This is a genomic window from Curtobacterium sp. VKM Ac-2922 (assembly GCF_022815645.1).
Classification (GTDB): Bacteria; Actinomycetota; Actinomycetes; order Actinomycetales; family Microbacteriaceae; genus Curtobacterium.
This window is the reverse complement of sequence record NZ_JALGRO010000009.1, coordinates 56,685-107,999: the sequence shown is the minus strand read 5'-3', so window position 1 is coordinate 107,999 and position 51,315 is coordinate 56,685. Positions and strand designations below refer to the sequence as shown.

The window sequence follows — 51,315 nt, the reverse complement described above, 5'->3', positions numbered from 1 at the left end:
GCTGCCCCCGCGCCTCCCGTTCGTCATGGGTCCCGCCCCGATCGTTGTGGATGTAGAATATCACCTTCTGATCTGACCGGAAGGCACTCATGCACACCCGCACCCCGCGACTCTGGATCGCTGTCACCGTCACGGCCGTGGTGGTGGTCCTCGTCTACCTGATGCAGTGGCTGATCGCGCCGCCGGGCGGGACCGCCGACTACTCGTTCCAGACCGCCGCCGGCGTGCTGCACTTCGGCGTCCTGCCCGAGGCGATCCCGCTGGTCGTGCTGCTCGCCGCGGTCGTCGCCCTGCCGTGGCGCCGTGACACCCTGTTCGAGGCCGACACACCTCGCCGGTCGTGGTGGCTGGTCGTGCCGGTGCTGCTGTTCGTGCTGATCTGGGTGAAGTACCCGTTCACGGACATCGCACTCGACGTTCCGGGCCTGGCGTCATTGGCACTCTGGGCGCTGTGCATCGGCCTGCTCGAGGAGCTGCTGATCCGCGGGGTGCTGCTCACCGGTCTCCGGGTGCACGTGTCCGAACTCGTCGCCTACGTGGTGTCGACCCTGGCGTTCGCGGTGATCCACGCCGGCAACGTGTTCAACGGGCAGGAGATCGGCGACACCATCGGACAGATCGTCCTGTCGGTCGGGATGGGCAGCGTGCTGTACGTGTCACGTCGGGTGACCGGGACCCTGATCGTGCCCGTGGTGCTGCACGCGATGTGGGACTTCTCGGTGTTCAGCCTGCCCGACGACTTCGATGGCACCGGGCCCGCCGGGATCCTGCTCCTCGCAACGGTCGCACTCGCCGTGGTAGGTGGGATCCCCGCCGCGATCGTCGTGGCACGTCGTCGCGGCAACCCGCTCCGTGCTGCGTCGTCACACGTCGTCTGAGCATCCACGGAGCAGAAGACGTCGGTTTGATGCGCGCGGCCCGACGTCTTCTGCACCCTCGAGCGGCCGTCAGTCGACATCGCCGCGCGAGGTCTCGCGGATGCGGCGGACGACCGCGCTGGTGGAGTGCTCGGGGACGTAGTCGACCATGACGACCTCGCCGCCGTAGGCCCGGACGACCGCGGTCTCGCTGAGCATCTCGGGGGAGTAGTCGCCGCCCTTGACGTACACGTCGGGGCGCACCCGTTCGAGCAGCGGGATGGGGGTGTCCGTCGCGAAGACCGTGACCAGGTCGACGCACGCCAGCGCCGCCAGCACTCCGGCGCGGTCCTCGGCGGTGTTGATCGGGCGCTCCGGGCCCTTCAGCCGGCGGACGGAGTCGTCGTCGTTCAGGGCGACGACGAGCAGGTCACCGAGTTCCTTCGCCTGCCGCAGGTACGAGGTGTGGCCGCGGTGCACCACGTCGAAGCACCCGTTCGTGAAGACCACACGACGCCCCTCGCGGTGTGCGGCGTCGACAGCTGCGGCCAGGTCGTCATGGTCGACGACCGTCTCCGCCGGAGCCTCGACCGACCGGAGCAGCGATGCGGTGTCGCACGTCGAGGTGCCGGCCTCGCGGACGACGACGTCGGCAGCGGCCTGGGCGAACTGCACGGCCTCGCGCGGGGTCGAGCCGACGGCCAGGGCGACGCTGGCTGCGGCACAGAACGTGTCGCCGGCGCCGGAGGCCTGTTGCTCGGAGGCCGGGGTCGCGCGGGTGCGGAAGCCGCGGTGATCGTCAGGTCCGTCTGGCCGCGCGTCGTCGCGTCCGACGCTCGCCTCGAGCAGGATCGTGCCGTTCCGGTCCAGCGTGACGACGGCAGCCCGGGCACCGGTGACGCGGAAGAGCGTCGCACGCTGCGCGACCACGGCGTCAGCCCGGTCGGCACCGATGCCAAGGTCGACACCGAGCACCGCGGCGGCCTCGCCGGCGTTCGGCGTCACGAGGTCGGGGTGCAGATCGTGCCACCCGCGCAGGTCGTGCGCGTCGACGACGACCACGTCGGGACGGTCCCGGTCGAGCACGGAGAGCACGGACTCCGGCGTCACGCCGAGCCCGTAGTCGCACACGACGGCGGCGTCCGCCCCGCGGAGCGCACGCGCCACGGCTGCTGCGAGCTGGTCGGTGTGGCCGGCTGTCGGGAATCCGGCCAGGTCGTCCACGCGGACGACGACCCGGTCCCCGCCGACGATGCGCGACTTCGTGGTCGTCGTGGCTCCGGGCACGGCGATCAGGGACGTGGTGTCGACACCGGCCGCGGCAAGACGGTCACGGAGGACGGCACCGGCCTCGTCGTCCCCGATCAGTCCGACCATGCGGACGCGGGCACCGAGCGCGCGGGCGTTGACGGCGGTGTTGGCGGCGCCGCCCGGCACCGCGATGGTCTCGGTGACGCGGACGACCGGAGCGGGCGCCTCGCGTGAGACGCGCTCGGCCTCGCCGATGGTCCAGCGGTCCAGGATCGGGTCGCCGATCACGACGACGAGTGGCTCGCGGTCATCGATGCGCGCGACGACGTCGCGGACAAGGCGGACGTCGGCGGTCATCGGTCGAACCCCTCCGCGGCAGCGGTGCAGGGTGCGTCGACGGTGTCGGGTGCGTCGATGGTGTCGGCGTCGCGCGTCGTCGCTCGGGCGGTCGCCGCCTCGAGGTGCACCACGGTCGTCGTCGTCATCTCGTCCAGCAGGTGGGGGCCGTAGCCGAACCCGGCGCCGGACGCTCCACGCGGTTCGGCGCTGCCACCGGGTGCTCCACCGAACACCGCGTTCACCTTGACGGTGCCGACGGGCAGTGTCGCCGCCGCCCGCAGCGCCGCACCGGTGTCGTTCGTCAGCACGGTGGCGGCCAGACCGTAGTGGTCGGCGGCAGCCAGGCGGAGGCCCTCGTCGAAGGAGTCGACCACGCGCACGGGGGCGATCGGTCCGAAGGTCTCCTCGGTGAGCGCGAGGGCGTCGTCCGGCACGTCGGTGAGGACCGTCGCCGGGTACGCCGTGCCGCTGCCCTCGGGGACGACGCCGCCGGTGCGGATCGACGCTCCTCGGGCGACGGCGTCGTCGACGTGCTGCTGCACCGTCGTCCGCAGACGCTCGTCCACCAGGGGGCCGTACTCCGTCGCGGGCGATGCGGTGCGCCGGTCCGCTTCGGCCACGAGCGCCGTGACGAACTCCTGGGCGATGGCTCGGTGCACGTAGACGCGCTCCACACTGGTGCAGATCTGGCCGGTGTTCGCGAACGCACCGAGCGCGGCCTGACCGGCGGCCCACACCGGGTCGACGTCGGCGTCGATGACGATCGCGTCGTTGCCGCCGTTCTCGCGGATCACGTGCGCGCGGGTGCTCGTCGCGACCGCAGCGAGCCGGTCGCCCGTCGCCGTCGAGCCGACGTGCGCGTAGACCGCGATGCCGTGCTCGGCCAGCGGCGCTTCGCCCGTGGTGGCGTCGCCGTCGACCCCCACCAACACGCCGTCGGGCAGGACCTCGGCCAGCAGCTCGTTCAGGCGGGCGATGGTCGCAGGGCACCGCTCACTGCCCTTGTGCACGACCGTGTTGCCCGTCACGACGGCGGCACCGAGGATGCCGAGCGCGACGGCCACCGGGTCGTTCCACGGCGTGAGCGCCAGGACGACGCCGCGCGGGTGCGGGATCGTCCAGTCGGCAGCACCGTGCTGCCCGCGCAGGGCCTCGCCACGGTGCAGCGGACCGAGCTCGGCGTCCTGCAGGAGCGTGCCGATGCCGGCCTCCACACCACCCAGCGCGTCGCCCGGGGTCTTGCCGGTCTCAAGGGTGTTCAGTGCGGCGAGCTCGTCCGCGTGCGCACGCAGGTGCTCCGCGGCTGTGCGGAGGAGTGCCCCGCGGTCGGCCGGGGCGGTTCGCGACCAGGTCGGGAACGCGGCACGAGCGCGGCTGACGGCGTCATGGACCTGTTCGGGAGTCGCGACCGCCGTGGTCGAAGCGACCTCGCCGGTGACCGGGTCCAGGACGACGATCTCGGTGGTCGAGGTGGGGGCTTCGAGCGTCATGTGGGTCCTTCCGGGACGACGGTCGGGAGGGGGAGGTCCGACGGTGCTCCTCGGTCCCTGGGCGGGGGCACGGGCTCCGCGTTCCGCGGCGCACGAGCGTGCTCCCGGGTGCGCGTCGGTAGACAGGAGCGACGGCAGGACGAGGGAGACGACGGGCGTGATGCAGATCGGACAGGGCGGCGAACGGTTCGAGGGGGTCCGCGAGATCGCGGTGCTCCGGGGCGGCGGGCTCGGTGACCTGATGTTCGCGATGCCGGCGATCGAGGCCCTCGCGGCGACGTACCCCGACGCACGGCTGACCCTGCTCGGCACGCCGGCGGCGAAGGCCCTGCTCGACGGCCGGACGGACGCCATCCACGCGGTCGAGGAGCTGCCCGTGCACCCCGGCGTCCGTGACTCGGGCGCTGACGCCCCGACCCTGGCCGACTTCGAACACCGGCTGCGGGGTCGCTTCGACCTGGCGGTCCAACTGCACGGCGGCGGCCGCAACTCGAACCCGTTCCTGCTGCGGCTCCAGGCACCGCACACCGTCGGCACCGCGACCGAGGACGCCGAGGTCCTGGAACGCTGGGTCCGCTACGTCTACTACCAACACGAGGTGCTGCGCGGGCTCGAGGTCGCCGCGTTGGCCGGTGCCGAGCCCGTGACGCTCGACCCGCGGATCACCGTCACGGACGACGAGCGTGCAGCGGTCCGCACACGGCTCGGCGTCAGCGGGACGCTGATCGCCATGCACCCCGGCGCGACCGACCCTCGACGCCGCTGGAGTCCGGACCGGTTCGCCGCCGTCGCGGTCGCCCGTCTGGCAGCGGGGGACGACGTGGTGCTGGTCGGGGACGCCTCCGACCGTCCGGCAGCCGACGCGATCGTGGCCGCGGTGCGGAAGCAGGAGACCGGTGGCACGGCGGAGCGTCTGCACGACCTGGTCGGCACGCTGCCGCTGTCGGAGCTGCCCGCGGTGCTCGGCGCCGCGGACGTGATGGTCGGCGACGACTCCGGCCCGCGGCACCTGGCGGTCGCGGTCGGCACCCGCACGGTCGGCGTGTTCTGGTTCGGCAACGTCGTCAACGCCGGGCCGATGGACCGCGGCCGACACCGCGTGCACATGTCCTTCGTGACCCGCTGCCCGGTGTGCGGGATCGATGTCACCCAGGTCGGCTGGACCGCCGAGCGGTGCGAGCACGACCCGTCCTACGTCGATCAGGTCACGCCAGAGCAGGTGCTCGCCGACGTCGAGGACCTGCTCCGCACGCGCTGACCGGTCACGACACCCCGCCGCCGACCCGCCGACAGGTCACGAACCGTCGTTCATGCATCCGGCGCAGGTGTCCCGACCGGTCAGGACACCCCGCCGCCGATCCGGCGACCGGTCACGAATCGTCGACCGACCGGGCTCTGAGCGACGGTCCTCGACCAGTCGGCAGAACTGAGCGGGGAGTCGTGACCAATCGCGATGCGCGGGAGGGGGCGGCGCCGGGCGCGCGACGCACGCGGCCGGGCCCCGCGACGGACGGGAGGCCCGGTGCCAGCTGGCACCGGGCCTCCCGTCCGTCAGCGGGGTGGGCTCACGGCCAGCTCGGCTCGGTGGCCGGCATGATCGAGAGCTCGCGGATCTCGCAGCCGGCAGGCTGCGCCAGCGCGAACAGGATCGCGTTCGCCACGTACGACGGCTCGATCAACAGCGCGTCAGGGCCCGGCTTGTACTGCTCGGTGCGGTCGGCGAAGAAGTTCGTCCGCATGCCCGCCGGGATCACGTTGGTCACACCGACCCGGCCGGCGGTCTCGGCGGCCAGCGCCTGCGAGAAGCCGCGCACGCCGAACTTCGACGCCGAGTAGGCGGTGCCGTCGCCCACACCACGCAGTGCGAGGGAGGACGCGATCGTGACGACGCGGCCGTGGTTCGCCTCGAGCGTCGGCAGGGCAGCGCGCACGACGGCCGCGGTGCCGAGCAGGTTCACGCCGACGATCTGCTCCCAGTCCGTCGCGGACAGGGCACCGATCGGCGCGGGCTTGTCGATGCCGGCGGCGGTGACGACCGCGTCCAGGCCGCCGTGACGCTCGGCGGCGTCGCGGACGGCCTGTTCGGTGGCGGCGGTGTCCGTCACGTCGACCGCGACCGCGTCGACACCGTCTGCCACGTGCTCGACCCGCAGGTCGAGGACGATCGGGGTGCCGCCGGCCTCGAGCACGGCGTCGACGACGGCCGCTCCGAGTCCGCTGGCGCCGCCGGTGACGAGGACGCGGCCGATGGGGGTGGTGGGGACGGGCATGGAGTTCCTTCCGTGGTGGATCAGGTGTGTGGGGCCGCGGCTACGCCGGGACCGCGCTCAGCCGACGGCCGCGAGCGCGGACGCCAGGCGGGTGGTCGACCGGCCCGGGTGGAACGGCACCGTGACCACGCGTCCGCCCCACTCCGCGAGCGTGACGGCCTCGGGCAGCTCGTCGGCGGTGTAGTCGCCACCCTTCGCCCAGACGTCGGGACGGAACCGCCGTAGGGCCTGGTCGGGCGTGGTCTCGTCGAACACCACGACGGCGTCGACGCAGTCCAGCGCCAGCAGCAGCTCGACGCGGTCGTCCTGGGTCATGATCGGGCGCTCGGGCCCCTTGATCTGCCGGACCGAGTCGTCCGAGTTCAGGCACACGACCAGGCAGTCACCCAGGGCCCGCGCTGCCGACAGGGTGCGGGCGTGTCCGGCGTGCAGCAGGTCGAAGCAGCCGCCCGTCGCCACCACGGTGCCCCCGTCCGCACGGACCCGGTGCACGACCCGCAGCGCGTCGCGGTCCGCTCCCGGGACGGCGAGGACGGTGGCAGGAGCACCGGCGAGCAGTGACGTGACGCCGCCGGCCGCCAGGTACGCGGACGCGTCGGCCACACCGGCGGCGACGGCGTCCGGGACGTCGGCGCCACCGGCGAGGGCGACCGCGACTCCGGCCGCGAGCCGGTCGCCCGCGCCGCACGGGTCGCCGGCGGTGACGGAGGGAGCCGGCAGGAACCGGGCGTCCAGGCCACGGGGCGTCCGTCGGCCGACCAGGGCGCCACGGTCACCGAGGGTGATCGCGACGGCCCGGACGTCCCACGCGTCGACCAGTGCGGCGGCCGCGTCGGTCGCGAACGGCACGCCGTCGCCGGCCAGGTCGGTGAAGCGGCGGGCCTCGGACGCGTTCGGCGTGGCGACGGTGATGCCGGGCACGGGCACCGCTCCCCGGGGGTGCGGGTCCCACACGACCGGGGTGGTCACGGCGACGGCGGCGATCGCGTCCCGGAGCGCCGGGGCAGCGGCGACACCGCGGCCGTAGTCGGCGACGATGACGGCGTCGACGCCGGTCAGCGCAGCGGTCATGGCCGCGGTGACGGTCGGCACCGGCGGGGTGTCGCAGCCCTCGTCGATCCGGACCAGCGCGTGGTCCCCGACCCGGACGCGGGTCTTGACCGGGGTCGCGACGCCGGACGGACCGGCGACGACGCGCACGTCGGGCAGCAGCGTGTGGAGCTCGTCGGCCCGGGCGTCGTCGGACAGGACGGTAACCAGGGTGACCTGGTGGCCGTCCTTCGCGAGCATCGTGGCGACGAGTCCGGCGCCCCCCGCACGACGATCGTCCGTCCGGACGTCCACCACGGGCACGGGCGCGTCCGGGCTCAGGCGTTCGCTCGTGCCGCTGACGTCGACGTCGAGCAGGGTGTCGCCGACGACGGCGACGCGCAGCCGTGTCGCGGCTGTGGCCGACACCGGTGCCGCGATCATCGCCGGCCCCCGCGGCGGAGCGCCGGCTCCATCGCCCGGCACAGCGCGTGCACCAGGACCAGCTGCGCCTCCTGCACGTTCGCCGACGGTCCGTCGATGCAGATCGCGTCGTCGACCGCGTCGGCCAGCGGGTTCGGTCGTGACCCGGTCAGCGCGATCGTGCGGGCACCGACGACGCGGGCGGCCTCGGCAGCACGCAGCAGGTTCGGGCTGCGACCGCTGGTGCTCAGGAGCACGACGACGTCCCCGGCGCGTGCATGTGCGCGGACCTGCCGCGCGAAGACCTCGTCGAACCCGTAGTCGTTGCCGATCGCCGTCACGGCCGAGCTCTCGGCGTGCAAGGAGATCGCGGAGTACGCGGGTCGGTCGCCGTCGAACCGACCGGTCAGCTCCGACGTCAGGTGCTGCGCTTCGGCCGCCGAACCGCCGTTACCGGCCGCGAGCAGCCGCCGACCGGCAACGAGTCGCGCGGCGATGTCGTCGGCCCACGCGGCGATGTGGTCCCCGTGGTCGACGAGCGAGGCCACGACGGGCACCGAGGCGGTCACGTGGTCGTGCACGGCGCGGGCGCTGTCGCTCAGCTGCTCGGTCGTGCCGAGTCTGCTCTGTCCGATGGTCATCGTGCTGTCCTCTCGGTGGCGCGGGTCGAGCGCGATGCCCGGCCCGACGTCGTGGACCTGGTGGTGAAGCCCGGTCCGGTGACCGCTGCCCCGTTGACCAAGCGCTCGTAGACGCGCTCGGTGTCGGCGGCGACGCGGCTCCAGGCGTAGCGGGACTCGACCCGCTCGCGTCCGGCGGCGCCGTACGCCGCAGCGCGGGCCGGGTCGTCGAGCAGTCCCGCGATCGCGGCGGCGACGGCGTCCTCGTCACGCGGCGGCACGTGCAGCCCCGTGGCGTCCTCGACGACGGTGTCGATGAGCCCGCCGACCTGTGAGGCGACGACGGGCCGGCCGCACGCCATCGACTCGAGCGGCACGATGCCGAACGGTTCGTACCACGGTGCGCACACGACGACGTCGGCGCTGCGGTACACGGCGGGCATGGCGTCCTGGCTGAGCTGCCCCCGGAACGACACGTGGTCGCGCACGCCGAGGGAGCGCGCGAGGGCGTCCAGCCGCTGGTACTCGGGGTCGTCGGCCAGGTCGGACCCGGCGGTGCCGGCACCCCCGACGACGACCAGCTCGACGTCACGGCCCGCGGCGACCAGCTGTGCCAGGGCCGCGATGGTCGTGCCGACGCCCTTCCGGCGCACCAGACGGGACGCGGTCAGGATCCGGTGCGTGCGACCGCGTTCCTCGACGGCGCCGGACGGACGGAAGCGGTCGACGTCGACCCCGCAGGGCACGACCGAGATGGCGTGCAGCGGGACGCCGAGCGACTTCAGCTCGAACGCCTCGTCGGAGCAGGTCGCGACCACCTGGTCGACCCCGCGGCCGACGGCGGGCTCCAGCCACGCGCGTTCCTCGGGACTGGTGTCCGCTGAACCCTGGTGCCGACGCTTGACGACACCGAGTGCGTGGAAGGTCTGCACGATCGGGATCCGGATGCCGCCGGTGCTGGCCTGGACCTGCGTCACGGCCTGGAGTGCGGCGTGTCCGGACATCCAGAAGTGGCCGTGCACGACGTCGGGTCGGTCGACGAACCAGGTCGCTGCGAGCACCTGGGCGAACGTCGCCATGTACGGCAGCAGGCTGTCCTTGGACACCACGCGGGCCGGGCCGGCGTCGACGTGTACGACCTCGACACCCGGACGCAGCGCCACCCGAGCCGGCAGTTCGGCGTCGTCGCGGCGCGTGTACACGGTGACCTGGTGACCGCGGTCGGCCAGGGCGCACGACAGCGCGGCGACGTGGACGTTCTGCCCGCCGGCGTCGACCCCGCCCAGCACAGCGAGGGGACTGGCGTGTTCGGAGACCATCGCGATCTTCATCGGGTGCTCCCTTCCAGGGTCGGCCTCGGCGCGCGTCGCGCACGCGCGTGGCGGGTCACGACGTCGTCGAGCAGGTCGTCCCAGTCCGCCAGGAACCGGGCGAGCGAGTGGCGGGCCAGCGCGGCCTCGCGGGCGACGGCGCCACGACGGCGCGCCTCGTCCGGGTCGTCGAGCAGCACACGGGAGGCCCGGGTCAGCTCCGCCACGTCGGTCGCGATCGCACCGGCACCAGCGGGCACCGTCCGGGGCGCGTCGGTCGTCGCCAGCACCAGCACCGGCATGGCCAGGTGCATCGCCTCGATGAGCGACAGCCCGAGCGAGGTCCAGCGGTTCGGGTGCAGGTAGGCGCGACGCTCGGCCAGCGCAGCGTGCATCGGGGTCGGCTTGACGTCGCCGAGCCCGACCAGCCGGTCGCCGTGACCCAGGTCGGCGAGTCGCTCGGTGCCCATGCCGAACACGTCGACGGGGGCGACCTCGGCGAAGCGGGGGAGCAGGTCGGTGCCGACGACGCGGTTGCGCCGGACGGGCTCGTTGATCACCGCGCCGAAACGCTCGAGGCGGCCGGAGTACAGCGGGCCCGGGTCCACCACGCCGTGCTCGACGACGGTGGTCCGCGCGGAGCCGCAGTCCCACATCAGGGCGTTCCAGTGCGTCACGTGCGCGATCGTCATGTCGGCGTGGTCGCGGAACGGGTGCAGGCTGTCCGGCACGTCCACGCGCGGGGCGTTGTGCTCGACGAACACGGTGGGGATCCGGCGCCCGCGCAGCAGGGTCGCAGCGACCTCGGCCTCGTCGGTGCGCTGCAGGACCACCAGGTCGACCTCGGCGTCCGCGACGTCCTCGGGTGCGAGCTCGACCACGTTCGGCCAGTCACGACCACCGGCGCCCAGGCCCCAGCCGTCGCGTTCGTCCGTGGTCGGCACCAGGTACTCGTGCTGGCCGCGGACGAAGGCGTCCATCCAGCCACCGTGGACGTGCCAGACGAGGATCCGCATGCAGTCCCTTTCGGTCACGCTCCGTCACGGTCGCAACAGGGCGCTGGACCGTCGACAGCAGGAGCAGGAGGAGCAGTGCCGGACGCTACGCAGCGCCTTCTGCGGTGCTTCGCAGACTGCTCGGCTTCATCCGCAGAGCGCGTCCGACCAGGCGCTCGTGCGCCGCGAGGACGTCCTCGGGGCGGACGGACGACAGGCACGGGTGCCCCGGGACCGGGCACGCACGGGCGCGGCTGAGACGACACGCGGCACCCTGGTCGCCGAGCAGCTCGACGTGCTCGGCGTACGGCGCCCACTTGGTCGCGGGCACCACCGGCGAGAACAGACTGACGATGCGGGCACCGACGGCGGCAGCCAGGTGCGCCGGTCCGGTGTTCCCGACGACCACCACCTCGGCACCGGCCAACACGGCTGCGAGCTCGGCCGGTGACGTGCGTCCACCCAGGTCGATCACCGCTGCACCGTCGTCGGTCCTGCCGGCTGCGACCGTCGCGGTCAGTTCCCGTTCGCCGGCAGCACCCGTGACGACGACCGGGATCCCGAACGCGCCGTAGGCCGCCACGAGCGCGCGGTGGTGTGACGGCGGCCACGACCGTGCCGGGACGCTCGCGCCGGGGTGGACGACGACGTACCGGTCCAGGGCGGCCACCTCGGGTGGCACGGCGGCGTCGTGACGAACCACGAGCCTCCCGTCGTCGTCCGGCGGCAGCCCGAAGCCCGCAGCCGACGCGATCTGCAGCGCACGCTCCGGTTCGGGCAGGTCCTCGGGCAGGTCCTCGCCGGGGCGCAGACGCACGTCGAGCAGCGAGCCCGGGTGGTCGACCGAAGCGCCGGAGACCCGCCGCACGCCGGCCAGTCGCAGCAGCATCGCGAGGGGGAGCGGGGACTGGTGGAACGACGTCAACACGACGGCCTCGTCGACGTGCTCCTCGGCGATCAGCGCGCGGAACTCGTCCAGCACGGTGTCGTCGAGCGGTCGGGCGGTCTCGGTGACCCACGGCGCCGCCCACACCCGCACCCGGTCGATCCCGGGCAGCAGGTGAGCGGCAGGGGCCCCCTGCGGACCGCAGAGCATCGTGACGTGGGACGCTGTTGCCGCGACCGCGCGCACCGCTGGCCCGGCGACCAGGACGTCGCCGAACGAGTCCAGACGCGCGACCAGCACGCGGGGGCCGCGCCCGGGACGGCTCATGCCGAGGCCGCCGGCACGTGGTCGAGCGCCAGTGCGACGGCCGCCTCGATCGTGTCGGCGACGGTGTCGGCCGCGGCGACCTCCTCCGGCCGGGTGCGCGGGGTCGGCACCAGGATCGCCTGCGCTCCCGCGGCCCGCGCGGCGCCGACGTCGGCACCGATGTCGCCGATCACGACCAGGTGCTCGGCGGGCACGCCGAGTCGGGCAGCGGCCTCCAGGACCAGGCCGGGCCGGGGCTTCCGGCACGCGCAGTCGTCATCCGGGCCGTGCGGGCACACGCACCAGACGTCGAAGGGACCGACGAGGTCGTCGACACGGGCGTTGGTGGCGTCGACCTGCGAACGGGTCGCCCCACCGCGCGCGATGACCGACTGGTTCGTCACGACGCCGACGGGCAGTCCGGCAGCGCGGGCACGGTCGACCGCCCGTCGGGCACCTGGCAGCGGTACCACCTGGTGCGGGTCGGCGTTGTACGGGACGTCCACCACCAGGGTGTCGTCCCGGTCGAACAGGAGACCGCCGACGGCGCGGTCCGCGAGGAGAGCCATGGCCCAGCCCTACCGGAACCCGGCCGAGCACCACGCCAGGAAGGTCGGCGAACGCGGTGCTGGTCGCCCGGGTGACGGGCACGGCTACGGTCGGAGCGGTGACCGCCCTCGATTCCCTGCCCCCGTCCGACGGCCGCCCCGAACTGGTCGTGCTACGCGCCATCAAGCTCGGCGACCTGCTGGTTGCGGTGCCCGCGCTCCGCGCCCTGCGTAGCGCGTTCCCGGACCACCGAATCAGCCTCGCCACCACGGCGTGGCTCGCCCCGGTCGTCGACCTCGTGCCCGCGGTGGACGTCCACCTGGCGCAACAGGGCTTCGACCACCCGATCCCGGTGCCCGCCGGCGTCACCGACGTCGCCGTCAACCTGCACGGCGCCGGACCGGAGTCCGAGGGCCTGGTCGCCGCCCTCGACGCGCGCCGGGTGATCGGCCACGGCAGACCCGACGGCCCGGCCTGGATCGAGGGTCCGGTCAACGAACGCGAACGCTGGGTCGGTCTGCTGCGGGCACACGGCATCGCCGGCGACCCCGACGACGTCGCCATCGACCGTCCGGCCGACGCCGCAGTGGTCGAGGGCGCGGCCGTCGTCCACGTCGGCGCCTTCCACGGCGCCCGGCACTGGCCCGTCGACCGCTTCGCCGAGGTGGTGCGCGGGCTGCGGGGGCGCGGAGAGCACGTGGTCCTGACGGGAGGCTCGGCGGACGTCGCGCGCGCCACCGCCGTCGCCGACGCGGCCGGCCTGCCGCCGGAGGCGGTCCTGGCGGGCGTCCTCGACCTGCAGCCGTTCGCGGCGGTGGTCGCCGCGGCCCGCGTCGTCGTCACGGTGGACACCGGCGCGGCGCACCTGGCGTCGGCCTACGGCATCCCGTCGGTGGTGCTGTTCGGTCCTGCGCCGCCCGAGTCGTGGGGCCCGCCGACGTCCGGCCCGCACGTCGTGCTGACCGACGCGTCCGTCCGTCGCGGTGACGTGTTCTCGGAGGTACCCGACCCGGCGATCCTGGCCGTGCACCCGGCCGACGTGCTGGCGGCCGTCGACGGGCTCGGCGTGGGGCGGGCGGCACACACGGCTCGTCGGTAACGTCGTCGTGACGGCCCCGGAACGACCGGCGTCGTGGAAGGAGCACCGTGTTCGAAGCGGCCAACATCCGGGACTGGATCGGCCTGCCGGTCGTCGACGAGCGCGACGACAAGGTCGGCACGCTCGAGAGCATCTACTACGACACCGCGACGTCCGACCCGGCGTTCGGCTCGGTGACGACCGGCATGGTCGGCTTCCAGAAGCTCGTCTTCGTGCCGCTCGTCGGGGCGACGGTCGCGCCGAAACACCTGCGCGTGCCGTTCCCGAAGAAGCTCATCAAGGACGCGCCGTCGATCGCGACCGACGGCGAACTCGAGGCGGACACCGAACCGGTGCTGTACCAGCACTTCGGGCTCGAGTACACGACCGGCAGCGGTGGAGAGCGGCGACTCGGCCGACGCTGAGCCCGCAGGCGGTAGCCTGATCGCTCCCGTCGCCCGCGCCCACCCGGAGGTCGCGTCCTGCTCCGATCCGTCCGTTCCACGCTGCTCGCCGCAGCGGTGGTCGTCGGCGTCCTGGTGTCCGGTCTCGGCCCGACGACCGCGTCGGCGGCGCCGCTCTGGCCGGTCCCACAGCCGTACCGGGTGACTGCGGACCCGCCCGAGACCCTGGCGGGACTGCCACCGGGCAGCGAGTACGTCGCGCTCGGTGACTCCTACTCCGCCGGGTACGGCCTGGGCGACCCGACCGGGTTGCCGGTGTCTGCGTGCGCGCAGTCCGCCGAGGACTACCCGCACCGGATCGCGGCCCGCTTCGGGCTCGCCCTGCACGACGTCACCTGCGCCGGGGCGACCAGCGCGGACATCTTGGGCGGACACCAGTTCAAGGGTGTCGACCCACAGATCCAGGCGCTGTCGGAAGACACCCGCCTGGTGACCCTGACGATCGGCGGCAACGACGCCGACCTGTTCGGCACGGCCGCAGCCTGCCTGGCACTCTCGCGGTCCGGGCCGGTGTTCTCCGGTCGTGACGCCCCGTCGTGCCGCAGCACGCTCGTGCAGGACGGCGTCGACCAGCTCGGAGTGAAGATCCGGTCCCGGGTCGCGCTCGGCATCGCCACCACGCTGGCCGCCGTCAAGACCGCCGCTCCGAACGCCGAGATCGTGTTCCTGGGCTACCCCGCGATCTTCCCGGACGCCGCGCACACCCCGGCGAAGGGCTGCTTCCGGTCGGCGCTCGACCTCGGGACCCTGGCCGGCTCGTTCCCGAGCGACGCCTACCCGTTCACCGACACCGACGTGCGGTACCTGCACGGCGTGCAGCAGGACCTGGACGACGTCGCACGGTCCGCGTCGACCGCGGCAGGCGTGCGGTACCTCGAGGTCTTCACGGCGACGCAGGCACGGTCGGCGTGCGCGCGGAAGGGCGCCCTGGTGTCGGGCGTGACCCTCGACTCGCGGGACGGGCTGCAGCGGATCGACATGGAACCCGGGGCTCTGCACCCGAACCCCGCGGGGGTCGCCTACCTCGCCCGACGGGTCGCGGCGACGCTGCGGTCACTCGACGGCTGAACCGACCGCGACGGGGCGACGTGCGCCGTCGCCGGCACCACGCACACCGGCGAGACCGTCTCGCGCAGCACGTCGTGCAACACCGATCCCGACAGCACGTGCACGTGGCCCTGCCCGAGCACGACCAGGGAAGCCGTCCGGGTGTGGTTGGCGATCGCGCGACCGGGGTGCCCCTCGACCAGCAGCGGCCGGAGGCGCAGGTCCGGGAAGCGTGCGACCAGCCGGTCGGTGGCACGCTGCAGCAGGGCCTCGTTCAGGCGGCGCCAGCGGAGCGGGTCCTCGGCGAAGTCGGTCAGGCCGGTCCGGGTCAGCACGGGCATCTCCCACGCCCGCAGCAGTGTGAGCCGGCGGTTCCGTCGGAGCGCCTCGCCGACGGCGATCGCGACGGCGCGCTCGTCCAGGGGCTCGTCGACGGCCAGCACGACGTCGCCGTCGATCGGGTGCGCACCGTCCGGCACGACGACCGTCGGCACGGCTGCCCGTTCGGCGACCCGGGACGGCGCGTTGCCGATCGTGGAGCCGCGCCGACTGCGGAACGTCCCGACGACCAGCAGGTCCCCGGCGTCCGACTCGGTGACGAGCGCGGCAGCGAGCGGCCCCGCGTGCCGGACGATCCGGACCTCGACGTCCGGCAGCGCCGTGCGGGCGGCATCGGCGACGTGCTCGGCGACGCGCTTGCCGTCCGGACCCACACGCCCCTCCAACGCCGGGTCGACCCCGACCACCCGGATCCGCTCGATCCCGGCCGAGGCGTGGGCCACCACCCAGCGCAGGGCTTCCTCGTGCGGTCGTGCGGCGTCTGCCGCCAGCGTGACCGTGGTCCAGTGCTCGTCCATCCCGATCGACCTCCGTGCTGAGATCCGACGGGGCGTCTGGTGGCGCTCCTGCCGCGAAGCTACGCCCACCGCGCCGCCCGGACCGGTCGATCCGCTGTGGGTCGCCTGCGAGGACTGCGAGCGTCACGTCGACGCCGTGACACTGAGTGCCGCGATCGACACGGTGTCGGGATGACCTGCCGGCGGTGGCGCGGACGTGTTCTGGATGACGTCGACGCAGAGCGGACAGTGCTGCCGGACGCTGGATAACCTGAGCGAGTGTCGAGGCAGGTCGGCACCGCAACAGGGGAGTCCACATGCGCCGTTGGCGGATGGTCACAGCCGGGTTGACCGGGATCGTGCTCGGAGCCGGGTTGGCGCTGGGCGGCGCGACGAGCGCGTCGGCAGCCACCGTCGGGCACTGGGGTGCCTTCGAGGTGAGCGGGTCCGCCCGGGCGTACACCGGCGCAGTCGCACTGCCGGGGTTCCCGGAGACGACCTTCGCGTCCACCTCGCGGCAGGCCCAGGTGATCAGCGGCGCGACGACCGGCCAGGGACCCGCGACCCCGCCCGGCGCGGTCTACGGCAACAGCCGGAACAACACCTACCTGAACCAGCGGCCCGCGTTCGACCAGACGAACGCGCAGAGTGCCGCCGTGACGACCTACACCTTCGCGGGCGGTACACCGGGTGCCGGCGGGTGGTCGTTCGTCCTCGGGGACATCGACGCCGACCAGGCCACCATCTCGGCGACGCTGGCGAACGGGCAGCCGGCGTCGATCGCCCAGCTCGGCTACCAGGGCTCGTACAACTCGTGCTCGACCGTGTCGCCCGGCGGGTGGAGCTGCCCGGCCGACCCGGGTGGGGTCGCCCCGGGTCAAGACACCCCGACCTGGAACGCCGGCACCGGCGTGCTCGTCGGCAACGCGGCGGCCAACGACACCTCGGGTGCCTCGGCGTGGTTCACCCCGACCGTGTCGCTCGGGACGCTCACCATCACCTACCAGCAGCGCAGCGGGCTGCCGGTCTACCAGACCTGGTTCGCCAACCGGACCTCGTCGCTGTCGGGGGTCGCGACGCTCGACGGGGCCGCGCTGCCGAACACCACGGTGACCGTCACCGCGCCGAACGGCACCGAGTACACGACCACGACCGACGACCAGGGCGCCTACACGTTCCCGGCGCTCACCCAGGCGGACGGCTACCAGGTCGCGATCGCCACGCCGGACAACGCCACCCTGCAGAGCACGCCGGGGACGATCTCCCTGCGCGCTGACGTGACGGACGCCGACGTCGCCTTCGTCACGCCGCCCGGCACCGTCGCCGTGTCGGGCACGGTCGTCGACACGGCGGGCACCCCGGTGGCCGACGTCCCCGTCACGATCACGGACCCGGCGACCGGGACGGTCCTGGCCGAGGTGGTGACCGACAGTGACGGCGCGTACACCGCGTCCGGGTTGCCGGCCGCCACGCCCGTCGAGGCGAGCACGCCGGGAGCCACCACCGTGCCGGCGACGACCGGTGCCGACGGAGCGGCGACCGTGGTCGTCCAGCCGCTCGTCCTCCAGGCCGCGCTCTCGACGATCTCCGGACGGGTCACCCTGGACGGCGCGGCCCCGAGCAGCGCCGTCGACGTCGAACTCGTGCAGGACGGCGAAGTCGTCGCGACGACCCAGGCCGCCGCCGACGGCACCTACGACTTCCGCGTGCTGCCCGGGACGTACACGGTGCGGACCACGGCCCCGGTGGCAGGCGCGGACGGCGCCACCGAGGTCGCGGTGACGACCACCGCGGGCGGGACCTCCTCCGCGGACTTCCCCTTCGTCACGCCCGTGCCCGTCACGGTCACACAGGCCGGGTCGGTCACGTACATCGACGGCACGCCCGTCGCAGGCACCACCGTCACCGCACGACCGGTCGACGCCGGGTCCGGAGCGGTCATCGTCGTCACCACGAACGCCGACGGGTCCTACGACCTGACGGGTCTGACCCCGGGCACCGACTACCGGATCACGGTCGCCGGGACGGACCCGCAGCTCGTCACGAGCGTCACAACGGGCGCTGCCCCGACGCCGGTCGACTTCGTGCTGCCGCTGCCGACGGTCGACCAGCCCGGCACGGTGACCGACAGCGACGGCGTCGCGGTTGCGGACGTGCCCGTCGTCGCCACGCCGACCGGCGCCGGTGACCCGGTGTCGACCACCACCGCGGCCGACGGCACGTTCGACCTGACCGGGCTGGCGCCGTCGACGGAGTACTCGGTCGTCGCGGGCACCGGCGACCAGGCGAGTGCGCCGCAGGTGGTCACCACGGTGGCGACCGGCTCCGGCACGCCGCTGTCGATCGTGGTCCCCGCGGCCGTCGTCACCCCGACGCCCACACCGAGCCCGACGGCCCCGCCGGAGTCGAGCGGGGGCACGGGAACGCTGCCGGGCTCGTCCGTGGGTGGCTCCACCCCGGGTGGCCCGCTCGCGTTCACCGGCGCGGAGATCACCCCTGCGGCCATCGCTGCGGGCATCCTCGTGCTGCTGGGCGGCGGGCTGCTGACCTTCCGGGCGGCACGCAACCGTCGCCGGACGGAGCACCTGCAGGACTGAGCCCGCAAGGCGGACCCGCACCGGGCCTCCCGTCCGCCGGCCGGCGCGGCCCGCCAGCCGTCCGCCGGCTGCCGGGCCCGCTGCTCGCACAACGGAACGCCATCCGAACCGCGGATCCCCGTGGTTCGGATGGCGTTCGGTTGTGCAGACGCACGCGACGCAAGCAGCGCACGCGGCGGGCAGCCAGCCCGGCCGGCCAGCCGGGCGGCCAGCCGCACCGCTCAGCGCGTGCGGTGCGTGCGCGTCGTGCCGGTGATCGTCGCGACGGACCCCGTCATCGTCTGGATCGCCCGACTGATCGTCGGGATGGACGTGGTGACGACGGCGAGCGAGGACGTGATCGCCTCGATGGACGAGGTGGACAGGTGCTCCTGGTGGGTCGAGTGCACCGGGAAGCCCCGACGCGCCGCCACGACCACGCCGAGCGACCCGAGCAACACGACCGCGCCCGCGATCGGCAGCGACTGCATGCCGGTCAGCCCGAGCACCTGTCCGCCGATGGCCGCACCGCCCGCGATCCCGATGTTCGACGCGCCGTTGACGAGCGCGCCGGCGATGTCGGGGGAGACGCCACCCGCGCGGATCGCCGCCGCCATGAAGAGCGTGCCGGTCGTGCCGTTCGCGGCCATCCAGACGCCGGCCACCATCATGGTGCCCAGGAGCGACCCGTGCACGAAGGGCAGCGCGATGAAGGCGGCGGCCATCGTGGCGACGGCGACGACGAGCGTCTGGCGGGGGGCTCGGTCGACGAACATGCCGGCCAGCCAGAGCCCGATCACGCCGGTCCCGCCCAGGACGAGCAAGGCACCGCTCACCAGGCCCGCGTCGAGTCCGGCGTCGATCGTGTACGGACCGATGTACGTGTAGACGATGTAGTGCCCCGCGAACAGCAGCAGGTCGGCCACGACCACGGCGAGCAGGCCGGTCCGCGCCCAGGCCCTGGGCGACCCGATGTGCGGCGACGAGGTGCCGCTGACCGCCGGCAGGAACGCCGCCGCGACGACGGCCAGCACCGCGGCACAGACCGCGACGGCGCCGACGGCCGGACGCCAGCCGATCGACTGGCCGACGCCCGTGGCGAGCGGCACGCCGATGACGAAGCCGAGCGAGCTGCCCGAGTACACGAAGGCGATGGCCCGGCCGGCCAGGCGGGGTGGCACGATCCGCGTGGCGTAGGCGGACGCGACCGAGAAGAACAGCGCGTGCGCGACACCACCGACGACCCGGCCCGCACAGACCACGGCGAACGACGGAGCCAGCGCGACCATCAGGTTCGACACGGCGTACCCGATGAGCGTCGCGACGAGCACGCCCTTGCGGGGGAGCCGTGCGGTCAGGGACGTGAGCGGCAGTGCCAGCAGCGCGACGGCGGTGGCGTACACCGTGATCACGATGCCCATGGTGGACTCGCTGACCCCGAGATCCGTGCTCATGGTGCCGAGCAGTCCGACCGGCATGAGCTCGGTCGTGATGGCGAAGAACGTCGCCAGCCCGAGCACGGCGATGCCGATGACCGCCTTCGAGGTCAGGACCGACGGTGTCCGCACGGACGCGGTGTCGGACGAGACGGAACGGTTCGACGCGGTGGTGATCGACGCGGTGTTCGTCGGCATGGGCTGACCTCCTCGGGGCGTGGTGGAGCGCGCGACGGGCGACGTCGTCGACGACACCACGACCGGATCGGTCGGGCTGCGCGCTCGGTGTGGAACTGGTGGTTGGTCACTCCACGGCGAGTGCGATCAGACCAGTCTGACACGACCTCCGACGATTGTCACGGGAGCGCTCCAACGCACTGCGGACACTCAGAACGCCTGCGCGACACGCCCATCGACACCGCCACCGGACAGCTCCAGCGTCAGGGTCCCGCTCAGCGACTGCGCGGTCATCGACACCTTGCCGTGCAGGGCGTCGTCACGCGGGAAGCACGAGGTGGACGCCTCCATCCGGTTGGCGGTCGCCACCAGGCAGACCATCGACCGGTCGGCCCCGACACCCGCCCAGACGTTCCACGGCGTCGCCGCGTCGTCGCCGCTCAGCGACCGGTTCGTGAAGATCAACCGCGTGGAGTGCAACCGCACCGGTGCCTCGATCGAACCCGGGATCTGGTCGGCGTACGTCTGCGGCGCGTCGAGCAGCTGCTGCAGCGTGACCGTGCCGGCCGTCGGGGTGACGGACGGCGAGCCGGGCACCGCGGGGTGCACGGTCCCGATGACCAGCCCGGTCCCGAACGCGACGACGATCGCCGCGGCGAGCCCCCCGGCCAGCCAGGGGCGGGTCCGTGCGCTGCGGACCACCCGCAGGACTCGGTCGCGCCCGCGGACCCACCGGCTGGGCGCGCTCGGTCCGTCAGCCGACCCGGCCGGCTGGGTCGTGTCGACCTGGCGGGTCGCGTCGGCCTGCCGGGTCGTGTCGACCAGGGCGGTCGCGGGAGCGGACTCGGTCGCGTCGACCGGCTGGTCCGGTCGCTCGGACGGGAGGCCCGGATCACGCTGGCCGGGGACCGCCCCGTCCGCCAGACGGTCGCCAGACGACGACACACTCGCCACGGACGCACGCGTCGCCCCTGGCGTGGCCGCGGGGGCTGCCGTCGGCCCTGCCGTGGGCGCGGCGGCCACGACTGGTCGGCTCGCCCCCTCGGGCTGCGGCGGTGTGTCGGCCGCGGTCGGTCCGCGCCGTCCGCCACGACGACCGAGGTCGGCCAGGGTGATCCGCGCCCGTGCCGCCTCGGCCGGGGTCGACCCGGAGCCCCAGGCGATCTCCTGCAGGCGCGCGCGATCGCGCTCGGTGTCGCGGTCGTCGTCGGCCATGCGCACTCCCGGTGTCCGGTCGATGCTGTCTCGGTGTTCATCGTCGCACTCGGCGCGGTGCGGTGCGCACCCAGTCCGGGGGACTGTCCGGATCCGGGCGGTGTAGGCCTGGTGCATGACAGACGCACGCGAACCCGACCCCGAGGTCGTCGAACCGGTCAGCCACGACGCGACCTCGGGCGAAGCCGACTACGTCGCGACGAACCCCGGCGGCAGTGGTGTCGAACGGCGCAACCCGCTGCCCGACGAGGAACAGGGTCGCGGGACCGAGTACGACCCGGTCGACCAGGGCCCCGAGCACGAGGGCTGATCCGCTCAGGCCAGCACCCGCCGCAGCACGGCCCGCTCCCCGGCGGCCCACGACACGCTCGTCACGACGTACAGCGCCGCTGCCAGCGGTGCGATCGCCGCGAACACGACGGTCACGAAGGGCACCCACCGGGTGATCGCCGTCGTCGCGGCCGATCCGGGGACCGCCCCGTCGGCGGCTGCGGGCGGGTTCCACCGCAGGTTCGCGCGCCGGGTCGACTCGACCACCACGGCCAGTGCAGCGAGCAGCAGCACGACGACCCAGGCGTGCACCCACAGCGGCGAGGTGAGCACCGCGACGAACGAGTGCCCGAGCGGGATGCCGACGAGCGTGGCCTCGAGCAGGGTGTTCGTCGCGCCGGCGATGGTGGCGTGGGTGAACAGGGCGTACACGAGCGACAGGACGGGTGCCTGCGCGAGCACGGGCAGGCATCCAGCCAGCGGGGAGACGTGCTCGGACGTGTACAGCTCCTGCACCGCGCGCTGCAGCCGTGCGGTGTCCGTGCCGTACCGCTTCCGCAGTGCGGCGAGCTGCGGAGCCAGGCGGCGGCGGTCCCGCTCGGCCCGGACCTGCAGCACGGACAGGGGGACCAGCAGCGCGCGGACGGCCAGGGTGGCCAGCACCACGGCGAGTGCGGCGGCGAGGGGGCCCGCGACGGGGTCGAGTGTCGCGGTCAGGGTGGCGAGCAGGTCGGCGCCGAGGTGCAGCGCGCCGCCGACGAGCGGCCCGACGAGGGGCAGGGTGGACAGGTCCATGACGATTCCGATCGAGTGTGGTGGCAGGGGTCGACGAGCGACCCGCACACCGATCGGTGTCAGGTCGCGGGGACGACTCCCGGTGCCCGCGGTCGGGCGTGCCCGTCGGCGTCGGGGTGGCTCCATGCGATCCGGGTGACCAGGTCGCGCGGCGCACTCGGCACGCGGAGCCCCACCGTGCCGGCAACGCCGAGCACGAGTGCCAGCACCTGGGCGACGAGCACGGCAGCGGCGACGACCACCGCGCCGAACCCCGCCAGCGCGAGCAGTGGCAGCGCTCCGGAGACCGGGTCGACGACGACCAGCGCGGCGACTGCGCGCAGGAACACCTCGATCACGGCCATGGTCGGTTCAGACTAACGCCCGCGTGCCGCTCGGGACAGGTGGCCCGGGCGGGGGATGATCGCCGCATGACCGCCGCTGCCCCGAGCACCCCCGCGACCCTCGCGTTGGAGCGCGCCGGGGTGCCCTTCACGCCCCACGTGTACGAGCACCACGAGACCGCGACGAACTTCGGTGAAGAGGCTGCGGCTGCGCTGGGTCTGCGCGAGGAGCAGGTCTTCAAGACCCTCGTGGTGTCCGTCGACGGCGCCCTGGCGGTCGCGATCGTCCCGGTGGCGAACCGCCTCGACCTCAAGGCCATCGCCGCGGCGGTCGGTGGCAAGAAGGCCACGCTCGCCGACCCGGCGCTGGCGGAGAAGCGGACCGGGTACGTCGTCGGTGGGATCAGTCCCGTCGGACAGCGCGCGCACCTGCGCACCGTGCTGGACGAGTCGGCGACGGCCTACCCGACGATCTTCGTGTCCGGCGGCCGCCGCGGGTTCGACATCGAGATCGCTCCGTCCGACCTGCTGACGGTGACCGAGGCCACCACGGCGGCGATCGCCCGGACCTGAGTCGGGTCCACGCAAGTTCTTCCGCCGCCCGGGAATGAGCCGGCTCCTCCTGCGTTGCATTGAGTCGAAGGCACTCAAGTTCCCAGGAGGTCCCTTTGCCAGCACCGTCCGGTCCGACCAACGGCAACGACTCGTTCGACGAGTTCCTCGCGCGTCTGCTCGCGGCCCAGAACACCGGCGCCCAGCGATCCACACCGCTGGGTCGCCCCGTCGACATCACACGACTGCTCAGCCGCCGCACCCACGATCTGCTCCAGCGCACCGCCGAGTACGCGGTCTCGCAAGGGCAGCGTGAACTCGACGCGCTGCACGTCCTGCACGTGCTCGTCGAGACCGAGCCCTTCGACGCGGTCATCCGCTCGGCCGGGGTCGACCCCGAGCACCTGGCCGACGAGGTCGAGCAGCGCCTGCCCGCTCCGTCGTCCGAACGCGTGCAGGGCCGACCCGCGCTGACGCCCACCGCACAGCGGATCCTCGTCGAGGCCACCCAGGCCGCGCGGGGCTTCGGCAGCACCTACACCGACCCCGAGCACGTCTTCTTCGCGCTCGTGATGGACCAGGAGACCGTCACCGGCCAGCTCCTCGCGAGCGCCGGTGTCACCCCGCAGGTCATGCAGACCTACGCGCAGCAGGCCGCCGAGGCGGCACGAGAGGGGCGCCCGATGCCCGGCACCACCGAGGCCGACCAGCAGCAGTCCGAGACGCCGACGCTCGACCAGTTCGGCACCGACCTGACCGAACGTGCCCGCCAGGGCGGCATCGACCCGGTCATCGGCCGCGCGGACGAGATCGAGCAGACCGTCGAGATCCTGCTGCGCCGGTCCAAGAACAACCCGGTGCTGATCGGCGAGCCCGGCGTCGGCAAGACCGCGATCGTCGAGGGCCTGGCGCAGCGCATCGCGGACGGCGACGTCCCCGCGCTGCTGCAGGGCAAGCGTGTCGTCGCCCTCGACCTGCCCGGCATGCTCTCCGGCACCCGCTACCGCGGCGACTTCGAGGAGCGCCTGACGAACGCCATGGACGAGATCGCGGCGCACGCCGACGAGCTCATCGTGTTCGTCGACGAACTGCACACGGTCGTCGGCGCCGGTGGTGGCGGCGAAGGCGGCTCGATGGACGCCGGCAACATCCTCAAGCCCCGCCTGGCCCGCGGTGACCTGCACATGGTCGGTGCGACAACGCTCAAGGAGTACCGCCGCATCGAGAAGGACGCCGCACTCGAGCGCCGCTTCCAACCCGTCACGGTGGGGGAGCCGAGCGTCGAGGACGCCGTCGCGATCCTGACCGGCCTGGCCCCGCGCTACGCCGAGCACCACGGCGTGACCTACACGGACGACGCCCTGCGCGCCGCCGTCGAGCTGTCGCACCGCTACGTCACCGACCGGCACCTGCCGGACAAGGCGATCGACCTGATCGACCAGGCCGGTGCCCGCCGCCGCCTGGCACGGTCCGGTGACGTCGACATCGAGGCCCTGCGCGACCAGGTCGCCGAGCTGCACGCCGACAAGGACCGTGCCGTCGCCGCGGAGCAGTACGAAGAAGCGTCGCGCCTGCGCGACCAGGCGGCCGAACTGGAGGCGCGGATCACCGCCGCCGCACAGGCGGACGCAGGTGGGGCCTCCAGTCCGACGGCCGTCGACCAGCACCGCGCGACGACCGAGATCACCGAGGCGGACATCGCGGCGGTGGTGGCGCGCGCCACCGGGATCCCGGCGACCCGGCTGACCCAGGGCGACCGGACCCGTCTCGCCCGACTGGAGGACGAGCTGCACGAGCGGGTCGTCGGACAGGAGGATGCGGTGCGCGCCATCGCGACCGCCGTCCGGCGCAGCCGGACCGGCATGGGCGACCCGGACCGACCGGTGGGCAGTTTCCTGTTCCTCGGGCCGACCGGTGTCGGCAAGACCGAGCTGGCGAAGTCGCTCGCGGCGTCGCTGTTCGGCGACGAGTCGGCGATGCTCCGGTTCGACATGAGCGAGTTCGGCGAGCGGCACACCGTGTCGCGGCTGGTCGGTGCCCCTCCCGGGTACGTCGGCTACGACGAGGCCGGCCAGCTGACCGAACGCGTCCGTCGCAACCCGTACTCGGTCGTGCTGCTCGACGAGGTCGAGAAGGCGCACCCCGACGTGTTCAACCTGCTGCTGCAGGTGCTCGACGACGGACGGCTCACCGACGGCCAGGGCCGCACGGTCGACTTCCGCAACACGGTCGTCATCATGACGTCGAACATCGGCTCGGAGTTCCTGACCTCGCGGTCCGGAGCGCTCGGGTTCTCGGCGTCGGCGGACGGCGGGTTCTCGGACGACGACCTGCGTCAGCGCGTGATGGGCAAGCTGCGCGAGGCGATGCGGCCCGAGTTCATCAACCGCATCGACGACATCGTGCTGTTCCGCAAGCTCGACCGCTCGCAGATGCGCGCGATCGTCGACCTGCTGCTCGGCGAGACCTCGATGCGGCTCATCGCGCAGGACATGGTGCTCTCGGTGTCCGACCAGGCCGTCGAGTGGCTCGCCGAGCACGGCTACGAGCCCGAGTACGGCGCTCGTCCGCTGCGTCGCCTGATCCAGCGCGAGGTCGACGACCGCATCGCGACCCTGGTCGTGGACGGCGTTGCCGGGTCCGGTGACACGGTGCAGGTCACGGTGGACGGGGAAGCCCTCGTCGCCCGCGTGGCCGGGGTCACGGCGCCCCTGGCCGGGTAGCGTCTCGACCCCACCAGAACGCCCCGGGACCCGATCGGTCCCGGGGCGTTCTGCATGCGTCGGAATGCATTCCGAGGAATTCCGGCTGAACGCTTGCGGCGGCGTCGAGAATGCCGATATGGTTCACGGACCACAGCAACTCGTGCCGAAAGGGGGCCGACCATGATCACCATGACCACCACACGTGCAGTCTCCACGCAGACGCCGTTCCGTGCAGTCCGTGGCGCTTTCGGCGCCCCGTTCGCCGGTTCCTGCTGACGCGGGACGTCCCGTCCCATCTCGTCGTCGTGCCGCGGTTCGTCTTGAACCATTCGGCCACGCTGCAGCCGCTCACGTCCGGTCCGCCGGGCGCGGCACCCTCGCGCTGACCTGATCCAGGTCGGACGCCGTTCCTCCGGTCGATGCTTCGATCGGTCTGCTCGGGCGTTGCCCGGGGCGACCGTCGCCGTCGCGCGGAATGCGGGCCCGTCGGAATGCGCGCGGGGAATGTCGATCGCGACCGGGACGATTCCCGCACCAGGTCATTCGTCGACCGTTCTCCCATGCCATCCGCACTGTTTCGTGCGAATGCATCGAGCGGTTGTTCCCTCCGGGGCACGGATCATTCCGTCGCGCCCGTTTCTCCGCTCGCACTCCTCTCCCTGAACGGTGACCACGATGTCGACCAAGTCCGTCCTCCGACCCCCCGACGCTGGCGTCGCACCCCGCACGGTCTCGCTGACCGACCGGATCGCGCTGCGTATCGGGATGTCCCTCATCATCTGGAGCCGCCGTACCCGACGACCCCAGACCGACCCCGCGCTGCGCGAGCAGCTCGACCGCGAGCGTGTGCAGCGCGAAGCCGAGTGGGCCATGCTCGGCATCGGCCTGCGCGCCTGGCGCTGAGGCGCTGCCGCGCTGCCCTGCCGCGCTGCCCTGCCGCGCTGCCCTGCCGCGTCGTGCCGGGTTGATCGCCCCGTGCGGGGATGGTTCCTCGCACGGGGCGATCGTCCTCGCACGGGCGGTCGACCTCGCACCGTGCGCACTCGCCAACCCCGCACCGTTCGTGCCTGCGCGAGCACGAACCCCGCACGGTGCGAGGTGCCCGCCGACCGCCCGTACGGTTGACGCATGACCGAAACCGCGTCCGACCTCGTCCAGCGCCTGACCGCGATCGTCCCCGACTTCCCGAAGCCCGGCATCCTGTTCCGCGACGTCACGCCGGTGTTCGCCGATGCCGTGGCGTTCGGTCGTGCGTGCGAGGCCCTGGCGGCACCGTTCGCGATCGGCGCCGGGTTCGACGCCGTCGCCGGCATCGAAGCCCGTGGGTTCGCGCTGGCCGGGGGCATCGCCGCGCAGCACCAGGTCGGCGTGCTGACCGTGCGCAAGGCCGGCAAGCTCCCCGGCGAGGTCCTCAGCGAGCAGTACGCGTTGGAGTACGGCGAGGCCGAGCTCGAGCTCCGGCCGGCCCAGCTCCCCGCGGGCACCCGGGTGCTCGTCGTCGACGACGTCCTGGCGACCGGGGGCACCGGCGCCGCCACCATCACCCTGCTCGAACGTGCCGGGTACCAGGCGATCGGGTTCGCCGCGCTGCTGGAGCTCGACGGCCTGCAGGGACGGGAGCGTCTCGAGCCCCGGCTTCCCGTCACCACGCTCGGCGTCGTCCCGGCCTGAGTCGACCCGCCCGCCGACTAGCATTGCTCCACCACCAGAACGAGGAGTCCCACCACGTGACCGAGTCAGTCGCCCCCGCACCCGACGAAGCGCCCGCCGCGCCCGAGCCCGTGACCGCGACCACCGCGACGACGGGCACGGAGCTCTTCGACGGTGTCCGCGGCGTCGTCGCCATCCGGGTCGCCGGTGTCCTGAAGGACCTGGCTGCCGAGGTGCAGGCCGGTGAGACCGCCGAGCCCGTCACCCTCGACGAGCAGGACGGCCTGGACATCCTGCGCCACTCGGCCGCGCACGTGCTCGCGCAGGCCGTGCAGCAGATCAACCCGGATGCCAAGCTCGGCATCGGTCCGCCCGTCACCGACGGTTTCTACTACGACTTCGACGTCGCCGAGCCGTTCACCCCCGACGACCTCAAGGCGATCGAGAAGGGCATGGACCGGATCATCAAGCAGGCCCAGCGCTTCCGTCGTGTCGTGGTGTCCGACGAGCAGGCCCGCGAGCTGATGGCGGGGGAGCCCTACAAACAGGAGCTCATCGGCCTGAAGGGCGCCGCAGCCGACGGTGACTCCGGCGAGAGCGTCGAGGTCGGTGCCGGCGAGCTCACCGTCTACCAGAACGTCGACCCGAAGTCGGGTGAGGTGCTCTGGCAGGACCTGTGCCGCGGGCCACACGTGCCGCACACCCGTTGGATCGGCAACGCCGCCAAGCTCATGCGCGTCGCTGCTGCCTACTGGCGCGGCTCCGAGAAGAACCCGCAGCTGCAGCGCATCTACGGCACGGCCTGGCCCGACAAGGACCAGCTCAAGGCGTACCTGGTGCGGCTCGAAGAAGCGGCCAAGCGCGACCACCGCAAGCTCGGTGCCGAGCTCGACCTGTTCTCGTTCCCGGACGAGATCGGCTCGGGCCTGGCGATCTTCCACCCGAAGGGCGGCATCATCCGCCGCGAGATGGAGGACTACTCGCGTCGCCGGCACGAGGAGAACGGCTACTCGTTCGTCTACACGCCGCACATCACCAAGGGCGACCTGTTCGAGCAGTCCGGCCACCTGGGGTGGTACAAGGACGGCATGTTCCCGCCCATGCACATGGACGAGGCCCGCGACGAGGACGGCAACGTCACCCGTCAGGGCGCGGACTACTACCTCAAGCCGATGAACTGCCCGATGCACATCCTGGCGTACCGCTCGCAGGCCCGGTCCTACCGCGACCTGCCGCTCCGGATGTTCGAGTTCGGCACGGTCTACCGCAACGAGAAGTCCGGCGTCATCCACGGCCTCACCCGCGTGCGCGGCATGACCCAGGACGACGCACACATCTTCACCACCAAGGAGAAGATGAAGGAAGAACTGACCACGACGCTGCAGTTCGTGCTGTCGCTCCTGCGCGACTACGGTCTCGACGACTTCTACCTCGAACTGTCGACCAAGGACCCGGAGAAGTACGTCGGCGACGACGACGTCTGGGACGAAGCGACGAACACCCTGCGCGAGGTCGCCGAGGAGTCCGGCCTCGAACTCGTGCCGGACCCCGCCGGTGCGGCGTTCTACGGTCCGAAGATCTCGGTGCAGGCTCGCGACGCGATCGGCCGCACGTGGCAGATGTCGACCGTGCAGCTCGACTTCAACCTGCCCGAGCGCTTCGGGCTGGAGTACGCGGCCGCCGACGGCACCCGCCAGCAGCCCGTCATGATCCACCGCGCGCTGTTCGGCTCGATCGAGCGGTTCTTCGGTGTGCTGACCGAGCACTACGCCGGCGCGTTCCCCGCCTGGCTGTCCCCGGTGCAGGTCGTCGGCATCCCCGTCGCCGAGGAGTACGGCGACTACCTCGACCAGGTGGTCGCGAAGCTCCGGACGCACGGTGTCCGTGCCGAGGTCGACCACTCCGACGACCGGATGCAGAAGAAGATCCGCACGCACACCAAGGCCAAGGTGCCGTTCCAGCTGATCGCCGGTGGTGACGACCGCGACGCCGGTGCGGTGAGCTTCCGCTTCCGCGACGGCCGTCAGGACAACGGCGTGCCCGTGGACGACGCGGTGGACCGGATCCTGACCGCGATCCGCGAGCGCGCGCAGGTCTGATGCAGCTGTCTGGAGGCCCGGAGCAGGTCCCCGGGACCGGTCACGTCGACGACGTGACCGGTCCCGGTTCGGCGACCACGGCCTCCGGTCCGGATCCGCTGGTCATCCGCGACGCTGCCACCGGCGCCGCGGTGCCGGACGCCTTCCAGCGCCTGTGGAACCCGCACCGGATGGCGTACATCGACGCCGGCCGCGAGGGCGAGGGCCGCGGACACAAGGACGACTGCCCGTTCTGCGAGGCACCCGCCAAGTCCGACGAGGACGCCCTGATCGTCGCGCGCGGCGAGCACGCCTACGTCCTGCTCAACCTGTACCCGTACAACAACGGACACCTGCTGGTCTGCCCGTACCGCCACATCCCGCTGTACGACGACGCCTCGCCCGACGAACTCCGCGAGATCGGCGAGCTCACCCAGACGGCCATGCGGGTGCTGCGGCAGGTCTCGCACTGCGACGGCTTCAACATCGGCATGAACCAGGGCGAGGTCGCGGGCGCCGGGGTGGCCGGCCACCTCCACCAGCACATCGTCCCGCGGTGGCAGTCGGACTCGAACTTCTTCCCGATCATCGCCCGCACCAAGTCGATGTCCCAGCTGCTCGGCGAGACACGACGGCTCGTGGCCGAGGGCTGGCCGTCGGGGGACTGACCGCGGCGCACACGGCCGGTCCAGCACTAGGATGGACGGCATCATGAGCGACAGCACCAGCACCCCGGACCCCAGCACCAACGGCACCTCGATCACCGGTTCCTCCCGGGTCAAGCGCGGCCTGGCGGAGATGCTCAAGGGCGGCGTGATCATGGACGTCGTCGACGCCGAGCAGGCACGCATCGCGGAAGAAGCCGGTGCGACCGCGGTCATGGCGCTCGAGCGCGTGCCCGCCGACATCCGTGCACAGGGTGGCGTCGCCCGCATGTCCGACCCGTCCATGATCGAGGAGATCATCGCGTCGGTGTCGATCCCGGTCATGGCCAAGGCCCGCATCGGCCACTTCGTCGAGGCCCAGGTCCTGCAAGAGCTCGGCGTCGACTACATCGACGAGTCCGAGGTCCTGTCGCCCGCCGACTACGTCAACCACATCGACAAGTGGAACTTCACCACGCCCTTCGTCTGCGGCGCGACCAACCTGGGCGAAGCGCTCCGTCGCATCACCGAGGGCGCGGCCATGATCCGCTCCAAGGGTGAAGCCGGCACCGGTGACGTGTCCGAGGCGACCAAGCACATCCGCACCATCGCGAAGGAGATCGCGGCGCTGCGCCACCTGAAGGAAGACGAGCTGTACGTCGCGGCCAAGGAACTCCAGGCGCCGTACGACATCGTCAAGGAAGTCGCTGCGACCGGCAAGCTCCCCGTGGTGCTGTTCACGGCCGGTGGTGTGGCGACCCCCGCCGACGCCGCGATGATGATGCAGCTCGGTGCGGACGGCGTCTTCGTCGGATCCGGCATCTTCAAGTCCGGCGACCCGGCCAAGCGTGCCGCTGCGATCGTCAAGGCGACGACCTTCCACGACGACCCGAAGGTCATCGCCGAGGTCTCCCGCGGACTGGGCGAGGCGATGGTCGGCATCAACGTCGCCGACGTCCCCGCGCCGCACCGCCTCGCCGAGCGTGGCTGGTAGTCCGACCGCTGGTGCGGCGCCCCGCATCGGGGTGCTCGCACTGCAGGGTGACTTCCGTGAGCACATCGCGTCGCTGACGGTGCTCGGTGCCGAGGTCGTGCCGCTGCGGCGTCCGGAGGAGATCGCGTCGCTGCACGGTGTCGTGATCCCCGGTGGCGAGTCGAGCGTGATGGACAAGCTGTCCCGTGCGTTCGGTGTCGCCCAGCCGCTCAGCCAGGCGATCCGCGACGGACTGCCGACGTACGGCACGTGCGCCGGCATGATCATGCTGAGCGACAGGATCACGAACGCGATCGCCGGGCAGCACACGCTCGGTGTCCTGGACACCACGGTCCGGCGCAACGCGTTCGGCAGCCAGAACGACTCGTTCGAGACGGACATCCCGATGCCCGACCTCGGCGACGCCCCGGTGCACGCGGTGTTCATCCGCGCGCCCGTGGTCGAACAGCACGGTGCGGGGGTCCACGTGCTCGGTGCCCTGGCCGACGGGCAGGTCGTCGCCGTGCAGCAGGGCAACGTCATCGCCAGTGCCTTCCACCCCGAGGTCGCCGGCGAGGACCGCTTCCACCGGCGCTTCCTCGACCTCGTCCACAGCGCCTGAGACCTTACCCGCCTGTCCACCGGGCCAGCGCGCCGGGAGCACACCGCGCCTCCAGGCCGGTAAACTGAGGTCGACTTTCCGCAAGACGCAAGGAGAACCGTGTCCGGGCATTCCAAGTGGGCGACGACGAAGCACAAGAAGGCCGTCATCGACGGTCGCCGTGCCAAGTCGTTCGCGAAGCTCATCAAGAACATCGAGGTCGCCGCGAAGATGGGCGGCGCCGACATGTCGGGCAACCCGACGCTGGTCGACGCCGTGCAGAAGGCCAAGAAGACCTCGGTGCCGAACGACAACATCGACCGCGCGATCAAGCGCGGTGCCGGTCTGACCGGTGAGTCGATCGAGTACACGACCATCATGTACGAGGGCTACGCCGCCAACGGCGTCGCGATGCTCATCGAGTGCCTCACCGACAACAAGAACCGCGCGGCCGCCGAAGTCCGCACGACGATGTCGCGGAACGGCGGCACCATGGCCGACCCGGGCAGCGTCGCCTACAACTTCGCGCGCAAGGGCGTCATCTCGGTCACCAAGGTCGACGGCCTGTCCGAGGACGACGTCATGACAGCGGTGCTCGACGCCGGCGTCGAGGACGTCATCGACCAGGGCGGTGGATTCGAGGTCATCTCCGAGGCGTCCGACCTGGTCGCGGCCCGCACGGCGCTGCAGGATGCCGGCATCGACTACGACTCCGCCGACGCCGAGTTCGTGCCCGGGCTCAAGGTCCCGATCGACGCCGAGACGGCCCGCAAGGTCTTCAAGCTGATCGACGCGCTCGAGGACTGCGACGACGTGCAGAACGTCTACGCGAACTTCGACATCCCCGCCGAGGTGCAGGCCGAGCTCGACGAGGACGAGGACTAGCCCTCGTGCTCCGCGTGCTCGGGGTCGATCCCGGGCTGACCCGGTGCGGTGTGGGCGTGGTCGAGGTGACGCCCGACCGCCGCGCCCGGCTCGTGCACGTCACGGTGGTCCGCACGCCGTCGGACATGGCGCTCGAGCAGCGGCTGGTCCTCATCGCCAGCGGCATCGCCGAACAGATCGAACGGCACCACCCCGACGCCGTCGCGGTGGAGCGCGTGTTCGCGCAGGCGAACGTCCGCACCGTGATGGGCACCGCGCAGGCGTCCGGCCTGGCACTCCACGCCGCTGCCTCGCGCGGGATCCCCGTCGGGCTCCACACCCCGTCCGAGGTCAAGGCCGCCGTCACGGGGTACGGCAACGCGGACAAGGCGCAGGTGCAGACGATGATCGCGCGGATCCTCGGCCTGGCCGAAGCGCCGAAGCCCGCCGACGCGGCCGACGCGCTCGCGCTGGCCGTGTGCCACGCGTGGAGGCTCGGCGCACCCGACGCGGTCGGCGCGAGTTCCGCGGTGCTCACGCCGGCGCAGCGCGCGTGGCGGGACGCGCAGGCCGGCACCGGCGGGCGCACGGCCGCGTCACCCCTGGCACGAGCCGCAGCAGCCGCCCAGCGTGGTGGCTCTGGCGTTCCTCGCGGCCCGTCGGGCGCACCGCGCGGCGGGTCCGGCGCGTCGGCGGGTGCCCGTAGGCTCGGGGCATGATCGCGAGTCTCCGGGGCACCTGCATCGACATCGCGGGGTCGTCGGTCGTGATCGACGTCGGCGGGGTCGGCTACCTGGTCACCGTCACGCCCGCACACGCCCTCACCATGCGCCACGGCTCCGAGGTGTTCGTCCGCACCGCGATGATCGTGCGTGAGGACGAGCATCTGCTGTTCGGGTTCGAGTCCACCGACGCACTGCGCGTCTTCGACCTCCTGCGCAGCGTGTCCGGTGTCGGCCCCAAGTCGGCACTGGGCGTCCTCGGTGCGATGGACCCGGCCCAGATCGCCAACGCGGTGGCGAAGGACGACGACGGGGCGTTCCGCAAGGTCTCCGGCATCGGCCCGAAGACCGCCAAGCTCATCATCGTCGCGCTCTCGGGCAAGCTCGCCGCCTTCGAGACGCCCACGCTGCCCACGGGTTCCCGGGGCACGACCGCGCACCCGGCCTCCGAGGACGTCGTCATCGCCCTCGTCGGACTGGGCTGGCGCGAAGACGCTGCCCGCAGCGCCGTCGACGACACCATCGCGAGCGAGCCCGGTGTGGCGGCGATGGGCACGCAGGCGCTGCTCCGTGCCGCGCTCGGCGCCCTCCGTCCCACCGGAGCCGGCCGGTGAGCGGCGGCATCACGGCGGCCGACGCGCAGTCACCCGAAGAACTCGCCTTCGAGGGTGCCCTCCGCCCGAAGTCACTCGCCGAGTTCGTGGGCCAGCGCAAGGTCCGGGGCCAGCTCGACCTGTTGCTCAAGGCGGCGGCGATGCAGGACCGCACGCCCGACCACATCCTGATGGCGGGGCCTCCCGGTCTCGGCAAGACCACGCTCGCGATGATCGTCGCGCACGAGTCCTCCCGCCCGCTGCGCATGTCCAGCGGGCCGGCGATCCAGCACGCGGGCGACCTTGCCGCCGTGCTGTCCTCGCTGATGCCGGGCGAGGTCCTGTTCATCGACGAGATCCACCGCATGGCGCGCTCGGCAGAAGAGATGCTCTACCTGGCGATGGAGGACTTCCGCATCGACGTCATGGTGGGCAAGGGTGCCGGCGCGACCAGCATCCCGCTCGAACTGGCGCCCTTCACGCTGGTCGGTGCCACGACACGCGCCGGCCTGCTGCCCAACCCGCTGCGCGACCGCTTCGGATTCACGGCCCACCTCGAGTTCTACGAGCGTGACGAGCTCGAACAGGTCCTGATCCGGGCGGCCCACCTGCTCGAACTCGACTTCGACCGCTTCGCGCTGCGCGAGATCGCCGGGCGGTCGCGGGGGACACCCCGCATCGCGAACCGGCTGCTGCGCCGCGTGCGGGACTACGCGCTGGTGCACGGCACCCGCGACGGCATGACCGCGGTGCAGGGCGCCCTCGAGCTGTACGACGTCGACGAGTACGGCCTCGACCGGCTCGACCGTGCCGTGCTCGAGATCATGCTCACCCGGTTCGACGGCGGACCGGTCGGCCTGAACACCCTGGCGGTCTCCGTCGGCGAAGAAGCCGAGACCATCGAGTCGGTCGTGGAACCGTTCCTGGTCCGGATCGGGCTGGTGACGCGCACGCCGCGCGGGCGCATCGCGACACCGGCGGCCTGGCGGCACTTCGGGCTCACCCCCGGCGCCGGGGGCGTCGGCCCACAACCCGGGCTGTTCGACGACGACCAACCCGGCTGAGCCGTCAGCCACAGCCACGTGCCCTAGACTGCTACGGCCCGAAACCGAAATACCAGAGAAGGCATCGCAATCATGGGTCAAGAAGTCATCCTCATCGTCATCGTCGTGGCGTTCGCGGCCTTCATGTTCTACAACAGCCGCAAGCGCAAGAAGCAGCAGGGTGAGCTCGCCACCAAGATGGTGCCGGGTGCTCGCGTGATGCTGTCCTTCGGTCTCTACGGCACGCTGCTGTCCGTCGACGACGAGAAGGTCACCGCCGACGTCGAGATCGCACCGGGCACCGTCGTGACCGTGCACCGCCAGACGCTCTCGCGCGTCGTGGACGACAGCGCATCCGACATCGAGACCACCGCCACGCCGGAAGACGAGCACAAGCCCGTCGCCGAGCTCAACGGCGAGCCCGTCTACGGCGAGCGTGCCGACGACGCCGAGCAGACCAAGCGCAAGACCGAAGACTGAACCACCGGGCCGCCGGGACACGACCGTGACCCGGCGGTGACACCGCTTCGTCCGGCGTGCGCGCCGACGAACTGACAGAAAGACGAGACTGCCGGTGGCACGACCGACCCCCGTCAAGAAAGCGCTGCGCTCGCTCACCTGGTTGGTGATCATCATGGCGATCCTGGCCGGCCTGAACACGGCGGCCTCGATCCTCGCCAGCACCACCAAGGACACCACGGGCAAGTGGTTCGCCGGGGCCAGCTGGGTCCCCGAACTCGCGCTCGACCTGCAGGGCGGCACGCAGCTGACCCTGGCGGCGCAGAGCACCAGCGGCGACTCGGTCACCTCCGACCAGCTCAAGCAGGCCGTCGACATCATCCGGCAGCGCATCGACGCGACCGGTGTCTCCGAGTCCGAGATCAACACGCAGGGTGCCAACAACATCGTCGTGTCGATCCCGGGCAAGCCGGACCAGCAGACGATCTCGCGCATCGAGGCCGCTGCCAAGCTGACCTTCCGTCCGGTGCTCTACACCGAGGCGGCGACCGACACCTCGGTCGGCGGGAAGTCCGGGTCCACCGCGTCCCCGACGCCGTACTCGCCGCCCGCGTCGCTGCCGGCCACGCCGACCGCCAAGCCGACCAACGCGAGCGACCTCAACTGGGCGTCGCCGCGACTGCAGGACCTGTACACGAACTACAACTGCAAGGCGCCGGACGACGTCACCGCGGCGCGCGACGACCAGCCCCTGGTCACGTGCGACCAGGACGGCACGTCGAAGTTCATCCTGGGGCCGGTCGAGGTCTCCGGGGCGGACATCAGCAACGCGACCTCCGGCCTGGCGACCTCGTCGCAGGGCACCACGACCGGCGAGTGGGCCGTCAACCTGACGTTCAACGGTGCCGGCACCAAGGACTTCGCCACGGTCACGAACCGCCTGGTCAAGCTCCAGCAGCCGCAGAACCAGTTCGCGATCGTGCTCGACGGCAACGTGATCACCGCGCCGACGACCAACAGCGCGATCACGAACGGCAAGGCGCAGATCAGCGGGTCGTTCACGGCCGAGTCCGCCAAGACCCTCGCCGACCAGCTGAAGTACGGCGCGCTGCCGATCAACTTCAAGGTGCAGTCGAACGAGAACATCTCGGCGACCCTCGGCACCGCGCAGCTCATCGGCGGACTCGTCGCGGGCCTGATCGGGTTGATCCTGGTCATCATCTACTCGGTGATCCAGTACCGGGCGCTGGCCTTCGTCACGGTCCTCTCGCTCGGAGTCGCTGCCGCGCTGACGTACCTGGTGATCGCGATCATGTCCTGGCGGGTCGACTACCGGTTGTCGTTGGCCGGTGTGGCGGGGTTGATCGTCGCGATCGGCATCACCGCGGACTCCTTCATCGTCTACTTCGAGCGCATCCGCGACGAACTCCGCGAAGGCCGTGCGCTCGAGGGAGCGGTCGATGCCGGGTGGCGTCGCGCCTTCCGCACGATCATCGCGTCCGACTCGATCAACTTCCTGGCCGCGATCGTGCTCTACATCCTCGCCGTCAGCGACGTGAAGGGCTTCGCGTTCACGCTGCTCCTGACGACGCTCATCGACGTCGTGGTCGTGATCCTCTTCACCCACCCGATGCTGCAGCTGATCTCCCGCCGCCGCTTCTTCAACGAGGGGCACCGGTTCTCCGGACTCGATCCGTCGGCCCTGGGTGCCGTGTACCGCGGTCGTGCGCAGTTCCGCGCACCCGTCGTGGACGGCAAGCGCCAGCGCAGTGCCGGCGAGGCACAGCGACGACAGACCATCGCCGAGCGCAAGGCCGGCAACGGCGAGACGCCGAACGGGAAGGACAGCTGATGGCGAGCTTCAGCCAGTTCGGGAACGACCTCTACACGGGCAAGCGGTCGTACGACATCGTCGGGCGCCGTCGCCTGTGGTACCTGATCGCCCTGGCAGCGATCGTCATCTCGCTCGCGGTGCCGTGGCTCCGCGGCGGGTACCAGCTCGGCATCGAGTTCACCGGCGGATCCGAGTTCACCATCTCGGACGTCAAGAACCTCGACCAGAACCTCGCGACGAACACGGTCGAGAAGATCGTGCCCGACGAGATCCCGCGCGTCTCGCAGCTCGGGACGCACGGCATCCGCGTGCAGACCGGTCAGCTGACCGACGCGCAGACCACACAGGTGCAGGGCGCGCTCGCGGACGCCTACAACGTCGACTCCGGCGAGGTCGCGTCGACCTTCATCGGCGCGACGTGGGGTGCCGACGTGCTGTCCCAGGCCGTCCGCGGTCTGATCATCTTCCTCGCGTTGGCGGCCGTCTTCATGGCGCTGTACTTCCGCACCTGGAAGATGTCGCTGTCCGCCATGGCCGCCCTGCTCCACGACCTGCTGATCACCGCGGGCGTGTACGGGATCGTCGGCCTCGAGGTCACCCCGGCCGCGGTCATCGGGTTCCTGACGATCCTGGGCTACTCGTTGTACGACACGGTCGTCGTGTTCGACAAGGTGCGCGAGAACACGGCGCAGGAATCGCACCGCACGTTCGTGCAGTCGGTGAACCTCGCGGTCAACCAGACGCTGGTCCGGTCGATCAACACCTCGGTCGTCGCCCTGCTGCCGGTCGCGGCGATCCTGTTCATCGGGTCGTACGTGCTCGGTGCCGGCACCCTCCGGGACATCTCGCTCGCGCTGTTCATCGGCATCATCGTCGGCACGTACTCGACCATCTTCATCGCGTCGCCGATGTACGCGCACCTGCGCGAGGGCGAGCCGAAGATCAAGCAGGCGGACGCCAAGAAGCAGGCGGCTGCGGCGAAGCGCGCCGTGGCGGACGCTCCGGCCGAGGTCTGAGACGACATGGACCAGATCACGACCGACCAGGCGCTCGCGCGGATCGCTGCCGGCGCCCGGCTGTACGACGTGCGTGAGCAGCACGAGTGGGACGAGGTCCACGCGCCCCAGGCCACGCTCGTGCCGACGTCCGAGTTCGCTGAACGGTGGACCGAGATCGAGTCCGCCGACCAGCCCGCGATCGTCGTGTGCCACTCGGGTATGCGGTCGGCGCGGGTGGTGCAGGCGCTCGAACAGCAGGGCGTCCCCGCGGTCAACCTGTCGGGCGGCATGGTGGCCTGGGAAGCCGAGGGCGGCCCGGTCGTGCGCCCGGGCGCCCACGACGCCGCGGGCGAACGCGGTCACGGGCACTGACCCGACGCGCGTAGTGTTGTCGGATCAGGTCCCTGGAGGCGCAGCATGACGGACATCCGTGAGTCAGCGAGACAGGACGACTCGCTCCCGAGCCGCCCCGGATCGACATCGCTGCCCACCAGTCCGCTCGGCCCGAACACCACCGGCAACCTCAGCGCACTCCGCGGCCTGCTCCCGCGCCTCTTCTCGCGAGCGCAGCCGGCCGGCGCGGTCGACACCCTGATCCGTACCGTCCGGTCGCACCACCCCAAGGCCGACATCACCCTGATCGAGCGGGCGTACTCCGTCGCCGAGCGCGCGCACGACGGGCAGAAGCGCAAGTCCGGCGAGCCGTACATCACGCACCCGGTGGCCGTCGCGCAGATCCTCGCCGACCTGGGCATCGGGACGATCACGATCGCCGCCGCGCTGCTGCACGACACGGTCGAGGACACCGACTACCAGCTCGACCAGCTCCGGCACGACTTCGGCGACGAGATCGCGATGCTCGTCGACGGCGTCACGAAGCTCGACAAGGTCAAGTACGGCGACAGCGCCCAGGCCGAGACCGTCCGCAAGATGGTGATCGCGATGTCGAAGGACATCCGCGTGCTCGTCATCAAGCTCGCCGACCGCCTGCACAACGCCCGTACGTGGGGGTTCGTCGAGTCGACGTCGGCCACGCGCAAGGCCAAGGAGACGCTCGAGATCTACGCGCCGCTCGCGCACCGCCTGGGCATCCAGATGATCAAGCTCGAGCTCGAGGACCTGTCCTTCGCGGTGCTGCACCCGAAGCTCTACGTCGAGATCGACAGCCTGGTCAAGGAACGGCAGCCCAAGCGCGAGCAGTTCGTGCAGAACGTCATCGGCACGCTGAAGAAGGACCTGAAGGCCGCCAAGGTCCGCGGCGACGTGATGGGTCGTCCGAAGCAGTACTACTCGATCTACCAGAAGATGATCGTGCGCGGGCGCGAGTTCGACGAGATCTACGACCTGGTCGGGATCCGCGTCCTGGTGCCGACCGTGCGCGACTGCTACGCGATGCTCGGCTCGGTCCACGCGCGGTGGACGCCGCTGCCCGGTCGGTTCAAGGACTACATCGCCACACCCAAGTTCAACCTCTACCAGTCGTTGCACACCTCGGTCCTCGGACCGCAGGGTCGCCCGGTCGAGATCCAGATCCGCACCCACGAGATGCACCAGCGTGCCGAGTTCGGCGTCGCGGCCCACTGGAAGTACAAGCAGCGCGCAGCCGGTCGTGACGTCGACAGCTCGAGCCAGACCGACCAGGACATGGCGTGGCTGGCGCACATCACCGACTGGCAGGCCGAGACCAGCGACCCGGGGGAGTTCCTCGACTCGCTGCGGTACGAGATCGGTGCGAAGGAGACCTACGTCTTCACGCCGCAGGGCAAGGTGATCGGTCTGCCTGCCGGGGCCACCCCGGTCGACTTCGCGTACGCCGTGCACACCGAGATCGGGCACCGCACGATGGGCGCCAAGGTCAACGGCCGGCTCGTCCCGCTCGAGAGCTCGCTGTCGAGCGGTGACGTCGTCGAGATCTTCACGTCGAAGAACCCCGACTCCGGCCCCAGCCAGGACTGGCTGACGTTCGTCCGCAGTCCCCGTGCGCGCAACAAGATCAAGCAGTGGTTCACCAAGGAGCGCCGCGAAGAGGCGATCGAGCAGGGCCGCGACGCGATCGCACGGGCCATGCGCAAGCAGAACCTGCCGCTCCAGCGCATCATGAGCCAGGACTCCATCTCCGAAGTGGCGTCGGCGATGCGGTACGACGACGTCGCCGCGCTCTACGCCGCCATCGGCGAGGGACACGTGTCGACGCAGTCGGTCATCGAGAAGGTCCTGGCCGGCGTGCAGACCGAGACCGAGACGGACGAGCCCGAGCTCGCCTTCCCGCGGCAGATCACCAGCCGGCAGCTCCGCAACAGCGACAGCGGCGTGCTGGTGCGCGGGGCACCCGACATCCTGGTCAAGCTCGCCAAGTGCTGCACGCCCGTCCCGGGGGACCAGATCGTCGGGTTCATCACCCGTGGCCAGGGCGTCTCCGTGCACCAGGCCACGTGCACCAACGTCAAGTCGCTCATGAACGAGCCGGACCGGATGATCGAGGTCGAGTGGGCGCCGTCGTCCAAGTCGGTGTTCCTCGTGCAGATCCAGATCGAGGCCCTCGATCGGTCGGGCCTGCTCAGCGACGTCACCCGGGTGCTGACCGACCACCACGTGAACATCCTGTCGGCGACGGTCTCCACCTCGTCCGACCGGCTGGCCCTGTCACGGTTCGTGTTCGAGATGGGTGACACCACGCACCTGGACCGCGTGCTCAACGCAGTGCGCCGCATCGATGCCGTCTACGACGTCTACCGTGTCAGCGCCGGGTGACCGGAACGTCGGCTGACCCGCACGTCAGCTGACCGGCACGTCAGGTCACCGGCACGCCGACTGACCGGCACGTCGACCGGGTCACAACCCGCCGGACGTCAACACCTCGCGCAACCGCCGCTCCGCCTGCCGCACCATCGGCGCCGTGCCGAGCGCCCGCAGCCGTGCCCCCAGTTCCGGCGGCGTGACCAGTCCGACGTCGAGCAGCCCGCGCACCACCTCGGAACGCGATGCCCAGGCCGACGGCCCCGCGACGCGCAGCAGGTCGAGCGCGGTCCGCACCGGGGTGGTGACCGTCGCTCCGCCGATCCGCACCGTGTCTGCCGACGTGATCGCGACCTCCCGGACCGGCTCGCCGCCGTTCTGTCGGATGCGCTGCCCAGCCGGCACGCACGCGTCGTGGGGGAGCGGCGGACGCGAACAGGCGCCCCAGATCCAGGCGGCGCTCCGCCCGGCGGCGACGACGCGCTCGTCGCCGGCGCTCCATGCGAAGGACGCCGCACGCAGTGCCGGGTCCTGCGGCTCGGCGACCGACGCCCAGCAGGCACCGACCATGACGAGCTCCCCGGCCAGCACAGCGGCGCGGAGCTCGGTCTCGGGCCAGTCGTCGGTCGTCAGCAGCCGCGAGGAACACACCCGCACATCCTGCCGCACACGGACCAAGAACGTGCTGCGCTGTGCACAGGCCCGGGCTCAGCGCAGCACGTGCGCCCGGTGGACGAGTGCCGCGGCACCGATCAACGGTCCGTCCTGGGACAACCCGGTCGGGACGATCCGGACCTTCGTCACGAAGCCGAACTCGACGCGCTCGGCGACGGCCTGACGGGCGTACTCGAACAGGTCCGGGGTGACGTGCGAGAAGCCACCACCGATCGCGACGACCTCGAGGTCGACCAGCGACGTCGCCGCGGCGATCGCCTGCCCGAGTGCCCGACCGCTGCGCTCGACCGCAGCCACGGCGACCGAGTCGCCGGCCGCGTACGCGGCTGCCAGGTCCTCACCGGTCTCCCCGGCGAACCCCTGCCGCTTCGCCCACGCGACGGTCTTCGGACCACTGGCCACGGCCTCCAGACAGCCCGTGCCACCGCACGCACACGGGTCGTCGTACCCACCGCACTCGACGTGGCCGATGTGCCCGGCGTTGCCGGTCGGGCCGCTGACGGTCCGGCCGTGCAGGATGAGACCGCCACCGACGCCGGTCGACACGATCATGCCCATGACGTGGTCGGACCCCTGCGCGGCGCCGAGCCAGTGCTCGGCCAGGGTGATCGCGAGCCCGTCCATGCGCAGCGTGACGGGCGTGCCGGCGGGCACGTGCGCGGCGATCCGGTCGCGCAGGGGGTAGCCCCGCCACACGGGCATGTTGAGGGGCGAGACGAGCCCGTGTTCCTCGTCGACGGGTCCGGCCGAGCCGATGCCCACCCCGACGAGTGTGGCGCCGTCGGGCATCGCGCCGAGCGCGCTGGTCACGGCCTGGTCGACCGCCGCCTGCAGTTCGTCCGACGTCCGCTGCGGTCCGGTCGGACTGCGGAAGCGTGTGGCTGGCAGCACGACCCCCTGGTCGGTGACCAGGGCGGCCTCGACCTTGGTGCCGCCGAGGTCGACGGCGAGGGCCAGGGCGGTGGTGGATCCGGTGTTCGACATGCGCGCTCCGATGCGGCGGTCGGGAGGCTCGGGGTCGCGTCCCCGACGCGGCGTCGCGTCGGGTGCGTCCCGGCTCGGTGGGGGTGGTCGGGGGGGGGGGGGGACCGGGAGGGTCAGTACGAGGTGGCGTCGTCCCCGGCGCCGGAGGCGGCACCGGTCTGGGCGCGGTGCGCCACCTCGTCGAGGATGCGTGCGGAAGCGCTGGTCCCGATGCGGTCGGCGCCCGCCTGCACCATCTCGAGCAGGGTGTCGAGACCGCGGACGCCGCCGGAGGCCTTGACACCGGTGTCGGCGCCGACGGTCCGGCGCATCAGGGCGATGTGCTCGGCCGTGGCACCGCCACCCGCGAAGCCGGTCGAGGTCTTGACGAAGGACGCGCCGGCCGACTGTGCGGCGCGGCTCACGGCGACGATCTCGTCGTCGGTCAGGAAGGCGGTCTCGAGGATGACCTTGACGACGGTGTCGCCCGCGGCGTCGACGACCGCACGGACGTCCTGCTCGACCCGCGCCCAGTCGCCGGACCTGGCGGCGCCGATGTTCTGGACCATGTCGAGTTCGAACGCACCGTCGGCCAGGGCCTGCAGCGACTCCGCCACCTTGGCCTCGGTCGAGGTCGTGCCGTGCGGGAACCCGATGACCGTGCCGACGCCCACACCGGTGCCCTGCAGGCGTTCGACGGCGTGGCGGACGTCGCTCGGCCGGACGCACACGCTGAACACGCGGTACGCGGCAGCTTCGTCCAGTTGGGCGTCGACGTCGGAGCGGGTCAGCTCCGGCTTCAGGATCGCGTGGTCGATGAGCCGACGGACGGCGTCGGCGGTGACGGGGAGTGCTGCGTTGTCCACCCGGCGAGCCTACCCTCAAGGGCATCGGCGTAGCGTGCGGGGCATGCGCGTCCTCGTCACCGGGGCCACCGGCTACATCGGCGGTCGCCTCGTCCCACTCCTGATCGACGCCGGCCACTCCCTTCGGGTGCTCGTCCGCACACCCACCAAGCTCGACGACGTCCCCTGGCGTGACCAGGTCGACGTGATCCAGGGCGACCTGCAGGACGTCCGTGCCGTGACCGAGGCCGTCGACGGCATCCAGGCCGTCTACTACCTCGCGCACGCGATGGGGGCGGAGGGCGACTTCGAGCAGGCCGAGCGGACCGCCGTCCAGACCATGGCCGATGCCGCGGTCCACGCCGGGGTCGGCCGCTTCGTCTACCTGGGCGGCCTGCACCCGGACGGCGAGCTCTCGAAGCACCTGCGCAGTCGCAAGGAGGTGGGGGACGTCCTGCTGGGCTCCGGCGTGCCGACCATCGCCTACCAGGCCGGCGTGGTGATCGGTTCCGGCAGCACCTCGTTCGAGATGATCCGCCACGTCACCGACGTGCTGCCCTGGATGCCGACGCCGCGCTGGGTGCGCAACCACATCCAGCCGATCGCCGTCCGCGACGTCCTGTACTACCTGGTCGCCGCGCTCGACATCCCCGCGGACGTCAACCGGACCTTCGACATCGGCGGGCCCGACGTCCTGCGGTACGGCCAGATGCTCAACGGCTACGCGGTCGAGGCGAAACTGCCCCAGCGGGCGATCTCGCCGCTGCCGGTCATGACGCCGGGTCTCGCCGCGCACTGGTTCAACATGGTCACGCCGATCCCGCGCAAGCTCGCGACCCCGATCATCGAGTCGCTGCAGTTCGAATGCGTCCAGCGCGAACACGACATCGACGACGTCGTGCCGCGGCCCGAGGGCGGCCTGACCGGCTACCGCCGAGCCGTCCGCCTGGCGCTGACGAAGATGCGCAAGGGCGAGGTGACGACGAGCTGGCGCAGTGCCACCCTCGCCCGGACCCCCGCCGACCCGCTGCCGAGCGACCCGGACTGGGCCGGGCACACCGTGTACGTCGACGACCGGCTCCGGCACACCTCGGCGCCGCCCGAGGCGGTGTGGAGCGTGGTCGAGTCGATCGGCGGCGAGAACGGCTGGTACTCGTTCCCGCTGGCGTGGGTCGCCCGTGGCTGGATGGACAAGCTCGCCGGGGGCGTCGGCCTGAACCGCGGACGACGCGACCCGAAGCGCCTCGAGCAGGGTGATGCGCTGGACTGGTGGCGGGTGGAACGGCTCGACCGTGGTCACTACCTGCGACTCCGGGCCGAGTTCAAGTCGCCCGGTCGCGCCTGGCTCGAGATGACCGTGACCCCGTCGGACGACGGCGGCTGCGACTACCACCAGCGGGCGATCTACTTCCCGCAGGGACTGGCCGGACGCCTGTACTGGTACGGCATCCTGCCGTTCCACGGGGTGATCTTCCCCGGCATGGTCGAGCGCATGACCGCACGCGCCGAGCGGGAGGCCCACCGCACCGACTCGACGCAGGCCAACAGCACGCAGCAGAATGGGTCCCGCGCGTCAGCGCACGAGGAGGCAGCATGAGCGACGACGAACGCGGACTGGTCCTGTTCCTGGGGGACAGCGTCACCGCAGGCGGATCCTGGGCCGAGCGGCTCCCCGACGAGCGCACCGACAACCGCGGGGTGAACGGCGACACGACGGACGGTGTCCTCGAGCGACTCGACGACATCGTGCAGGCAGCACCCGACGTGATCGTCCTGTTGATCGGGACGAACGACTTCGGCAACCACCGCAAGAGCGCCGAGCACGTCGTCCGCAACGTCGAGACGATCCTCGTGACGCTGCGACGTGAGCTTCCGGGCGTGCGGTTGCTGCTCGTGTCGGTCCTGCCGCGTCAGGCCGAGTACGCGCCCCGCATCGAAGAGGCCAACCGGCACCTGCGGCAGTTCGTGGCGACCTGCCACGCGCAGTACCTCGACGTCTGGCCCGCACTGGCCGACGGCGACCACCTCGCCGCGCAGTTCACCGACGACGGACTCCACCTGACCGACGAGGGCTACCGCGCCTACACGGCCGAACTCGTGCCCGCGCTCGAGCGGCTGCGGGGTCTGCCGCCCATGTCCCGCCCCATCACGGCGATCGAGCTGGACGAGGCCTCGGCCTGATGGCCGGCCGGAAGGGGCGGCCCCAGGTCGGATCGTCCCTGCGGCCGTCCGGCGGGTCCGGGTCTCGTTCGGGCTCGCCGTCGTCGACGGCTGGGTCGGGCGCGTCCTTCGGCGCTGCGGCCTCCCGTGGTCGCGGTGGCGGGAAGCCGGACCTGCCGGACTACACCCGCCCGGCCCTCGCGCCGTCACTGCTGGCGGCGATCGTGCTGCTCGCCTGCGTGGCGCTGCTCGACGCACCCGCCTTCGTCGCCGTGCGCTGGGGGATCACCGTCCTGGCCCTCATCGTGCTCGTGTTCGCGCTCCGGGGTCGCACGTGGTGGGCGATCGCGGTGACGGCCGCCGTGGCCGTCTGCTGGAACCCGCTCGTCACCGTCCCGATCCCGGGGCAGGTGTGGGCGGCGCTGCAGATCGTGGCCGCTGCGGTGTTCATCGTGGTCGGCATCGCCGTCAAGGTCCCTCGATCAGCACACGACACCCCCGCCCGGTAGGATCACAGGGGCGGACGCAGGGTCCGACCACCTGATCAGATGGGCATGGATGAGCAACGAGACCAAGCCGGAGACCGAGAGTCCTCTGCTGAACCCTCGACCGTCCTCCGGCGGTCTCGACCGGCCCGACGTCGTCCTCCGCAAAGGCCGTTTCACGCTGCTGAACGGCCACCTCACGCCGCAGCAGTCGATGATCGAGGACCTGCTGTTCCTCGACGACGCGCTCACCGCCGGCGACGTCGACCACCTGCTCATCCGGGGCAACGACCAGCGCCCCGTCATCGCGATCGACGAACGCGACCGCCAGCGTGCCGAGTCGGCGATCATGGACGCCGCCGTCGGTGAACCGTTCTACGCCAAGCCGCCGGGCGAACCGGCCGTCCTGGTCGTCGACGACGGGCTCGGGCCGGTCGACCAGCCCGTCCTGCGGGTGTTCCGACCCCGTCTCGAGCCGCTCGGCCGGCTGCGCTACGGTGCCGAGACCAGCGTCCAGCTCGAGTTCTGGCGGGTGACCGAGACCGAGGTCCTGGCACCGGTCGAGAACGCCCTGATGCGTCGCAGCCTGCCGATCGAGGAGTTCGACCTGGTCGACATCGAGCGCTACGGCCGCACCTGGCAGACCGTCGAGCACATGTTCGACGACCACGTGTCGGACATCCGGTTCCCGATCGACATCGTCTTCTCGTGGGTCGACGGCAACGCCGTCGAGTACCAGCGCGCACGCCAGGCAGCGCAGTCCTCAGCCGTCCTGGGCGAGGGCGACGACGCACCCGCCCGTTTCCGGCAGATCAACGAGCTGAAGTACGCGCTGCGCTCGGTCTACATGTACGCGCCGTGGGTCCGGACGATCTACATCGCCACCGACTCACCGGCACCCGAATGGCTGGCCGACCACCCGCGGGTCCGGATCGTGCGGAGCGAGGAGTTCTTCGCCGACCCGTCCGTGCTGCCCACGCACAACTCGCAGGCCGTCGAGTCGCAGCTGCACCACATCCCGGGCATCAGCGAGCACTTCATCTACTCGAACGACGACATGTTCTTCGGGCGCCAGGTCGACCCGTCGGTGTTCTTCAGCCCGGGCTCCGTGAGCAAGTTCATCGTGGCGATCACCAGGATCGGACTCGGCTCGAACAACCCACGACGCAGCGGCTTCGAGAACTCCGCCCGGGTGAACCGTCGTCTGCTGCAGCAGCGGTTCGGCGCCGTGACCACGCGCCACCTCGAGCACGCACCCACACCCCTGCGTGCCAGCATCATGACCGAGATGGAACACGAGTTCGCGGACGAGTTCCGCGCCACGGCGGCCTCACGCTTCCGCGCGGCCGAGAACATCTCGGTGACGAACTCGCTCTACCACTACTACGCGCTGTTGACGGGTCGGGCCATCGTGCAGGAGAACGCGCCGGTGCGGTACATCGACACGACGATGGTGGCGGGTCTGCGCGAGCTCGAGGACCTGGTGAAGAAGCGCAACGCCGACTTCTTCTGCCTGAACGACGGCAGCTTCCCCGAGGTCAGCGACGACGAGCGGATGACGAAGGTCACCGACTTCCTCGAGCGGTACTTCCCCTTCCCAGCACCGTGGGAGCGGCCGAGCGTCTAGGGCGCGTCAGCGGCCGGCTCGAGCGCTCCTGGCGAGCCTGCGAGCCCGGCGCCGGAGCCCGGCCCTGGGGGCGGTGCCAGCGGATACCGCCCGCGCGACACCATCGCGTCGTTCGACATCGACCACGTCGCCCCACCGGCACACATCCGCCCGTACGACACCACCGCTGTCGTACGACATCGACCACGTCGCCCCACCGGCACACGTCCGGGTCGCGGGCCGACGTCGGGCGCAGCGCCTCAGCGGTGGACGGGGGAGACCGGCACCGAGTCGAGCGTGAAGACGGGGATGCTCGACGTGACCGGAGCCGGCTCGACCGCAGCGGGGATGACGACACCGGCCGCCGCGAGCTTGGCGGCGGTCTGCTCGGCGGAGACCGGCTCGCCGACCGTGGCGTACTGCCCGATCGGCACGACCGAGTGCACCACGTTGTGGCCGTACACGTGCACCAGGTTGAAGGACTGAGCACCGTCACGACCGCGGGTCCCGCGCTGGAACTCGTTGAGGTCCTGCGTGTAGCACGTGGCGCTGGCGACCGAGACGGGGATGCCGGCGAACACGGCGCTCGTCGAGTAGTGCAGGTGACCGGCGATGATCGTCAGCACGTCGGAGCCCTCGACGACCTCGGCCAACGACCGCTGGTCGCGGAGCTCCACCAGAACGGTGAGGTCCTGCACGCTGGGGACCGGCGGGTGGTGCATCGCCAGGACCGTGCCGTGGGGCGCTGCCTCGGACAGGACCTCGGCGAGCCAGTCGAGCTGCTCGGGCGTCACGATGCCGTAGTGCTCACCGGGGACGCTGGTGTCGAGCGTGATGACCCGCAGCCCGTTGACGTCGTACACGAAGTCCACGGGGCGGTCCGTGGGGTGCAGGCCGAAGAGCTCCTGCCGGAAGGCGCCCCGCTCGTCGTGGTTGCCCATCGCCCAGATGACCTGGGCACCGATGCGCTCCGCGGCCGGCTCGATGATCTGCCGCACCCGAGCGTAGGCACCGGGCTCGCCCTTGTCGGCGACGTCACCGGTCACGACGATCGCTTCCGGGCGGGCGCCCGAGGCTTCGATGTCGTCGATGATCTGCTGCAGTCGCGCAGCGGAGTCCACCGCTCCGTACAGGTCACCATCACCAGCGATCAGGTGCGTGTCGCTGAGGTGGAGCAGGAAGTGGTTCGGCCTGGGGTGTTCGGCCGTCCGGGCGTCCATCGGGTTCTCATTCCGTTGGTGGTTCCTCGGCAGAGGATCTCCCGCTGGGGGAGTGCACGGTGCAACACCTTGCCACATCGTCCTGGAGCAGTCCAACACAGAGTCCTGAACCGGAGATGAACCGGAAGCGGCATTTCTCGAAATGAGGCGAACGAAACAGCCCCCCGACCACGAAGTGGACGAGGGGCTGGTTCGTTCTTGCCGAGAAGTGTTACCGGCCGACCTGGGGTGCCTGGTGCGCGCCCTCGACCTCGGGGCCGTGGTGCGCGGCGTGTGCTGCCTCGAGCTCGGTCTTCGAGACCGGCGCGATGCGGTCCTCGAAGAAGAAGCGCGACACACCTGCACGGACCTTCTGCACCGGCGTGATCTGTCCCTTGGCGTTCGGACGGATCATGAGCGGCTTGTACTCCTCGAACTGCAGGAGCTTCCAGCGCTCGTACTCGTCGAGCTGCTCGTGCACCTCGATGTACTCGCCGTGCGGCAGGCGGACGATGCGGCCCGACTCGTAGCCGTGCAGCACGATCTCGCGGTCCTTCTTCTGCAGCGCCAGGCAGACGCGCTTGGCGATCCAGAAGGCGACGAACGGACCGAGGACCGTCGTGGCCTGGATCACGTGGATCACGTGGTCGATCGACACCATGAAGTGCGTCGCGATGATGTCCGAGCTCGCCGCGGCCCACAGGCTTGCGTAGAGCGTGACACCGGCTGCGCCGAACGCCGTACGCGTCGGGGCGTTGCGGGGACGGTCAGCGATGTGGTGCTCACGCTTGTCCCCGGTGACCCAGGCCTCGACGAACGGGTAGACGAACATCGCCACGATGAGGCCCATGAGGACCGCGATCGGCACCAGCAGGTTGAACGACACCGTGTAGCCGAACCACACGACCTCCCAGTGCGGCGGCACCAGACGGAGCGCACCGTCGGCGAAGCCGATGTACCAGTCAGGCTGCGTACCGGCGGACACCGGGGACGGGTCGTACGGGCCGTAGTTCCAGATCGGGTTGATCGTGAACAGCGACGCGATGAGGGCCAGGATGCCCGCGACGATGAAGAAGAAGCCACCGGCCTTCGCGGCGAACGCCGGGAGGATCGGGACACCCACGACGTTGTCGTTCGTCTTGCCGGGTCCGGCGTACTGCGTGTGCTTGTTGATCACGACGAGCACGAGGTGGACACCGAGCACCGCCACCAGGATGGCGGGCAGCAACAGGATGTGGAGCGTGTACAGGCGGCCCACGATGGCGGTTCCGGGGAACTCACCACCGAACAGGATGTAGCCGATCCAGACGCCGATCACCGGCACGCCCTCGATCATGCCGACGATGATGCGCAGACCGTTGCCGGAGAGCAGGTCGTCGGGGAGCGAGTAGCCCGTGAAGCCCTCGGCCATGGCCAGGATCCACAGCACGAAGCCGAAGACCCAGTTGAGCTCGCGCGGCTTGCGGAAGGCACCGGTGAAGAACACGCGGGCCATGTGCAGCATCACCGAGGCCACGAACAGCAGGGCTGCCCAGTGGTGGATCTGCCGGACGAAGAGCCCACCGCGGATGTCGAACGAGATGTTCAGCGTCGACTGCAGCGCCGTGGACATCTCGACGCCCTTGAGCGGCACGTAGGAGCCGTTGTAGACGACCTCGGTCATCGAGGCGCCGAAGAAGAACGTCAGGAACGTGCCCGAGAGCAGGATCACGACGAACGAGTAGAGCGCGACCTCACCGAGCATGAAGCTCCAGTGGTCGGGGAAGATCTTGCGCCCGACCTCTTTCACCAACCCGGAGATGCTGGTGCGCTCGTCGATGTAGTTGGCGACCCCGCCGATGATGCGGGATCCACGCTCCGGTGCCGGCTTGGTGGTGCTGGTCGTCGGTGCGCTCGTGGTGGTGGTGCTGGTCATCAGCGTTCACGCTCCCAGAATGACGGTCCGACCGGCTCGTGGAAGTCGCTCTGCGCAACCAGGTAGCCGTCGTCGTCGATCGCGATCGGAAGTTGGGGGAGGGGGCGTGCCGCCGGGCCGAAGATGACGTCGCAGTTGTTCGAGACGTCGAAGGTGGACTGGTGACAGGGGCACAGCAGGTGGTGCGTCTGCTGCTCGTAGAGCGCGACCGGGCAACCGACGTGGGTGCAGATCTTGGAGTACGCGACGATGCCGTCGTACCCCCAGTTCTCACGACCCTTCGAGGGGTTGAGGTCCTTCGGGTCGAGGCGCATGAGGAGCACCGCGGCCTTCGCCTTCTCCTCGAGCATGTGCTCCTTGTCGAGGAGACCGTCGGGGATGACGTGGAAGACGGAGCCGATCGTGACGTCGGACGCCTTGATCGGGAGACCCGTCGGGTCCTTCGTGAGCCGCGTGCCCTTGGCCCACATGGT

48 protein-coding genes (1 of these 48 cut by a window edge) are annotated in these 51,315 nt (G+C 71.4%); 28 read left to right on the top strand and 20 right to left on the bottom strand.

What is annotated here, in order from left to right:
• Nucleotides 1-89: 89 nt before the first annotated feature.
• Nucleotides 90-878 carry a CPBP family intramembrane glutamic endopeptidase gene (locus tag MT346_RS11930; RefSeq protein ID WP_243563296.1) on the top strand — a complete coding sequence of 263 codons (789 nt, stop codon included), beginning with the start codon at nt 90-92 and terminating at the stop codon, nt 876-878.
• Nucleotides 879-947: 69 nt separating this feature from the next.
• On the opposite strand, the gene rfaE2 is transcribed toward MT346_RS11930, so the two are convergent.
• Nucleotides 948-2,465, bottom strand: coding sequence for a D-glycero-beta-D-manno-heptose 1-phosphate adenylyltransferase (gene rfaE2, locus MT346_RS11925; RefSeq protein WP_243563295.1), 1,518 nt, complete (start codon nt 2,463-2,465; stop codon nt 948-950).
• A complete protein-coding gene (locus MT346_RS11920; RefSeq protein ID WP_243563294.1) occupies nt 2,462-3,937 on the bottom strand; it encodes an aldehyde dehydrogenase in 1,476 nt (491 codons plus the stop codon). Before MT346_RS11920 ends, rfaE2 begins: the two co-directional genes overlap by 4 nt.
• A 160-nt stretch (nt 3,938-4,097) precedes the next feature.
• On the opposite strand from MT346_RS11920, the gene MT346_RS11915 reads away from it, so the two are divergent.
• Entirely contained in the window at nt 4,098-5,195 is a 1,098-nt protein-coding gene (locus MT346_RS11915) for a glycosyltransferase family 9 protein (protein ID WP_243563293.1), read from the top strand.
• Between the two features lie 307 nt (nt 5,196-5,502).
• Here MT346_RS11915 and MT346_RS11910 read toward each other — a convergent pair whose 3' ends face one another.
• The 7 genes from MT346_RS11910 to MT346_RS11880 all read right to left on the bottom strand — a co-directional run bounded on the left by MT346_RS11910 (nt 5,503) and on the right by MT346_RS11880 (nt 12,345).
• Nucleotides 5,503-6,207, bottom strand: a complete 705-nt coding sequence (locus tag MT346_RS11910) for an SDR family oxidoreductase (RefSeq protein ID WP_243563292.1) — start codon at nt 6,205-6,207, stop codon at nt 5,503-5,505.
• Nucleotides 6,208-6,264: 57 nt separating this feature from the next.
• Nucleotides 6,265-7,641: a PfkB family carbohydrate kinase gene (locus MT346_RS11905; protein WP_243563385.1), complete on the bottom strand. Its 1,377-nt coding sequence runs from the start codon at nt 7,639-7,641 to the stop codon at nt 6,265-6,267.
• Nucleotides 7,642-7,676: 35 nt separating this feature from the next.
• The gene (locus MT346_RS11900; RefSeq protein WP_243563291.1) at nt 7,677-8,300 is read right to left on the bottom strand and encodes an SIS domain-containing protein; all 624 of its coding nucleotides are present in this window, start codon (nt 8,298-8,300) and stop codon (nt 7,677-7,679) included.
• Complete coding sequence (locus MT346_RS11895) at nt 8,297-9,610, bottom strand: glycosyltransferase (RefSeq protein ID WP_243563290.1); 1,314 nt, start codon at nt 9,608-9,610, stop codon at nt 8,297-8,299. The genes MT346_RS11900 and MT346_RS11895 overlap by 4 nt, the downstream gene beginning before the upstream one ends.
• On the bottom strand, nt 9,607-10,605 hold the full coding sequence (locus MT346_RS11890; protein WP_243563289.1) for a glycosyltransferase: 999 nt from the start codon (nt 10,603-10,605) through the stop codon (nt 9,607-9,609). Before MT346_RS11890 ends, MT346_RS11895 begins: the two co-directional genes overlap by 4 nt.
• A gap of 85 nt (nt 10,606-10,690) precedes the next feature.
• Entirely contained in the window at nt 10,691-11,797 is a 1,107-nt protein-coding gene (locus tag MT346_RS11885) for a glycosyltransferase family 9 protein (protein ID WP_243563288.1), read from the bottom strand.
• Nucleotides 11,794-12,345, bottom strand: coding sequence for an HAD family hydrolase (locus tag MT346_RS11880; RefSeq protein WP_243563287.1), 552 nt, complete (start codon nt 12,343-12,345; stop codon nt 11,794-11,796). The genes MT346_RS11885 and MT346_RS11880 overlap by 4 nt, the downstream gene beginning before the upstream one ends.
• A gap of 98 nt (nt 12,346-12,443) precedes the next feature.
• Between MT346_RS11880 and MT346_RS11875 the strand changes: the two genes are divergently transcribed.
• From MT346_RS11875 to MT346_RS11865, 3 genes are all read left to right on the top strand, one after another.
• Nucleotides 12,444-13,424 (top strand): glycosyltransferase family 9 protein, encoded by a 981-nt coding sequence (locus tag MT346_RS11875; RefSeq protein ID WP_243563286.1) that lies wholly within the window; start codon nt 12,444-12,446, stop codon nt 13,422-13,424.
• A gap of 47 nt (nt 13,425-13,471) precedes the next feature.
• Nucleotides 13,472-13,828 (top strand): PRC-barrel domain-containing protein, encoded by a 357-nt coding sequence (locus MT346_RS11870; protein ID WP_243563285.1) that lies wholly within the window; start codon nt 13,472-13,474, stop codon nt 13,826-13,828.
• A gap of 96 nt (nt 13,829-13,924) precedes the next feature.
• Nucleotides 13,925-14,935: an SGNH/GDSL hydrolase family protein gene (locus MT346_RS11865; protein ID WP_243563284.1), complete on the top strand. Its 1,011-nt coding sequence runs from the start codon at nt 13,925-13,927 to the stop codon at nt 14,933-14,935.
• Here the strand turns inward: MT346_RS11865 and MT346_RS11860 are convergent.
• Nucleotides 14,887-15,771, bottom strand: a complete 885-nt coding sequence (locus MT346_RS11860; protein WP_243563283.1) for a universal stress protein — start codon at nt 15,769-15,771, stop codon at nt 14,887-14,889. The two genes, MT346_RS11865 and MT346_RS11860, sit on opposite strands and share 49 nt — an antisense overlap.
• A gap of 296 nt (nt 15,772-16,067) precedes the next feature.
• On the opposite strand from MT346_RS11860, the gene MT346_RS11855 reads away from it, so the two are divergent.
• Nucleotides 16,068-18,347, top strand: a complete 2,280-nt coding sequence (locus tag MT346_RS11855) for a collagen binding domain-containing protein (protein ID WP_243563282.1) — start codon at nt 16,068-16,070, stop codon at nt 18,345-18,347.
• Nucleotides 18,348-18,568: 221 nt separating this feature from the next.
• On the opposite strand, the gene MT346_RS11850 is transcribed toward MT346_RS11855, so the two are convergent.
• Both MT346_RS11850 and MT346_RS11845 read right to left on the bottom strand, forming a co-directional pair.
• Nucleotides 18,569-19,960 (bottom strand): MFS transporter, encoded by a 1,392-nt coding sequence (locus MT346_RS11850; RefSeq protein WP_243563281.1) that lies wholly within the window; start codon nt 19,958-19,960, stop codon nt 18,569-18,571.
• 189 nt (nt 19,961-20,149) lie between these two features.
• On the bottom strand, nt 20,150-21,154 hold the full coding sequence (locus MT346_RS11845) for a hypothetical protein (protein WP_243563280.1): 1,005 nt from the start codon (nt 21,152-21,154) through the stop codon (nt 20,150-20,152).
• Between the two features lie 115 nt (nt 21,155-21,269).
• Here MT346_RS11845 and MT346_RS11840 point away from each other — a divergent pair, with 115 nt between their 5' ends.
• Nucleotides 21,270-21,464 (top strand): hypothetical protein, encoded by a 195-nt coding sequence (locus MT346_RS11840; protein ID WP_243563279.1) that lies wholly within the window; start codon nt 21,270-21,272, stop codon nt 21,462-21,464.
• A gap of 5 nt (nt 21,465-21,469) precedes the next feature.
• On the opposite strand, the gene MT346_RS11835 is transcribed toward MT346_RS11840, so the two are convergent.
• Nucleotides 21,470-22,219: a membrane protein insertase YidC gene (locus MT346_RS11835; RefSeq protein WP_243563278.1), complete on the bottom strand. Its 750-nt coding sequence runs from the start codon at nt 22,217-22,219 to the stop codon at nt 21,470-21,472.
• Between the two features lie 59 nt (nt 22,220-22,278).
• Nucleotides 22,279-22,563, bottom strand: a complete 285-nt coding sequence (locus MT346_RS11830; protein ID WP_243563277.1) for a DUF6412 domain-containing protein — start codon at nt 22,561-22,563, stop codon at nt 22,279-22,281.
• Between the two features lie 66 nt (nt 22,564-22,629).
• On the opposite strand from MT346_RS11830, the gene ybaK reads away from it, so the two are divergent.
• From ybaK to MT346_RS11745, 17 genes are all read left to right on the top strand, one after another.
• Entirely contained in the window at nt 22,630-23,115 is a 486-nt protein-coding gene (ybaK, locus tag MT346_RS11825; RefSeq protein WP_243563276.1) for a Cys-tRNA(Pro) deacylase, read from the top strand.
• A 95-nt stretch (nt 23,116-23,210) separates the two neighbouring features.
• A complete protein-coding gene (locus tag MT346_RS11820; RefSeq protein WP_243563275.1) occupies nt 23,211-25,817 on the top strand; it encodes an ATP-dependent Clp protease ATP-binding subunit in 2,607 nt (868 codons plus the stop codon).
• A 657-nt stretch (nt 25,818-26,474) separates the two neighbouring features.
• Nucleotides 26,475-26,702: a hypothetical protein gene (locus tag MT346_RS11815; RefSeq protein WP_243563274.1), complete on the top strand. Its 228-nt coding sequence runs from the start codon at nt 26,475-26,477 to the stop codon at nt 26,700-26,702.
• A gap of 225 nt (nt 26,703-26,927) precedes the next feature.
• On the top strand, nt 26,928-27,470 hold the full coding sequence (locus MT346_RS11810; protein WP_243563273.1) for an adenine phosphoribosyltransferase: 543 nt from the start codon (nt 26,928-26,930) through the stop codon (nt 27,468-27,470).
• Between the two features lie 56 nt (nt 27,471-27,526).
• Nucleotides 27,527-29,548 carry a threonine--tRNA ligase gene (gene thrS, locus MT346_RS11805; RefSeq protein WP_374202526.1) on the top strand — a complete coding sequence of 674 codons (2,022 nt, stop codon included), beginning with the start codon at nt 27,527-27,529 and terminating at the stop codon, nt 29,546-29,548.
• Nucleotides 29,548-30,195, top strand: a complete 648-nt coding sequence (locus tag MT346_RS11800; protein WP_243563272.1) for an HIT domain-containing protein — start codon at nt 29,548-29,550, stop codon at nt 30,193-30,195. Before thrS ends, MT346_RS11800 begins: the two co-directional genes overlap by 1 nt.
• A 43-nt stretch (nt 30,196-30,238) precedes the next feature.
• On the top strand, nt 30,239-31,165 hold the full coding sequence (gene pdxS, locus MT346_RS11795) for a pyridoxal 5'-phosphate synthase lyase subunit PdxS (RefSeq protein ID WP_243563271.1): 927 nt from the start codon (nt 30,239-30,241) through the stop codon (nt 31,163-31,165).
• Nucleotides 31,155-31,766, top strand: coding sequence for a pyridoxal 5'-phosphate synthase glutaminase subunit PdxT (gene pdxT, locus MT346_RS11790; protein WP_243563270.1), 612 nt, complete (start codon nt 31,155-31,157; stop codon nt 31,764-31,766). The genes pdxS and pdxT overlap by 11 nt, the downstream gene beginning before the upstream one ends.
• Nucleotides 31,767-31,865: 99 nt before the next feature.
• Entirely contained in the window at nt 31,866-32,630 is a 765-nt protein-coding gene (locus MT346_RS11785; protein ID WP_243563269.1) for a YebC/PmpR family DNA-binding transcriptional regulator, read from the top strand.
• Between the two features lie 5 nt (nt 32,631-32,635).
• Entirely contained in the window at nt 32,636-33,328 is a 693-nt protein-coding gene (gene ruvC, locus MT346_RS11780; protein WP_243563268.1) for a crossover junction endodeoxyribonuclease RuvC, read from the top strand.
• Nucleotides 33,325-33,945, top strand: coding sequence for a Holliday junction branch migration protein RuvA (gene ruvA, locus MT346_RS11775; protein ID WP_243563267.1), 621 nt, complete (start codon nt 33,325-33,327; stop codon nt 33,943-33,945). Before ruvC ends, ruvA begins: the two co-directional genes overlap by 4 nt.
• Entirely contained in the window at nt 33,942-34,988 is a 1,047-nt protein-coding gene (ruvB, locus tag MT346_RS11770; RefSeq protein WP_243563266.1) for a Holliday junction branch migration DNA helicase RuvB, read from the top strand. Before ruvA ends, ruvB begins: the two co-directional genes overlap by 4 nt.
• Before the next feature lie 72 nt (nt 34,989-35,060).
• Nucleotides 35,061-35,447, top strand: a complete 387-nt coding sequence (gene yajC, locus MT346_RS11765; protein WP_243563265.1) for a preprotein translocase subunit YajC — start codon at nt 35,061-35,063, stop codon at nt 35,445-35,447.
• A gap of 94 nt (nt 35,448-35,541) precedes the next feature.
• Nucleotides 35,542-37,278: a protein translocase subunit SecD gene (gene secD / locus MT346_RS11760; RefSeq protein ID WP_243563264.1), complete on the top strand. Its 1,737-nt coding sequence runs from the start codon at nt 35,542-35,544 to the stop codon at nt 37,276-37,278.
• A complete protein-coding gene (gene secF / locus MT346_RS11755; protein ID WP_243563263.1) occupies nt 37,278-38,276 on the top strand; it encodes a protein translocase subunit SecF in 999 nt (332 codons plus the stop codon). Before secD ends, secF begins: the two co-directional genes overlap by 1 nt.
• A gap of 6 nt (nt 38,277-38,282) precedes the next feature.
• Nucleotides 38,283-38,630, top strand: a complete 348-nt coding sequence (locus MT346_RS11750; protein ID WP_243563262.1) for a rhodanese-like domain-containing protein — start codon at nt 38,283-38,285, stop codon at nt 38,628-38,630.
• Between the two features lie 45 nt (nt 38,631-38,675).
• On the top strand, nt 38,676-41,009 hold the full coding sequence (locus tag MT346_RS11745) for a bifunctional (p)ppGpp synthetase/guanosine-3',5'-bis(diphosphate) 3'-pyrophosphohydrolase (protein WP_243563261.1): 2,334 nt from the start codon (nt 38,676-38,678) through the stop codon (nt 41,007-41,009).
• An 81-nt stretch (nt 41,010-41,090) separates the two neighbouring features.
• Here MT346_RS11745 and MT346_RS11740 read toward each other — a convergent pair whose 3' ends face one another.
• The 3 genes from MT346_RS11740 to deoC all read right to left on the bottom strand — a co-directional run bounded on the left by MT346_RS11740 (nt 41,091) and on the right by deoC (nt 43,498).
• Nucleotides 41,091-41,645 carry a type IV toxin-antitoxin system AbiEi family antitoxin gene (locus tag MT346_RS11740; RefSeq protein ID WP_243563260.1) on the bottom strand — a complete coding sequence of 185 codons (555 nt, stop codon included), beginning with the start codon at nt 41,643-41,645 and terminating at the stop codon, nt 41,091-41,093.
• Between the two features lie 57 nt (nt 41,646-41,702).
• The gene (locus MT346_RS11735) at nt 41,703-42,653 is read right to left on the bottom strand and encodes an ROK family protein (RefSeq protein ID WP_243563259.1); all 951 of its coding nucleotides are present in this window, start codon (nt 42,651-42,653) and stop codon (nt 41,703-41,705) included.
• Between the two features lie 113 nt (nt 42,654-42,766).
• Nucleotides 42,767-43,498 carry a deoxyribose-phosphate aldolase gene (deoC, locus tag MT346_RS11730; RefSeq protein WP_243563258.1) on the bottom strand — a complete coding sequence of 244 codons (732 nt, stop codon included), beginning with the start codon at nt 43,496-43,498 and terminating at the stop codon, nt 42,767-42,769.
• Between the two features lie 43 nt (nt 43,499-43,541).
• On the opposite strand from deoC, the gene MT346_RS11725 reads away from it, so the two are divergent.
• The 4 genes from MT346_RS11725 to MT346_RS11710 are packed head-to-tail and all read left to right on the top strand — an operon-like array spanning nt 43,542 to nt 47,749.
• Complete coding sequence (locus tag MT346_RS11725) at nt 43,542-45,074, top strand: SDR family oxidoreductase (protein ID WP_243563257.1); 1,533 nt, start codon at nt 43,542-43,544, stop codon at nt 45,072-45,074.
• Complete coding sequence (locus MT346_RS11720; protein ID WP_243563256.1) at nt 45,071-45,658, top strand: GDSL-type esterase/lipase family protein; 588 nt, start codon at nt 45,071-45,073, stop codon at nt 45,656-45,658. The genes MT346_RS11725 and MT346_RS11720 overlap by 4 nt, the downstream gene beginning before the upstream one ends.
• Nucleotides 45,658-46,146: a DUF6804 family protein gene (locus MT346_RS11715; RefSeq protein WP_243563255.1), complete on the top strand. Its 489-nt coding sequence runs from the start codon at nt 45,658-45,660 to the stop codon at nt 46,144-46,146. Before MT346_RS11720 ends, MT346_RS11715 begins: the two co-directional genes overlap by 1 nt.
• A gap of 49 nt (nt 46,147-46,195) precedes the next feature.
• Entirely contained in the window at nt 46,196-47,749 is a 1,554-nt protein-coding gene (locus MT346_RS11710) for a stealth conserved region 3 domain-containing protein (RefSeq protein WP_243563254.1), read from the top strand.
• 239 nt (nt 47,750-47,988) lie between these two features.
• On the opposite strand, the gene MT346_RS11705 is transcribed toward MT346_RS11710, so the two are convergent.
• The 3 genes from MT346_RS11705 to MT346_RS11695 all read right to left on the bottom strand — a co-directional run.
• Nucleotides 47,989-48,948: a phosphodiesterase gene (locus MT346_RS11705; protein ID WP_243563253.1), complete on the bottom strand. Its 960-nt coding sequence runs from the start codon at nt 48,946-48,948 to the stop codon at nt 47,989-47,991.
• A 211-nt stretch (nt 48,949-49,159) separates the two neighbouring features.
• Nucleotides 49,160-50,842 (bottom strand): cytochrome bc complex cytochrome b subunit, encoded by a 1,683-nt coding sequence (locus MT346_RS11700; protein WP_243563252.1) that lies wholly within the window; start codon nt 50,840-50,842, stop codon nt 49,160-49,162.
• Nucleotides 50,842-51,315: the 3' end of a ubiquinol-cytochrome c reductase iron-sulfur subunit gene (locus tag MT346_RS11695; RefSeq protein WP_243563251.1), read on the bottom strand. 591 nt of this gene lie beyond the right edge of the window; only the last 474 of its 1,065 coding nucleotides appear in the window; its start codon lies off the right edge, out of view — the gene reads right to left on this strand; its stop codon occupies nt 50,842-50,844. The genes MT346_RS11700 and MT346_RS11695 overlap by 1 nt, the downstream gene beginning before the upstream one ends.

What these genes read in the sequence shown, in the direction of transcription:
- MT346_RS11885 (WP_243563288.1), bottom strand. Translation starts at nt 11,797, where the DNA reads ATGAGCCGTCCCGGGCGCGGCCCCCGCGTGCTGGTCGCGCGTCTGGAC.
- MT346_RS11705 (WP_243563253.1), bottom strand. Translation starts at nt 48,948, where the DNA reads ATGGACGCCCGGACGGCCGAACACCCCAGGCCGAACCACTTCCTGCTC.
- MT346_RS11895 (WP_243563290.1), bottom strand. Translation starts at nt 9,610, where the DNA reads ATGAAGATCGCGATGGTCTCCGAACACGCCAGTCCCCTCGCTGTGCTG.
- MT346_RS11745 (WP_243563261.1), top strand. Translation starts at nt 38,676, where the DNA reads ATGACGGACATCCGTGAGTCAGCGAGACAGGACGACTCGCTCCCGAGC.
- MT346_RS11830 (WP_243563277.1), bottom strand. Translation starts at nt 22,563, where the DNA reads ATGGCCGTGATCGAGGTGTTCCTGCGCGCAGTCGCCGCGCTGGTCGTC.
- MT346_RS11810 (WP_243563273.1), top strand. Translation starts at nt 26,928, where the DNA reads ATGACCGAAACCGCGTCCGACCTCGTCCAGCGCCTGACCGCGATCGTC.
- MT346_RS11815 (WP_243563274.1), top strand. Translation starts at nt 26,475, where the DNA reads ATGTCGACCAAGTCCGTCCTCCGACCCCCCGACGCTGGCGTCGCACCC.
- MT346_RS11715 (WP_243563255.1), top strand. Translation starts at nt 45,658, where the DNA reads ATGGCCGGCCGGAAGGGGCGGCCCCAGGTCGGATCGTCCCTGCGGCCG.
- MT346_RS11855 (WP_243563282.1), top strand. Translation starts at nt 16,068, where the DNA reads ATGCGCCGTTGGCGGATGGTCACAGCCGGGTTGACCGGGATCGTGCTC.
- ybaK (WP_243563276.1), top strand. Translation starts at nt 22,630, where the DNA reads ATGACCGCCGCTGCCCCGAGCACCCCCGCGACCCTCGCGTTGGAGCGC.
- pdxS (WP_243563271.1), top strand. Translation starts at nt 30,239, where the DNA reads ATGAGCGACAGCACCAGCACCCCGGACCCCAGCACCAACGGCACCTCG.
- MT346_RS11845 (WP_243563280.1), bottom strand. Translation starts at nt 21,154, where the DNA reads ATGGCCGACGACGACCGCGACACCGAGCGCGATCGCGCGCGCCTGCAG.
- MT346_RS11860 (WP_243563283.1), bottom strand. Translation starts at nt 15,771, where the DNA reads ATGGACGAGCACTGGACCACGGTCACGCTGGCGGCAGACGCCGCACGA.
- MT346_RS11750 (WP_243563262.1), top strand. Translation starts at nt 38,283, where the DNA reads ATGGACCAGATCACGACCGACCAGGCGCTCGCGCGGATCGCTGCCGGC.
- MT346_RS11725 (WP_243563257.1), top strand. Translation starts at nt 43,542, where the DNA reads ATGCGCGTCCTCGTCACCGGGGCCACCGGCTACATCGGCGGTCGCCTC.
- MT346_RS11800 (WP_243563272.1), top strand. Translation starts at nt 29,548, where the DNA reads ATGCAGCTGTCTGGAGGCCCGGAGCAGGTCCCCGGGACCGGTCACGTC.
- ruvA (WP_243563267.1), top strand. Translation starts at nt 33,325, where the DNA reads ATGATCGCGAGTCTCCGGGGCACCTGCATCGACATCGCGGGGTCGTCG.
- MT346_RS11735 (WP_243563259.1), bottom strand. Translation starts at nt 42,653, where the DNA reads ATGTCGAACACCGGATCCACCACCGCCCTGGCCCTCGCCGTCGACCTC.
- MT346_RS11910 (WP_243563292.1), bottom strand. Translation starts at nt 6,207, where the DNA reads ATGCCCGTCCCCACCACCCCCATCGGCCGCGTCCTCGTCACCGGCGGC.
- MT346_RS11710 (WP_243563254.1), top strand. Translation starts at nt 46,196, where the DNA reads ATGAGCAACGAGACCAAGCCGGAGACCGAGAGTCCTCTGCTGAACCCT.
- yajC (WP_243563265.1), top strand. Translation starts at nt 35,061, where the DNA reads ATGGGTCAAGAAGTCATCCTCATCGTCATCGTCGTGGCGTTCGCGGCC.
- secF (WP_243563263.1), top strand. Translation starts at nt 37,278, where the DNA reads ATGGCGAGCTTCAGCCAGTTCGGGAACGACCTCTACACGGGCAAGCGG.
- MT346_RS11720 (WP_243563256.1), top strand. Translation starts at nt 45,071, where the DNA reads ATGAGCGACGACGAACGCGGACTGGTCCTGTTCCTGGGGGACAGCGTC.
- MT346_RS11835 (WP_243563278.1), bottom strand. Translation starts at nt 22,219, where the DNA reads ATGGACCTGTCCACCCTGCCCCTCGTCGGGCCGCTCGTCGGCGGCGCG.
- MT346_RS11890 (WP_243563289.1), bottom strand. Translation starts at nt 10,605, where the DNA reads ATGCGGATCCTCGTCTGGCACGTCCACGGTGGCTGGATGGACGCCTTC.
- MT346_RS11880 (WP_243563287.1), bottom strand. Translation starts at nt 12,345, where the DNA reads ATGGCTCTCCTCGCGGACCGCGCCGTCGGCGGTCTCCTGTTCGACCGG.
- MT346_RS11915 (WP_243563293.1), top strand. Translation starts at nt 4,098, where the DNA reads ATGCAGATCGGACAGGGCGGCGAACGGTTCGAGGGGGTCCGCGAGATC.
- MT346_RS11920 (WP_243563294.1), bottom strand. Translation starts at nt 3,937, where the DNA reads ATGACGCTCGAAGCCCCCACCTCGACCACCGAGATCGTCGTCCTGGAC.
- MT346_RS11900 (WP_243563291.1), bottom strand. Translation starts at nt 8,300, where the DNA reads ATGACCATCGGACAGAGCAGACTCGGCACGACCGAGCAGCTGAGCGAC.
- MT346_RS11930 (WP_243563296.1), top strand. Translation starts at nt 90, where the DNA reads ATGCACACCCGCACCCCGCGACTCTGGATCGCTGTCACCGTCACGGCC.
- MT346_RS11840 (WP_243563279.1), top strand. Translation starts at nt 21,270, where the DNA reads ATGACAGACGCACGCGAACCCGACCCCGAGGTCGTCGAACCGGTCAGC.
- MT346_RS11700 (WP_243563252.1), bottom strand. Translation starts at nt 50,842, where the DNA reads ATGACCAGCACCACCACCACGAGCGCACCGACGACCAGCACCACCAAG.
- MT346_RS11850 (WP_243563281.1), bottom strand. Translation starts at nt 19,960, where the DNA reads ATGCCGACGAACACCGCGTCGATCACCACCGCGTCGAACCGTTCCGTC.
- rfaE2 (WP_243563295.1), bottom strand. Translation starts at nt 2,465, where the DNA reads ATGACCGCCGACGTCCGCCTTGTCCGCGACGTCGTCGCGCGCATCGAT.